The sequence below is a fragment of the Agromyces sp. NPDC029043 genome (assembly GCF_055564615.1).
On sequence record NZ_JBVHVX010000009.1, the window covers coordinates 57,419 to 112,290 of the forward strand.

The window sequence follows — 54,872 nt, forward strand, 5'->3', positions numbered from 1 at the left end:
GGCCGGGCAGCCGATCGCGCTCGGCCGGGTCGCCCTCGAACTGGAGGATGCCGCGGGCTCGCCGCTCGACGTCGCGTGGCTCGACGCCCGCACGGTCGGCACGCTGAGCGAGACGGCCGGGGGCGAGGCCAGGCTCGTCCTGCAGGAGCTCGGGGCGCCCGCCGAGCCGCGCGAGGGGCCGGCAGGCGCGGTCCAGGTCGACGGCGCCAACAGCCTGCGCGACCTCCGCGTGCTCACGGCCGACGGCGACCTCGCGACGCAGGCGGGCGTCGGATGGCAGGTGCAGGCGCGCGAGGTCCGCTTCATCGCCACGCAGCAGACCGGCTGAGCGCGCGGCGTCGACCCGTCCTCCACAGCTGGGATCGACCGATTGCGGCGCGGCGGCGTCGCGCGCGCGACGCGCCCGGGTCCGCCCGCTGGCGAGGATGGCCCCGTGACACCGTCGCCCGCCCGCCTCGCGTCCGCGCGTCGCCTCGCGCGCCTCGCCGTCGAGGCGCTCGCCGACGCGGTCGCGCTCGTCCTTCCCGTCGAGTGCGTGGGCTGCGGCGCGTCCGACCGGACCGCGTGCACCGGATGCCGCGGCGAGCTGGCGCCGCGAACGGTCCTGGCCCGCCGCCCCGGCGTCGACGCGTGGGCGGGCCTGACCTACGAGGGCGCCGCGGCACGCGCCATCCGCTCGTTCAAGGACGAGGGCCGCACGGATGCCGCGGCCGCCCTCGCCCCGGCGCTCCGGGCCGCCCTCGCCGCCGCCTGCGCCGAGATCGGCGGCGCCGGCCCGCTCGAGGTCGCGGCGGTGCCTTCGACCGCGGCGGCACGTCGCGCGCGCGGATACGACCCGGTCGTCCTGCTCGTCCGCCGCGCCGGCTTCCGTGCGTCCGACGTGCTCGTCGCACGCGACCGAGCCGACCAGGCCGGCCTCGACCGCGCCGCCCGGCGGGCCAACGCGGCGGGGTCGATCGCGCCGCGTCGACGGCTCGACGGCCGGCGCTTCGTGCTCGTCGACGACGTGGTCACGACCGGTTCCACGCTCGCCGAGGCGGCCCGCGCCATCCGGTCGGCCGGGGGATCGGTCGAGGCGATCGCGGTGCTCGCGCACACGCCGCTGCGGGTTCCCGTGGATCACCTGAACACCGGACGAACGGCTCGTGACATCCGTCATCCCGGGGGCTACGGTGTCAGGACAGGCGTGGTCGAACCACCCTCTACCCGGGTGACACGCCGGTGAGATGGAGGTCCTCATGGAACTGAACATCGTCGGACGCAACCTGGAAGTGACCGATCGATTCCGCGCCTACACCGCCGAGAAGGCGGAGAAGGTCTCCAACCTGTCCGACCGTGCCATCTCCCTCGACGTGAAGGTGAGCCGACACAACGAGAAGAACGGCAACTCCGGGCTCGACCGCGTCGAGCTCACCCTCGTCGGCAAGGGACCGGTGGTCCGCGCCGAGGCCGACGGGGCCGACAAGTACGCGGCGTTCGACGTCGCGCTCGGGCGTCTCCTCGAGCGCATCCGCCGCGCCAAGGACCGCCGCAAGATGCACCGCGGCGGCAGCCGGCGACCGACCTCGCTGCGCGAGGCGACCGATGCCGGCTTCACCGACGTGGGCGTGCAGGCGGCCGACGTCGAGATCCTCGAGAAGGTCCGCACGGGCAACATCCCCGTCGTGACCGAGACGTCCGAGCAGGAGGAGGACGAGGCCTACTCGCCGGTCGTCATCCGCCGCAAGACCTTCGCCGCGACCCCCATGACCGTCGACGACGCCCTGTACCACATGGAGCTCGTCGGCCACGACTTCTACCTCTTCATCGACGCCGAGTCCCACCGGCCCAGCGTCGTCTACCGCCGCAAGGGCTGGGACTACGGGCTGATCGGGCTCGACGAGCATGGCGCGGCCGACGCCACCTCCGAGACGGCCACCGCCTCGCTCGCCCGCACCGGCGCCTGAGGAGTCCGACCCTCCAGGAGCTGTCGGCCCCGGCCGGGCCCACCGCCCGCCCGGGGCCGACGCCCAGACCGCTGCCCACTAGCATGGCTATGATGTCCGTCTGCACAGGCGGATCCTCCGGCGTGCGCGGGTGCCCCACCCCGACGTCGCACGCCTGACGACAACGGGAGAGCAGTTCGTGGCTTCGATTCTGGAAAAGGTCCTCCGCGTCGGCGAGGGTCGCACGCTCAAGCGGCTCGAGAACTACGCCGCCGCGATCAACGCCCTCGAAGACGACTTCCGGGCGCTGTCCGACGACGAGCTCAAGCACGAGACCGTCGAGCTCCGCGAGCGCTACGGCAACGGCGAGTCGCTCGACGACCTCCTGCCCGAGGCGTTCGCCGCCGTCCGCGAGGCGAGCCGCCGCACGCTGGGCCTGCGCCACTTCGACGTCCAGCTCATGGGTGGCGCGGCGCTGCACCTCGGCAACATCGCCGAGATGAAGACCGGCGAGGGCAAGACGCTCGTCGCCACGACTGCGGCCTACCTCAACGCGCTCACGAGCCGTGGCGTGCACATCGTCACCGTCAACGACTTCCTCGCGAGCTACCAGTCCGAGCTCATGGGCCGCGTCTTCCGCGCCCTCGGCATGACCACGGGCTGCATCGTGGCGGGCCAGACCCCGGCGGTGCGGCGCGAGCAGTACGCCGCAGACATCACCTACGGCACGAACAACGAGTTCGGCTTCGACTACCTCCGCGACAACATGGCCTGGCAGTCCGCCGACATGGTCCAGCGGGGCCACTACTTCGCGATCGTCGACGAGGTCGACTCGATCCTGATCGACGAGGCCCGCACGCCGCTGATCATCTCCGGCCCCGCCTCGGGCGAGGCCAACCGGTGGTTCACCGAGTTCGCGAGCCTCTCCAAGCGCCTGGTCCCCGGCGAGGACTACGAGGTCGACGAGAAGAAGCGCACCGTCGGCGTGCTCGAGCCCGGGATCGAGAAGGTCGAGGACTACCTCGGTATCGACAACCTCTACGAGTCGGCGAACACGCCGCTCATCTCGTTCCTCAACAACTCGATCAAGGCGCGCGCGCTCTTCAAGCGCGACAAGGACTACGTCGTCATGAACGGCGAGGTGCTCATCGTCGACGAGCACACGGGCCGCATCCTCGTCGGGCGCCGGTACAACGAGGGCATCCACCAGGCCATCGAGGCGAAGGAGGGCGTGCAGGTCAAGGCCGAGAACCAGACGCTCGCGACCGTCACGCTGCAGAACTACTTCCGCCTGTACGACAAGCTCTCGGGCATGACCGGAACCGCCGAGACCGAGGCGGCCGAGTTCATGTCGACGTACAAGCTCGGCGTCGTGCCCATCCCGACGAACAAGCCCATGGTGCGCATCGACCAGCCCGACCTCGTCTACAAGAACGAGGAGGCGAAGTTCGCGCAGGTCGTCGAGGACATCGTCGACCGGCACAAGAAGGGCCAGCCGGTCCTCGTCGGCACGACGAGCGTCGAGAAGAGCGAGTACCTCTCGCGCCTGCTCGCCAAGAAGGGCGTGCGGCACGAGGTGCTGAACGCGAAGAACCACGCACGCGAGGCGGCGATCGTCGCGCAGGCCGGACGACTCGGCGCCGTCACCGTCGCCACGAACATGGCCGGGCGCGGCACCGACGTGATGCTCGGCGGCAACGCCGAGTTCATCGCCGTGCAGAAGATGCACGAGCGCGGCCTCAGCCCGGTCGACACCCCCGACGAGTACGAGGCGGCATGGGATGCCGTGTTCGAGCAGGTCAAGGCCGAGACCGCGCGGGAGGCCGAGAAGGTCCTCGCGGCGGGCGGGCTCTACGTGCTCGGCACCGAGCGGCACGAGTCGCGCCGCATCGACAACCAGCTCCGCGGCCGTTCGGGCCGCCAGGGCGACCCCGGCGAGAGCCGCTTCTACCTCTCGCTCACCGACGACCTGATGCGCCTCTTCAACGCGGGCGCGGCCGAGAGCCTGATGTCGCGCGGCGTGCCCGACGACGTCGCCATCGAGTCGAAGGTCGTCACGCGCGCCATCCGCTCGGCCCAGTCGCAGGTCGAGGCGCGCAACGCCGAGATCCGCAAGAACGTCCTCAAGTACGACGACGTCCTGAACCGCCAGCGCGAGGCGATCTACTCCGACCGCCGCCACATCCTCGAGGGCGACGACCTGCACGACCGCGTGCAGAGCTTCCTCGAGCAGGTCATCGACGAGGTGCTCGACGTGCACACGGCCGACGGCAACCCCGACGAGTGGGACTTCGACGCGCTGTGGGCCGAGCTGAAGACGCTCTACCCGATCGGCATCACGATCGACGAGGTCGTCGCCGAGGCCGGCGAGAAGGGGCGCATCAACCGCGACTTCGTGCGCCGCGAGATCATCTCCGACGCGAAGCTGGCGTACGAGCGCCGTGAGCAGCAGCTCGGCGGCCCCGCGATGCGCGAGCTCGAGCGCCGCGTCGTGCTCTCGGTGATCGACCGCCGCTGGCGCGACCACCTCTACGAGATGGACTACCTCAAGGACGGCATCGGCCTGCGTGCCATGGCGCAGCGCGACCCGCTGGTCGAGTACCAGCGCGAGGGCTACGCGATGTTCCAGCAGATGATGGGCTCGATCCGCGAGGAGACCATCGGCTTCCTCTTCAACCTCGAGGTCGAGGTGGCGCCGCAGGCCGGTGTCGGCGGGCCGCGCATCGAGGCCAAGGGACTCGCGCGCCCCAGCACGCCCGACGAGAAGCTCAGCTACACCGCACCGAGCGACTCGGGCGGGGTCGAGGTGCGCAACCAGCGTGGGCAGGTGCAGCAAGCCGCGACCGACCGCGCGCGCCGCGCCGTCGCACAGGGGCAGCAGCCGCAGCAGGCCCAGCCGGTCCAGCAGCCCGCCGCGCGCGGGGCGTTCGGGCAGCGCACGGATGGCGCCGCCGCGCCGGCGCCCGCGAACCGCGCCGAGCGCCGCGCACAGGACCGCAAGGGCCGCTGAGCCCATCGAGTCGCACGACGGCCCGGGCCATGCCCGGGCCGTCGGCGTTCATGCGCCGTCGCGTCGCGCCTCGAGGAACGACGTGGGCACTGGGCCCATGCCCTTGACCTCGATCGTGCCGCGCGGGCGCACCCGGAAGCCCGCGGCGGCGAGCCGGTCGGCGGCGTCGTCGGTGAGCTGGATGGCCCCCGGAGGGGCGGTCGACTCCATCCGGCTCGCCCGGTTCACGGTCTCGCCGTAGACGTCCCAGAGGAACCGCGACCGGCCGATCACGCCCGCCACGACCGGACCGGTCGCGATCCCGATCCGCAGGCCGACCGCCGACCGCCCGCCGATCGCGTGGCCGGCGGCGATGGAACGGATGCCGAGGGCGAAGTCGGCGAGCGTGCCGAGATCGGCCCCGGCATCGGGCCCGCCCGAGATCGCGAGGTAGGCGTCGCCGATCGTCTTGACCTTGGTCACGCCGAGCTCTCCGGCGAGCTCGTCGAACGCGGCGACCATCGCGCCCAGGTCGTGCACGAGCTCATCGGCCGACATCGTCTCGGACAGGCTCGTGAAGTCGACGATGTCGGCGATGAGCACGCCGACCGCGTCGTAGCGGTCGGCGATGGGGTGCTCGCCGGTGACGAGGCGCTCGGCGATCGGACCCGGGAGCACGTTGCGCAGGATCCGGTCGGTACGGTCGCGCTCGTCGGCGAGGGCCGCGGCGAGGCGGTTGCGGGAACGCACGTACGCCCGCATGGCGACGAACATGATCGTCGAGACCGAGACGATGTTGACGGCGAAGAACGTCGTGACGACCCACGGCTCGACGTACGGCGCCCGCTCCTGCAGCGCGGCCTCGAAGGGCGTCAGCACGATCACGATGGTCACGAACGCCCCGAACACCAGCCACGGGCGGTGGACGCTGCTGAACGAGAGGGCGCCGACGGGTGCAGCCAGGGCGAAGAGCACGACCGCGCTGCTGTTGGCGAACCCGCCGAGGGCCACGTGCACGAGCGGCGGGAGCACGAGGAACATCGTGATCTGCGACAGCCGGAACCATCGGTCGTCCCGGGTCGACCGGAGGTGGATCAGCCCGGCCACCGAGGCGAGGATGTAGATCGTCGGCACGGCCGCGGCGAGCGGGATGCCGATGGCGTAGTAGAACGCGGTCCACGGGGTCACGACCACGACGGTGAAGACCGCCGTGAACGTCAGGACGGACTTCTCCATGCGGCGGTCGTCGTCGTCGTCGGCGGAGAAGCCGATCGCCGCGACGCTCGCCAGCATCGCGGAGGCCCGTCTCGCCGGCGAGGAGGGGGCGGAGCGCTCCATCGCCTGAGCCTATTGGATGGGCGGACGGGCGGGGACGCTCAGAGCACGTTGATCACGCTCGCCCGCCACCGTTGGTCGAGCCCTTCGAGCCGGATGGCGACCGCGCGCGAGCGGGCGCGCTGGTGCACCATCACGACGCCCTCGACGACGCCGTCGGCCGGCTCGCTGATGTGCACGCGGCCGATGGAGAACGTCGGCCGCTGGGGCACGAGCCCCTTGGCGCGGCGTGCGCGCGAGGCGAGGACGACGCGCTTGCCCAGGTTGCGATACACGTCGTCGGTCACCCACCGCGCGAGCTGCTCGAGATCGCGTGCGCCGGCGAGGACCTCGATGACGCAGTGCGTCAGGTGGTGCAGCACGCGCTCGGGGTCGGGGAGCTCGGCCCGGCCCGAGGGACGGCGGGCGAACTCGTCGTCATCGACGTCGAGTCGCCGGGCGTTCGTTCCGACGATCGCGGCGCGAGGCTCGCTGGGCAGGCGTGCGGTCATGACGGCTCCAGTAGGGTGGGGCGGTCGTCGGCGCAGCGACGACGGCGTGCCCCCTGTTCGGGGGTGTGCGGGGTTCCTGAGTGAACCGTATTCAGGGCGGTCACGGGGTGTCAAGGGAAATCCGCGCCTGTGGAGAACCCCCGCGCGGGCGGACCCGCGGGGGTAACGTCGGCGCATGCGCTGGGACCGGCTGTTCGACGACCTCGAGTCGCAGCTCGACCATGAGCAGCAGGAGGAGGAGCGCGCGCTCGCCCTCGAGTCCGAACGGCTCCGCATCAGCCGGCTCGCGCTGCGCGATCGGCTCTCGGCGATCGCGGCGGCCGGCGGCGACGCCGGGTCCGTGCGGATCGAGCTCGTCGGCGGCGCGATCGTCCAGGTGCGGCCCGCTGCGTTCGGGCGCGACTGGGTGAGCGGCCACCTCGGCGAGCCGGGGGGCGACGCGTCGCGCTCGGGCCAATGCGTGGTGCCGATCGGTGCGATCGCGGCGGTGGTGCCCGGCCGATACCAGCTCGAGGGCAGCCTCGACCCGGTCCCCGAGGGTGCGACCCGCCTGGCGGAGCGGATCGGCCTCGCCTTCGTGCTGCGCGACCTCGGCCGTCGACGCCTCGGGGTCGAGATCACCACCCTCGACGGACGCCACCACGGCACGATCGACCGCGTCGCACGCGATCACCTCGACCTCGCGTTGCACGAGCCGGGCGTGCCGCGCCGCGAGCGCGATGTGCACGGCTACCGCATCGTGCCGTTCGAGCGCCTGGTGCTCGTCTCGTTCCGGTGAGCCGCTAGTCGAGCACCGGGCGGATGCCGCCGGCTCGCGCCCCCGAGAGCTCGATCACGTTCGCGAACTCGCCCTGGTGCCAGGCCGAGTACCGCCGGGTCGCCTCGTACTGCTCGTCGATCCAGACCTCGAGCTGCGTGCGCTCGATGCGCCAGGGCCCGCGCTCGCCGACGCGGATCGCCGGCAGCTCGCCCGACCGGATGAGCTCGTGCACGGCCTCGACGTCGACCGCAAGCACCTCCGCCGCATCGGCGACGGTGAGGAAGCGGCCGATCGCATCGCCCGGACCGTGTTGGATCATCACTCGATTATCGGCCCCGACGATCGGCGCGGAAGGAGATGTGGATAACTTCACGGTGTCCTCTCGGAGTCGCGCCACGATGGTTCGCGGCAGGCCACGAGAGGAGACCATGATGGCGGTTCGACGTGCGCGAGGCGATCGCGGGGGAGCACGGATCGACCCGCGACTCCTCATCGGCATCGTGCTCGTGGCCGGATCCGCGATCGGCGTCTGGGCGCTCGTCGACGCGCTCGACGACACGACGCGGGTGCTGGTCGCCGCCGACACTCTCACGCCCGGTGCGCGCATCGGCGCGACCGACCTGCGCATCGAGTCCGTGCGGCTGGGCTCGCTCGCCGACGGGTACGTCCGGCCCGACGACGTGCCCGAGGAGGGACTCGTGGTCGTGCGCACGGTCCGCGCGGGCGAACTGCTCCCGGCGGCATCCGTCGCCGATCGCGACACGACCGGCCTCGCGACCGTCGTCGTGCCGAGCCGGGGGCCGCTGGCGCGCGGCATCGAGTCGGGTGCCCTGGTCGACGTGTGGAGCGCCGATGAGCTCGAGCGGGGCGCCGTCGAGCCGCCGGTCGTGCTCGTGTCGGGCGCGCAGGTCGCCGCCGTCGTCGAGTCGGAGGGCATGATGGCCTCCGACGGGCCCAGCGTCGAGCTGCTGATCCCGCGCGACCGCACGGCTGCGGTGCTCGAGGCGCTCGCGTCGGGCGACACGATCGACCTGGTTCCCGCCCGACTCCCCGGTGACGGCTGATGGCGCGGCTCGCGTTCGCGCTCGACCCCTCGGTGGAGGATCGGATCCTCGCCCACCTCGTGGAGGCCGGCCACACGATCGTCGCGCGGCTCGTGGGCTGGCGCGACGTCCTCGACGCACTCGACGCGCTCGCCCCCGACGTGGTCGTCGTCGGCGCCGGGCGCACCACGCTCACGGCCGACCTCCTCTCGGCGTGCGACGAGCGCGGCATCCGCGTGATCGCCCTCGCCGACACCGACCACGACCGCGCCCAGGCGACTCGGTTGGGCCTGCACGAGGTGCTCGACGCCGCCGGTGACGTCGTCGAACTCGAGGCGCTCGTCTCCGGCGGCGTCCCGGTCCCATCACGCCTCGGCGACGGCGCCGACGTCCCGCGGTCGTCGGTCGGCGCGTCCGGGCTCATCGCCGTCTGGGGCCCTGCCGGGGCGCCGGGACGGACCACCGCGGCGATCAACCTCGCCGCCGAGCTCGCGGCAGCCGGCCATCTGGTCGCGCTCGTCGACGCCGACCCGTACGGCGGCGCGATCGCACCGGCACTGGGCCTGCTCGACGAGGCCCCGGGCTTCGCGTCGGCATGCCGGCTCGCGGGGTCGGGCGCGCTCGACCGCGCCGAGCTCGAACGGATCGCGCAGCGCTACTCCTCTCCTCGCGCGTCGTTCGACGTGTTCACCGGCCTCGTCGGCCCGAGCCGGTGGCCCGAGCTCGCGCACGACCGGGTCGCGGCCGCGCTGCAGGCCATGCGTGCGCGGTTCGAGTACGTCGTCGTCGACACCGGCTTCAGCCTCGAGCGCGACGAGGAGCTCACGAGCGACGCCTTCGCACCGCGACGCAACGCGGCGACGTTCGCGGCGCTCGAGTCGGCCGACCGCGTCGTCGCGATCGGCCTCGCCGACCCGGTCGGGCTGTCGCGCCTGCTCCGCGGCCACGCCGAACTGGTCGAACTCGTCGACGCCGAGCGCATCGACGTGCTCGTGAACCGGGTTCGCACGAGTGCGCTCGGCATCGACGCGCACGCGCAGGTCCGGCAGACCCTGCGCCGCTTCGCGGGCCTCGCCGACGCCATCCTCCTCCCGCACGACGGCCGCGCGTCCGATGCCGCGATCCTCACGGCCCGCACCCTGCGCGACGCCGCGGCGCGCTCACCCCTGCGGGCGGCGTTCCGCGCGTACGTCGACGAGCGTCTCCTGCCCGAACCCGAGCCGCGCGGGCGGCGCGCGCCCCTCGGCGCCTGGCGACGTCGCACGGCGGCCGCCTGAGCGCAGCGGGTCGGCACGGTCACGGCGGCGCGCACGATGATCGCTACGCTGGACGGATGTCGACCCTCAGTGACCTCGTCCTCGCCCAAGGGCGCAGCAGCCAGGCCGACGTCGACTGGCTGCACATGCTCGTCGGCGACCTGCAGCTGCTCGCCGACCTCGCCTTCGCCGACATCGTGCTGTGGGTGCCGTCCGGTGACGACGACTTCGTCGCGGTCGCGCACTCGCGCCCGTCGAGCGCGGCGACGCTGTTCTACCGCGACTTCGTGGGCCAGGCGATCCGCGCCGAGTGGCGGGGGCTCGTGTCCGAGGCGTTCGCGAGCCGCCAGATCGTCGACTCGTCGGCGCCCGACTGGTACGAGGAGATGCCGACGCGGGTGCGATCCGTCCCGGTCATGCGCCGGCTCTCCGTCACCGGCACCGAGCTCGCGCCCGAGCCCGTCGCGGTCATCACCCGGCACACCAACCTCGGGTCCACGCGCACGCCGAGCCGTCAGGAGCTGACGTTCAACGACTGCGCGGGCGAGCTGTTCCAGATGATCGCGTCGGGCGACTTCCCCGACCTCGGCGCGCCCACCGGCCCGCGTCGCGGCGCGCCCCGCGCGTCCGACGGCCTGATCCGGCTCGACGTCGACGGCATCACGACGTTCGCGAGTCCCAACGCGCTCTCGGCGTTCAATCGGATGGGCTTCGACGACGAGCTCGAGGGTCAGTCGCTCGCCGACGTCGCATCGCGCCTGCTCTCGGGCAAGCTCGTCGTCGACGAGTCGCTTCCGCTCGTGGTGACGGGGCGCGCGCCATGGCGCACCGACGTCGAGTCGCGCGGCGTGACGGTGTCGCTGCGCGCCATCCCCATCCGCCGGCGCGGCGAGCGCACCGGCGCGATCGTGCTCACGCGCGACGTGACCGAGCTGCGCCACCAGGAGCAGGAGCTCATCACGAAGGATGCGACGATCCGCGAGATCCACCACCGGGTCAAGAACAACCTCCAGACGGTCGCGTCGTTGCTGCGCATCCAGGCGCGGCGCACGCACTCCGACGAGGCGCGGGAGGCGCTGACGCAGGCGATGCGCCGCGTCGGCGCCATCGCGGTCGTGCACGACACGCTGTCCGAGGGACTCAGCCAGAACGTCGACTTCGACGAGGTGTTCGACCGGGCGCTGCTGCTCGTCGCCGAGGTCGCGGCCGCGCACAACACCACCGCGCACCCGAAGAAGTCGGGCTCGTTCGGCGTGCTGCCGAGCGAGTACGCGACGCCGCTGGCCCTCGCGCTCACCGAGCTCGTCACCAACGCCGTCGAGCACGGCCTCGCCGGCCAGGAGGGCGACGTCGAGGTGCTCGCGAGCCGGTCCGACTCGATGCTCATCGTGCAGGTGCGCGACACCGGCTCGGGCCTGCCGGAGGGCAAGGTGGGCGAGGGGCTCGGCACGCAGATCGTCCGAACGCTCATCCAGGGCGAGCTCGGCGGCACCATCGACTGGCACACGGTCGTCGGCAGCGGCACCGAGGTCACGATCGAGGTGCCGCTGCGCTGGATCACCGCGGCCTGAGGCGGGGAGAACGAGACGGCACCCGCGAGGTGACCTCGCGGGTGCCGTTCGCATTCGGGTGCTGCGGGGAGCGTGCGCGCCGTCCGGGAGACGCCTCCGGGCGGGGCGGCCGTCAGGCCGCCGGAGCCGCGGCGCGCGATGCGCGCCTGATCAGCCGGCGCGACGTGCGCGAGCGGCGCGGCGCTTCAGGGCGCGGCGCTCATCCTCGCTGAGGCCTCCCCAGACGCCCGAGTCCTGGCCGGTCTCGAGGGCGTACTGGAGGCAGATCTCCGTGACGGTGCATCGGGCGCAGACGGCCTTGGCCTTCTCGATCTGGTCGACGGCCGGACCGGTGTTGCCCACCGGGAAGAACAGCTCGGGGTCGGCAGTGAGGCAGGCGGCTTTGTCGCGCCAATCCATGTAGATGCTCCTTGTGTTGTCGGTTCGCAGCGGTCGCGCACGCGTGCGCAGCCGGGAACCGGCGGTGCTGCAGGGGGAAAGCCGAATCTCGGGAAGTAGGATCGAGAATCGATCGGCTCACGTCCCTGTGAGCATCAATTCGGCCTCATAAATGGTCGCATAGGCATGGAAGCGAATCAAGAGTGCACTTCGGGAGAACCCTGTGAATCGACGCCCTGATCGGGGCCCTGACGGGGCGTCCGGAGACCCGCTCGAAACGCCCGTGGGGGGCGGCGTCCGGGCGGCGCTGGCGACCGTCACGGTGCTGCTGTTCGTCGAGGCGGCCGCGCTCGTCGCGGTCCTCGCCTGGCTGGTCGTGGACCTGCTCGTCCTGCGGCCGTCCTCCATCGCGACCGCCATCGCGCTCATCGTGCTCGTCGCGATCGCGGCGGCCTGGGTGAGCGCGATCGCCGTGGCATCCGCCCGCCGCGCCCCGTGGTCGCGGGCCGCCGCGATCGTGTGGCAGGTGCTGCAGCTGTCGGTGGCGGTCGGCGCGTTCCAGGGACTGTTCGCCCGACCCGACGTCGGCTGGGCGCTGCTCGTGCCGGCCATGACGATCATCGGGCTGCTGCTCTGGCCGCCGGTCCGCCTCGCCTACTCGCGCGAGGAGGACCGGACGGCCTGACGTTCAGTCGTCGAGGCCGAGCTCCTTGCGGATGCGGGCGACGTGGCCGGTGGCCTTGACGTTGTACATGGGCTTGGCGATGCGACCGTCCTCGTCGATGAGGAAGGTCGAGCGGATGGATCCCGTCACCGTCTTGCCGTAGAGCGACTTCTCGCCCCAGGCGCCGTACGCCTGCTGCACGGCGAGGTCGGTGTCGGAGAGGAGCGGGAAGTTCAGCGAGTCCCGCTCGGCGAACCGCTTGAGCTTGGCGGTGTCGTCCTTGGAGACGCCCACCACCCGGACGCCGGCCGACGCGAACGAGTTGAGGCTGTCGCGGAAGTCGCACGCCTCGGTCGTGCAGCCGGGCGTCATGGCCTCGGGATAGAAGTAGAGGACCACCTTCTGCCCGCGGAACGAGGACAGCGTCACGGGCGTGCCGTCCTGGTCGGGAAGGGTGAAGTCGGGGGCGAGGTCGCCGGCGGCGAGTCGAGCGTCGGTCATGCCCCAATCGTATGGCGACGCGATCAGGCGAACGTCGCGAGCAGTCGCTGCAGGGAGTCGAGCCGCACCCGGCCGGACTCGCCGAGCTCGCCCGCCTCGACCGCCTCGATGATCGCGCAGTCGGGGGAGCCGGGCAGGTGCGTGCACCCGCGCGGACAGTCCTCGGCGATCCGTGCGAGGTCGGTGAACGCGCCGAGCAGGTTGGCGGGGTCGACGTGCCCGAGGCCGAACGAGCGGACCCCCGGCGTGTCGATCACCCAGCCGGTGCGGTCGCCGTCGCGGAGCCGGAGCGACACGGTCGACGACGAGGTGTGGCGTCCGCGGCCCGTGACGACGTTGACGTGCCCGGTCGCGCGGTTCGCGTCGGGCACGAGCGCATTCACGAGCGTCGACTTGCCGACGCCGGAGTGCCCGACGAACACGGTCCGGTGGCCGACCAGCCGGTCGGTGATCGCGTCGAGCGGCATCGCGTCGGCGCGGCTCAGGAACACCGGGAGGTCGAGCCCCGCGAAGTTCGCCAGGAACGGCGCGGGGTCGGCGAGGTCGGTCTTCGTGACGCACACGATCGGCGTGATTCCGGCGTCGTAGGCGGCGACCAGGTAGCGGTCGACGAGGCGGACGCGGGGCTCGGGGTTCGCCGCGGCGATGACGATGAGCATCTGGTCGGCATTGGCGACGATCACGCGCTCGACGGCGTCGGTGTCGTCGGCACTGCGTCGGAGCAGCGTCGTGCGCTCCTGGATGCGCACGATCCGCGCGAGCGTGCCCTCGTCGCCTGACGTGTCGCCGACGAGGTCGACGCGATCGCCCGTGACCACGGACTTGCGGCGCAGCTCGCTCGCCCGGGCGGCCGTGATCTCGCGCTCGGACGGCTCGCCCTCGTCGACGAGCACGGCGTACCGGCCCCGATCGACGCCGAGTACGATTCCGGCCTCGGCATCGGCGTGCTCGGGCCGTACCTTGGTGCGCGGTCGGCTGCCGCGGCGGTTGGGGCGGACGCGGACGTCGGACTCGTCGTACTCGGGCTCGTCCTCGTCGTCGTCCGTCTCCCACCAGCTCATCCGAGCAGCCGCCCCCAGAGCTCGGTGAACTGCGGGAGCGTCTTGGAGGTCGAGCCGACGTCGTCGATGACGACGCCGTCGACGGCGAGCCCGACGATCGCGCCGGTGGTGGCCATGCGGTGATCGGCATAGGCCTTCCAGGCGCCGCCGTGGAGGGGGGCCGGTTCCACGCGCAGCCCGTCGTCGAGCTCGGTGACGCGTCCGCCGAGGCCGTTCAGCTCGGCCGCGAGCGCCGCGAGCCGATCGGTCTCGTGATGGCGGATGTGGCCGATGCCGGTGATCGTGCTCGGCCCGTCGGCGAACGCGGCGAGTGCGACCAGGTTCGGGACCAGTTCGCCGGCCTCGGACAGGTCGAGGTCGACTCCGCGGATGCCCCGGCTCCCGTCGGCGCCGGGCTCGGGTGCGCGCACCGTGAGCCGATCGCCGTCGCGATCGACGCGCGCCCCGAACCGCGGCAGGAGGTCGGCCAGCTGCGCACCGACCTGCGCGGTCTCCGAGGGCCAGCCCGTGATCGTGACCGAGCCGCCCGCGACGAGCGCCGCGACGAGGAACGGCGCGGCGTTCGACAGGTCGGGCTCGATGTCGACGTCGCGCGCCGCGATCGGCCCGGGGGCGACGCGCCAGCGGCCGATGGCCGGTTGCTCGACCCGGACGCCCCGACGGGCGAGTGTGTCGATGGTCATCTCGATGTGCGGCAGGCTCGGCAGGCGCTCGCCGGTGTGCGCGAGGTCGAGCCCGCGTTCGAACCGCGGTGCCGACAGCAGGAGCCCGGACACGAACTGGCTCGAGGCCGACGCGTCGATCTCGAGCTCGCCGCCCTCGACGCGACCGAAGCCGTGCACGGTGAAGGGCAGCGTGCCGCGGCCGTCGTCGTCGAGGTCGACGCCCAGGCCGCGCAGTCCGTCGATGACGCCCCGCATCGGCCGGCGGTACGCCGTCTCGTCGCCGTCGAACGTCGTCGGTCCGAGCGCCAGGGCGGCCACGGCCGGCAGGAAGCGCATCACGGTGCCGGCGAGACCGCAGTCGATCGTGGTGGAGCCCACGAGCTCGTCGGCCGGGATCACCCGCAGGTCGTCGCCGAAGCCGCCGTCGCCCGGGATCCGCTCGAACCGCGTGCCCAGCTGCCGCAGGCCCTCGACCATGAGCTCGCTGTCGCGCGACCACAGCGGCGCGCGCAGCACCGACGGGCCGTCGGCGAGCGCCGCGAGCACGAGCTCGCGGTTCGTCAGCGACTTCGAACCGGGCAGCGACACCGTGGCCGCGATCGGGCCGGACGCCGTGGGCGCGCGCCATCCGTCATCGGACTCGCCGGGACGATTGTCGCCGTACGGATCGAATTCTGGCGCGGAATACCTCGATACCTGCATCGGTTACCAACAGTAGCGTCCGGCGAACGGGGAAGGAGTGGTGCGCGTGTCCGTAGCGGTGCTGGAACCCCCGGCCGTCATGCAGGCCGACGATCTAGGATGGCCCGTGATGACCGGCGACGACACTGCAGCCCCGGCCGACGAGACTCGGGCCGACGACGAGACGCGCGACCTCGGCGCACTGTTCGAGGAGCAGGCGCTGCCCTTCATCGACCAGCTCTACGCGGCCGCCCTCCGCATGACCAAGAATCCCGCCGACGCGCAGGACCTGGTGCAGGAGACGTTCGTGAAGGCGTACGCCGCGTTCGGGTCGTTCACCCAGGGCACGAACCTGAAGGCGTGGCTCTACCGCATCCTCACGAACACCTTCATCAACACGTACCGCAAGAAGCAGCGCGAGCCGTACCAGGGCACCATCGACGACCTCGAGGACTGGCAGCTCGGCGGGGCCGAGTCGACCACCGCGTCCTCGAGCCGTTCCGCCGAGGCCGAGGCGATCGACCACCTTCCCGACTCCGCCGTCAAGGATGCGCTGCAGGCCCTGCCCGAGGACTTCCGCCTCGCCGTGTACTTCGCCGACGTCGAGGGATTCTCCTACCAGGAGATCGCCGACATGATGAACACCCCGATCGGGACCGTGATGAGCCGCCTGCACCGTGGCCGGCGACTGCTGCGCGAGTCCCTCGCCGACTACGCCCGCGAGCGCGGCTTCGCCGCAGCGCAGCCGGCGGCACGAACCACCAGGAGCGCGAAATGACCGACTGCGGCTGTGAGAAGGCCAGGGCCGAACTCGAGGAGTACCTGCACAACGAGTTGTGCCGCGAGGATGCCGCCGACATCCGCGAGCACGTCGAGAACTGCGCGGACTGCCGTGCGGAACTGCGCGTCGGCGTCACCATCACCGAGGTCGTGCAGCGCGCGTGCCGCGAGAGCGCCCCCGAGGAGCTCCGCTCGATCGTGCTGACGCGCATCCGCACCATCCAGTCGGAGCACGGCGCACTCGTCGACTGAAGCACGGCGCGCGTCCGAACTTTCGATGGACGCGCGGCACGGCATCCGTTCCGTACCGTCGAGGACGATGAACGAGCATGCCCCCGCCACCCGCCGCGCCGGACGCGTCCCCGTCTGGCTCCGCGCGCTGATCCCCACCGTTCTCATCCTCATCTGGTTCGCGCTGTTCGGCGCGGGCGGCGCCGCGTTCGGCACGCTCTCCGACGTGCAGCAGAACGACCAGGCCTCCTTCCTGCCCGCCTCGGCCGAGGCGACCGAGGTGAACGAGCTGCAGGAGGGGTTCCGCGACTCCGACAACGTCCCCGCGATCGTGATCGTCGCGACCGACGACGGGAGCGATCTCAGCGAGTCGCAGCTCGCCGACGTCGAGGCGCTCCGCGACGACGCGGTCGACCTCGAGGGCGTGGTCGCCGACGAGACGTCCCCTGTGATCCCCTCCGAGGACGGCGAGGCGGCTCAGTTCGTCGCGTCCATCGCGCCCGCCGACGGCGAGGAGGGCTCGAGTGCCACCATCGACGAGCTGCGCGCGCTGCTCGAGGACGCCGCCATCGAGGGCACGACCGCCGCCGTCACCGGGCCGGCCGGGTTCACGGCCGACCTCGTCGAGGCGTTCTCCGGCATCGACGGCCTGCTGCTCGCGGTGGCCCTCGCCGCGGTGCTCGTGATCCTCATCGTGGTGTACCGCTCGCCGCTGCTGCCGATCATCGTGCTGTTCACGAGCCTCTCCGCACTGACCGCGTCGGTGTTCACGGTCGTGCAGCTCGCGAACGCCGACCTGCTGCTGCTGTCCGGGCAGACCCAGGGCATCCTCTTCATCCTCGTGATCGGGGCGGCGACCGACTACGCGCTCTTGTACATCGCGCGCTACCGCGAAGCGCTGGCGAGCCACGAGCGACGGTGGGATGCCACGTGGGCGGCGCTCAAGGGCTCGTGGGAGCCCATCGCGGCGTCCGCGGGCACCGTCATCGTGGGACTGCTCATCCTGCTGGCGAGCCAGCTGAACTCGAACAAGATCCTCGGGCCCGTCGCGGCGATCGGGATCGCCTTCGCGCTGCTCGCCGCGCTCACGCTGCTGCCGGCGCTGCTGCTGTGGGCCGGCCGAGTCGCGTTCTGGCCGCGCCGGATCGCACGGCCCGAGGTCACGCCCCTCGCGTCCGCCGACGATCCGGCGAACGCCGCGCACGGCCGTCACTCGGCGACCGTCGACGCGGCCGACGCCGGCGAGCGCGGCCTGTGGGGCGCCGTCGGACGGGTCGTCGCGCGGCGGCCCCGCGTCGTCTGGATCCTCTCGACCCTGCTCCTCGGCGTCATGGCGCTCGGGCTGGTGCGCCTCGACGCCGATGGCGTCCCGGCGAGCGAGTTCGTGCTCGGCGAGTCGCAGGCGCGCGACGGGCAGGAGCTCGTGAGCGAGCACTTCCCGGGCGGCTCGGGCACGCCCGCCGTGATCATCGGCCCGGAGGACGACCTCCAGGAGATGGCCGACGTGGCGCTCTCGACCGCGGGCGTGGCGTCCGTCGCCGTGCTCTCGGCCGACTCGCCCGCGGGCAGCGCGCCGGTCACCGAGGACGGGGTTCAGGCGTTCGGCCCGCCCGGCACTCCGGCGCCCGAGCCGACCGTCGTCGACGGCACGGTGCTCCTGCAGGCGACGCTGGACGACCCCGCAGACTCGGCGGAGGCCGAGGCCACGGTCGTCGACCTCCGCGAGCGGCTCGACGAGGTGGGCGAAGGCGTGCTCGTGGGCGGGCCCACCGCCGTCGCGCTCGACACCAACGAGGCGGCGGTCGCCGACCAGAGAGTGATCATCCCGCTGGTGCTGCTCGCGATCCTCGTGATCCTGATGCTGCTGCTGCGCGCGATCGTCGCCCCGCTCGTGCTCATCGCGAGCGTCGTGCTCTCGTTCGCCGCCGCGCTCGGGGTGTCGGCGCTGGTGTTCGAGTTCGTGTTCGGATTCCCGGGCGCCGATCCGTCGGTTCCCCTGTTCGGGTTCGTGTTCCTCGTCGCCCTCGGCGTCGACTACAACATCTTCCTCATGACGCGGGTGCGCGAGGAGTCGATCGCACACGGCACCCGCGAGGGCATCCTCCGCGGGCTGCGCCTCACCGGCGGGGTCATCACCTCTGCCGGCCTCGTGCTCGCGGCGACCTTCGCCGCCTTGGGCGTCCTGCCGATCCTGTTCCTCGCGCAGATCTCGTTCATCGTGGCGTTCGGCGTGCTGCTCGACACGTTCCTCGTCCGGACCCTGTTGGTGCCCGCCGCCGCGTACGACATCGGGCGAGCCGTCTGGTGGCCGAGCCGCCTCGTCCGCGAGCAGCGCGTGCACGGCGTCCACGCGGCGCCGCCCGAGCCCGACGCTGAGCCCGAGGCCGAGCGCGAGCGCGAGGCCGCGCCGGTCCCGTGAGAGACCGCCGGCCGCGGCATCGCCCACGACACCGCCGCGGCCGGCTCGCCCCGCCCGGGCCCACCGATGCGACGAGCGGATGCCTCCGAGGAGACATCCGCTCGTCGCGCGTCGGTGGCGGGCTTACAGGGTCAGGGCCCGCCTGACCAGGTCGGCCTGCTCGGTCGCATGCCGCTTGGCGGAGCCGGTCGCGGGTGACGCGGCCGCCGCACGGGCGACGACGCGCACCTCGCGCGGGCCGAGCTTGTTCGTCTCGATGATGAAGAACGGCCAGGCGCCCTGGTTCTCGGGTTCCTCCTGCGCCCAGACCAGCTCGGCGTTCGGGTAGCTGTCGGCGATCGCCTTGAGGTCGGCACCGGGCAGCGGATAGTACTGCTCGAGCCGGACCACCGCGACCTCGGGGTTCGGGTTCTTCTCGAGCTCGGCGACCAGGTCGTAGTAGAACTTGCCCGAGAGGAACACGACGCGCTTGACCGCCTGCTTGTCGGTGATGCGGGCATCGTCGATGACGGGCTCGAACCGCCCCTCGGTGAAGTCGGCGACCTCGCTCGTCGCGCCGCGCAGGCGCAGCATGGCCTTCGGCGTGAACACCACCAGCGGTCGACGCGGCCGCTGGTACGCCTGGCGGCGCAGCAGGTGGAAGTACGACGCGGGCGTCGACGGCCGGGCCACGGTCATGTTGTTCTCCGCGCACAGCTGCAGGTACCGCTCGATGCGGGCGCTGGAGTGGTCGGGTCCCTGCCCCTCGTAGCCGTGAGGGAGCAGCAGCACGACGCTCGAGCGCTGGCCCCACTTCTGCTCGGCCGAGGAGATGAACTCGTCGATGATCGTCTGGGCGCCGTTGGCGAAGTCGCCGAACTGCGCCTCCCACATGACCAGCGCGTCGGCGCGCTCGACCGAGTAGCCGTACTCGAAGCCCATCGCCGCGTACTCGCTCAGCAGCGAGTCGTAGATCCAGAAGCGCGCCTGCTGGTCGGAGAGGTTCTGCAGCGGCAGCCACTCCTGGCCGTTGACGCGGTCGTGGAGCACGGCGTGGCGCTGCACGAACGTGCCTCGGCGTGCATCCTGGCCGACGAGGCGCACCGGGGTGCCCTCGAGCAGCAGCGAGCCGAGGGCGAGCAGCTCGCCGAAGCCCCAGTCGATCTTGCCGTTGCGGCTCATGTCGACGCGCTTGGCCAGCAGCTGCTGGATCTTCGGGTGGGTGGTGAACCCGGCGGGCTTGTTGTTGAACGCGTCGCCGATGGCGTGGACCACCTCGGTGGACACGCCGGTCGTCTCGAGCTCGCCCGACACGGGCTCGTGCGAATGCTGCGAGTCGTTCGCGCCGACGACGGGGATCGCGCCGGTCTGCACGGCGTGCGTCTCGGCGAACGCGCGCTCCATGCGGTCCTGGAAGTCGCGGTGCGCGTTCTCGTACTCCTCCTCGGTGATGTCGCCGCGGCCGACGAGCGCCTCGGTGTAGAGCTTGCGGACCGAGCGCTTCGCCTCGATGAGGTTGTACATGAGCGGCTGCGTCATCGACGGGTCGTCGCCCTCGTTGTGGCCGCGACGGCGGTAGCAGACGAGGTCGATGACGACGTCGCGCTTGAACTCCTGGCGGTAGCGGAACGCGAGCTCCGCCACGCGGACGACGGCCTCGGGGTCGTCGCCGTTGACGTGGAAGATCGGCGCCTGGATGGCCTTGGCCACGTCGGTCGAGTAGATCGAGGAGCGCGCATCGCCGGGGACGGTGGTGAAGCCGACCTGGTTGTTCACGACGATGTGGATGGTGCCGCCCGTGCGGTACGCGCGCAACTGCGACATCTGCATGGTCTCGACGACGACGCCCTGGCCGGCCATGGCCGCGTCGCCGTGGATCAGGATCGGCAGCACCGAGAACGAGCCGATCGGCTTGCGGTCCTGCTTCGCGCGGACGATGCCCTCGAGCACGCCGTCGACGGCCTCGAGGTGCGAGGGGTTCGCGGCGAGCGAGACGGGCACCTGCTGGCCGTCGTCGGCGGTGAAGGTGCCCTCGGTGCCGAGGTGGTACTTCACGTCGCCCGAGCCGGAGAAGCCGCGGGTCTCCTGCGTGCCCTCGAACTCGCGGAACACCTGGCCGTAGGTCTTGCCGGCGATGTTGGTGAGCACGTTGAGGCGGCCGCGGTGCGCCATGCCGATGGCGACCTCGTCGAGGCCCTCCTTGGCGGCGCCCTGCAGCACCTCGTCGAGCAGCGCGATCATCGACTCGCCGCCCTCGAGGCTGAAGCGCTTCTGGCCGACGTACTTGGTCTGCAGGAACGTCTCGAACGCCTCGGCCTCGTTGAGCTTGCCGAGGATGCGCATCTGCTCGTCGTGCGTGGGCTTCTCGTACTTGCGCTCGACCTGGTGCTGGATCCAGCGGCGCTGCACCGGGTCCTGGATGTGCATGTACTCGATGCCGATCGTGCGGCAGTACGAGTCGCGGAGCACGCCGAGGATGTCGCGGAGGAGCGCTGTGCGCTTGTCGCCGAAGCCGCCCGTGACGAACTCGCGGTCGAGGTCCCAGAAGGTCAGGCCGTGGCTCTCGATGTCGAGGTCGGGGTGCGAGCGCTGCACGTACTCGAGCGGGTCGGTGTCGGCCATCATGTGGCCGCGTACGCGGAACGAGTTGATGAGCTCCTGGACGCGGGCCGTCTTGTCGATCGCGCTGGCGATGTCGACGGAGATGTCCTCGTTCCACTTGATGGGCTCGTAGGGCAGGCGGAGTGCGGCGAAGAGGTCCTGGTAGAAGTTGCGCTCGCCGATGAGCAGCTCGTGCACCTTCTTGAGGAACTCGCCCGAACCCGCGCCCTGGATGACGCGGTGGTCGTAGGTCGAGGTGAGCGTGATCGTCTTGCCGATCGCGAGGTTGGCGAGGGTCTTCTCGCTCGCGCCCTGGAACTCGGCGGGGTACTCGAGCGCGCCGGCGCCGATGATGCAGCCCTGGCCCTTCATGAGGCGCGGCACCGAGTGAACGGTGCCGATGCCGCCGGGGTTCGTCAGCGAGATCGTGGCACCGCTGAAGTCGTCGGCGGTGAGCTTGTTGCCGCGCGCGCGCGACACCAGGTCCTCGTAGGCGCCGAGGTACTCGTTGAAGGTCATCGTCTCGGCGCGCTTGATCGCGGGCACGAGCAGGGCACGGGTGCCGTCGGGCTTCGGGATGTCGATCGCGATCCCGAGCCCGATGTGCGCCGGCTTGACGACGCTCGGCTTGCCGTCGACCTCGGCGTAGTAGACGTTCTGGCTCGGGAACTCCTTGAGCGCCTGGATCAGCGCCCACCCGATGAGGTGCGTGAACGACACCTTGCCGCCGCGCGTGCGGCGGAGGTGGTTGTTGATCACGATCCGGTTGTCGATCATGAGCTTGGCCGGCACGGTGCGCACGCTCGTCGCGGTCGGGACCGTGAGCGACGCGTCCATGTTGGCCGCGAGGGTCTTGGGCATGCCCCTCAGGGGGACGATCTCCTCCTCGCGCCCGCCCGCCTCGGCCTTCGGCTGCGGGCTGGTGACGGGCACGTCGGCGGGCACGGGCGCGGTGCGCGGTGCGACCGAGGTCGTGCGCGCCTCGGGTGCCTGGCCGATGACCGGGCTGGGCGCGGTCGCCGGGTGGGATGCGGCAGGCTGCGCGGTCGTCGCCGGGGGCTGGTGGGTCGCCGGGGCGGGCTGCGCGGGTGCGGGCACCGGCTCCTCGGCGGCGGGAGCCGGGGCGGGCTGCGCTGGAGCGGGCACCGGCGCCTCGGCGGCGGGAGCCGGCGCCTGGGGTGCGGGCGCCTGCGGTGCGGCGACGGACGCGCCGTCGGCCGATTCGTTCGCGGCGCGCAGCACCTCGGCCTCGTCGGGGATCGTCGCAGGAGCGTGAGGTGCGGCGGCTTCGCCGGTGCGGATCCGGCGGTAGTGCTCGAGAACCGGACGCCAGGTCTCGTCGACCGATTGCGGGTCGGCGAGGAACCGCTCGTACATTTCGTCCACGAGCCATTCGTTGGCTCCGAACTCCGCCGACGTCGTCTCGTCGGACCCCGACCCGGTCAATTGGCTCGACACAGCCTCTCGCCCACTCTCTCCATTGATGGTTGCTCACCTTGGCGGCGTGGCGCGCAGCGCGGCGCGGGACGCCCTGACAAGCCTAAACCCCTTCCGGGGAAGCGCGGGACCGTGCAGGTATAGCGTGAACGACATGCAGTTCTACCGCACGACGCCGCGGCACGACCTCACGTACTCCGACGTCTTCCTCGTGCCGAGCCGGTCGGGCGTGACGAGCCGGCTCGACGTCTCGCTGGCCCCCGACGACGGTTCGGGCGCGTCGATCCCGATCGTCTCGGCGAACATGAACTCCGTCACCGGCCCCCGCCTGGCGGCGACGCTCGCACGTCGCGGCGGCATCGGCGTGCTGCCGCAGGACCTGCCGTTGCAGGAGCTCGACGACGCGATCCGCTGGGTGAAGTCGCGGCCCGCCCGCTTCGACGTGCCGCACGCCTTCTCGGCCGACCAGTCCGCGGCCGACGCGCTCGAGGTCCTCCCGCCGGTCGAGGGCCACGGCATCGTGCTGCACGACGACGAGGGGCGGTACGCGGGCACCATCCCCGCTTCGCGCCTCGCGACGGCGCTGCCCGACGCGCGGCTCGGCGACCTCGTGCACGGCGCCATCCCGTCGCTCGACGCCGACGACGTCGGCACGCCGCGGCGGGCCTTCGACCTCATGGTCGACGCGGGTCTCGACTTCGCGCCGGTCCTCGAGCACGGGCGCGTGGTCGGCACGTTGAGCCGGCGCAGCGCATTGCGCGGCACGGTGTCCGAGCCCAACACGGATGCGTCCGGCCGCCTCCGCGTCGCCGCGGCGATCGGCATCAACGGTGACGTCGAGGCCAAGGCGCGCGCGCTCGTGGCGGCGGGCGTCGACATGCTCGTGGTCGACACGGCGCACGGCCACCAGGAGGGGATGATCGCCGCGGTGCGCGCGGTCAAGGGCGCCGGCCTCGGCATCCCGGTCGTCGCGGGCAACATCGTCACCGCCGACGCGGTCGCCGACCTGGTCGAGGCGGGCGCCGACGTGCTGAAGGTGGGCGTCGGACCCGGCGCGATGTGCACGACGCGCATGATGACCGCGGTCGGGCGCCCCCAGTTCTCGGCGGTGCTCGAGACCTCCGAGGCCGCGCGCGAGGCCGGCGCGGCCGTGTGGGCCGACGGGGGAGTGCGGTACCCGAGGGATGTCGCCCTCGCGCTCGCCGCGGGCGCGGCATCCGTCATGATCGGCTCGTGGTTCGCCGGCACGATCGAGGCGCCGGGCACGCTGCGCCGCGACGCCGACGGACGGGTCTACAAGGAGAGCTGGGGCATGGCCTCGACGAAGGCCGTCAAGGAGCGCTTCGGCCGCCTGTCGGCGTACGAGCTCGCCCGCAAGGAGCTGTTCGCCGAGGGCATCTCGTCGTCGGCGATCTACCTCGACCCGCTGCGTCCGTCGCTCGAGGACCTGCTCGACATGATCACCTCGGGCGTGCGCAGCTCGTTCACCTACGCCGGCGCGCGCACCGTGCCGGAGTTCCGCGATCGCGCGCTCGTCGGCATCCAGTCCGCGGCCGGCTACGAGGAGGGCAAGGCGCTGCCCGTCAGCTGGTAGCGCGCGGGGCGGCTCCGCGGCCGGGCGGCGGCGGGGCGGGCTGTGGACGGGTGGCGCGCGCGCACCGCGCGACTGGCTACGCTCACCGCATGTCGCTGCCGGCCCACCCGTTCGCCGTCCTCGCCGACCCCGTGCGGCGCCGCCTCGTCGAGATCCTCGCGGTGGGCGAGCACTCGGCCGGCACCCTGGGCGATGTGGTCTCGCTCGAGCACGGCGTCTCGCGCAGCGCGGTCTCCCATCACCTGAGGACGCTTCGGGACCACGGCGCCGTCACGTCCGCGGTGGACCCGGTCGAGCCCAGGTCGCGCAGCTATCGGTTGAGCCACGAGTTCCTCATGGCGCTCGACGACGAGGTCGAGCGGTTGTTCCGGCTCTGGGACCACCGGTACGGCACGGTCGAACGGCGCGCTCCGCTGGTGGATCCGCCCCGGTCGCGCGAATCGCCGCCCCATCGGTTCGCTCGGGCGGCCGAGCGGCGCGCTCCGCTCGTGGATCGGCCGCGGTCGAGCGAATCCCCGCCCCATCGCTTCGGTGCGGCAGCCGAGCGGCGCGCCGAACAGCGCAGCGCCGAGTGGGGACGCCGGCCGCGCGCCGCGATCGACGCCGTCGAATGATCGCGCCCTGACGCGCCCTCGGAGCCGATGGCCGCCCGAGCTGTCGAGGACGTTTCTAGATCGCTCGTATGAGGCCGCCCTCACATGAGGGTGGGTTCAGGTGTGTGGTTCGGCTGGCGAGTGCGCGTCCGGGCTCGGGCGTCCGCCCCTCATGTGAGGGTGGGTTCAGGTGTGTGGTTCGGCTGGCGAGTGCGCGTCCGGGCTCGGGCGTCCGCCCTCATGTGAGGGTGGGTTCAGGTGTGTGGTTCGGCTGGCGAGTGCGCGTCCGGGCTCGGGCGTCCGCCCCTCATTTGAGGGCGCGTTGAGGTGTGTGCTTCGGCTGGCGAGTGCGCGTCCGGGCTCGGGCGTCCGCCCCTCATTTGAGGGCGCGTTGAGGTGTGTGGTTCGGCTGGCGAGTGCGCGTCCGGGCTCGGGCGTCCGCCCTCATGTGAGGGGACGTCCACGTGTGTGGTTCGGGGTGGCGAAGGGACGGCCGTGGTTCGAGCGTCCGGCCTCATGTGAGGGCGCGTTCACACGAGCGAACCGGAAACGGTCTCCCGAGGCGTGTCGGGCCGAGTGAGGCGTCGGGCGGCGTGCGGGGGCGGCCTGTGACGGGGGCGTTACAGCTCGACGGGCTCGCGGCATCCGTCGATATACTGACTCGACCATGGATGATCCTCCCTCTGCGAAGTCCCCTGGCCATAGACCCTCGCCCGTGACCGAACGGGGTGGTGCGGATGTCTGAGTGGATCCTCCTCGGCATCGGACTCCTCCTCACGATCGGCACGGGCTTGTTCGTCGCGAGCGAGTTCGCGCTCGTCAACCTCGACCGCTCCGACCTCGAGGCCCGCCGCGCCAAGGGCGAGTCCCGGCTCGGCATGACCATCGAGGCGCTGAAGATCACGTCGACGCACCTGTCGAGCGCCCAGCTCGGCATCACGCTCACCACGCTGCTCACCGGGTACACGATGGAGCCCGCGATCTCGTCGCTGCTCGCCGAGCCGCTCCGGGCGCTCGGCCTGCCCGAGGGAGCCATCAGGCCCGTGGGCGCGACGACCGCGATGATCGTGGCGACCCTGCTGTCTATGATCATCGGCGAGCTCGTGCCGAAGAACTTCGCGCTCGCGCTGCCGCTTGCGACCGCCAAGCTCGTGATCCCCTTCCAGACCGCCTTCACCTGGGTGTTCCGCCCGGCCATCGCGGTGCTGAACGGCAGCGCCAACGGCCTGCTGCGCGCCATGGGCATCGAACCCAAGGAGGAGCTCTCGGGCGCCCGCTCCGCCGAGGAGCTCTCCTCGCTCGTGCGACGCTCCGCGAGCGCCGGCCTGCTCGAGCAGGACACCGCGACCCTGCTCGGGCGCACGCTCCGGTTCTCCGAGCACGACGCGTCCGACGTCATGACGCCGCGCCCTCGCGTCGCGGCCGTCCAACGGCTCGAGCCGGCCGAGGCCGTGATCGAGCTCGCCCGGCAGACCGGCTTCTCGCGATTCCCCGTCTACGACGAGGACCTCGACGACGTCGTCGGCCTCGTTCACGTCAAGCAGGCCGTCGCGGTCCCGCGCGAGAAACGCGGCGACGTGCCCGCGTCCGCGCTGCAGTCCGACGCGCTGCGCGTGCCCGAGACGATGAAGCTCGACATGCTGCTCGGCGAGCTCCGCGGCCGCGGCTACCAGATGGCGGTCGTCGTCGACGAGTACGGCGGCACGGCGGGCGTCGCCACGCTCGAGGACCTCGTCGAGGAACTCGTGGGCGAGGTGTCCGACGAGCACGATCGCACGCGCGCCGGCGTCGTCCGTCGAGGCGAGTTCGTGAGCTTCCCCGGCATGCTGCGACCCGACGAGCTGCTCGACCGCACCGGCATCCGGGTGCCCGAGGACGGCGCCTACGAGACCGTCGCCGGATACGTCATGGCGACCCTCGGCCGCATGCCCGTGATCGGCGACGAGGTCGAGGTCGAGGGCGGCCGCTTCCGGGTGCAGCGCATGGAGGGCCGCCGCATCGACCGCATCCAGTTCACCCCGGCGACCGCGCGAACCCACGCCGACACCATGGCGGAGGTGGAGCGATGAGCGACTGGGCCGGACTCGCCTGGCTGTTCGTGCTGCTGGCCGGCAACGCCTTCTTCGTCGGCGCCGAGTTCGCGGTGATCTCGGCCCGCCGATCGCAGATCGAGCCGCTCGCCGAGAGCGGCAGGCGCAGCGCCAAGACCGCGCTGTGGGCCATGGAGCACGCCACGCTCATGCTCGCCATGAGCCAGCTCGGCATCACGATCTGCTCGCTGCTCATCCTCACGGTCTCCGAACCCGCGATCCACCACCTCCTCGAGATCCCGCTCGAAGTGACCGGATGGTCGGAAGAGGTCGTCTCGACGGTCGCGTTCATCATCGCGCTGCTGCTGGTCTCGTACCTCCACGTGGTGCTCGGCGAGATGGTGCCGAAGAACCTCTCGTTCTCGCTGCCCGACCGAGCCGTGCTCGTGCTCGCCCCGCCGCTCGTGTTCGTCGCGCGGATCTTCCGGCCCGTGATCGTGGCGCTCAACGCGACGGCGAACGGCGTCCTGCGCCTGTTCGGCGTGGAGCCGAAGAACGAGGCCACCTCGACCTACACGCTCGAGGAGGTGCAGACCATCGTCGACCAGTCGCGGCGCGAGGGCGTCCTCGAGGATGCGAGCGGCACCCTCTTCGCCGCGTTCGAGTTCACGACCAAGCGCGTGAGCGACGTCGCGGTCCCGATGTCCGAGCTGGTGTGCCTGCCGGCCGATGCCACGCCGGCCGACGTCGAGCGCTCGGTCGCGCGCCGCGGGTTCTCCCGCTACGTGCTCGCCGGTGACGACGGCGAACCCGACGGCTACGTGCACCTGAAGGACGTGATCGACCTCGACGACGACGAGTTCGACGATCCGATCCCCGCCAAACGCGTGCGCCGCCTGGTGTCGATCTTCGCGGGCACCGACCTCGAGGATGCGCTCGCGTCGATGCGCCGTCAGGGCGCGCACGTCGCCCGCGCGTTCGACGACCAGGGCCGGACGACCGGCGTGATCTTCCTCGAGGACATCATCGAGGAGCTCGTCGGCGAGGTCGAGGACGCCACCCGGAGGGGGTGAGGCGGCCGCGGCGGGCGCGGCGTAGACTGCGCCCGTCTACAGAAGGCTGAGGTGATCTCATGTTCGAGAACTCATTCGCGATGGCCACCCTGCCGGCATCCGACATCGGTCGGGCCAAGCGGTTCTGGCACGACGCGTTCGGGCTCGATCCCGTCCGGAGCGACATGGGCGGCGAGACGTTCGTGATCGGCGGCGTGGGCGTCCTGGTCTACGAGTCCCAGTTCGCGGGCACCAACAAGGCGACCGCGTTCTCGATCCTGACCGACGACCTCGACCGCGACATGACCGCCCTCCGTGCCAAGGGCATCGTCTTCCACGAGTACGACCTGCCCGGCATCAAGACCGAGAACGGCGTCGTCGACATGGAGGGCGAACGGGGCGCGTGGTTCGACGACAGCGAGGGCAACATCATCGCGCTCGCCCAGCCGACCAGCGTCACGATCGACGAGGCGAGGTCCTTGCTCGCCGGCCTGCGCGCCTGAGCGCAGGCACGGTCAGGACGTCACCATTCGCCGTCGTTGAGCTCGGGCCGGGCCCGCAGGTACTGCGGCGGCCACATCGACGACCCCGCGCCGAGCTCGGATGCGGCCCGCATCGCGAAGTGCGGGTCGCGCATCATGGCCTTGCCGAACATCACCGCGTCGGCGGCGCCGGATGCCACGAGCGCCTCGGCCTGCACCGCGGTCGTGATCCGGCCGACCGCCGAGACCGACACGCCCGCGCGTCCGCCGACGAACTCGGCGTGCGCGGCCTGGTACGCCGGGCCGACGGGGATGCGCACGTCGCGCACGAGCCCGCCCGTCGAGATGTCGAAGAAGTCCGCGCCGGCCTCGGCGGCCCAGCGGGCGACCGTCGAGGTCTGCTCCTCGTCCCAGCCGCCGGGCGCCCAGTCCGTCGCCGAGAAACGGACGAAGAGCGGCATCCGCTCGCCGATCTCGGCGCGTACCACCCGGACGAGCTCGAGCAGCAGCCGCGCGCGGTTCTCCAGCGACCCGCCCCAGCGGTCGTCGCGGAGGTTCGACAGCGGCGACAGGAACTGGTGCACGAGGTACCCGTGCGCCGCGTGGATCTCGACGACGTCGAAGCCCGCCGCGACCGCGCGCCGTGCTGCGGAGCGGAAGTCCTCGATCACGGCGAGGATGCCCGCGTCGTCGAGTGCGGCCGGCACGCGCAGCCCGTCGAACGCGACCGCCGACGGCGCGACCGTCTCCCAGCCGCCCTGGTCGAGCGGCTGCGAGCCGGGCCGGCGCAGGTGCTCCTGCCACACCGACGCCTTCCGCCCCGCATGCGCGAGCTGGATCCCGGATGCCGCCCCCTGCGACCGGATGAAGCTCGTGACGCGCGACCACGCCTCGGCCTGCTCGTCGTTCCACAGGCCGGTGTCGTGGTCGGAGATGCGGCCCTCCGGGTTGACCGCGGTCGCCTCCGCGATCACGAGCCCGGCCCCGCCGGCCGCCATCGAGCCCAGGTGCACGAGATGCCAGTCGTGGGGCACGCCGTCGAGCTCGGTCACCGAGTACTGGCAGAGCGGCGGCACCCACACCCGGTTGCGGATCTCGAGGCCCCGGATGGTGATCGGACGGAACAGCGCGGGCGCCGCCGCGTCGGCGGCCGAGGCGGGCGCGGCGGCCGCGGCGGCGGTCTCCCGGGCGCTCATGCGGCGAGCCCCCGCAGCCACGCCTCGAGGCCGGCGGCATCCGTGAACACATGCCCCTCACCGCCGACGGAGCGCGCCCCGTCGACATTCACGGCCTTGTTGTCGACGAAGAGGAATTCGGATGCCTCGATGGCGAGCTCGGACATCACGTGCGCGTAGACCTCGGCGCCCGGCTTGACCATGCCGAGCTCGCCGCTGATGAAGACCCGCTCGAACAGCGGAGCGAAGGAGCCGTGCCGCAGCCAGCCGCCGAAGTCGGCGCCGGCGTTCGAGAGCAGCGCCATCCGCGTGCCGCCGTCGCGGAGGGCGTGCAGCACCGCGAGCGTCGCGGGGTCGACGCTCAGCCAGCTGCGGTGGTCGATGGCCCACAGCTCGTGGACGTCGATCGGCGACCACGCGACGCCGAGCTCGTCGGCCACGCGCGCCCAGTAGGCGGTGATCGACAGCGTGCCGCGGTCGAGTTCGTCACGGTGCGCCCAGTACACCGGCCAGAACGCCTCGGGGTCGGCGCCCGCCCTGGCGGTCAGTGCGTCGCGGTCGGCCTGGGACGGCGATCGGGAGATGACCTCGCCGTAGTCGAAGACGACGACCCGCGGAGACAGGCCGATCGGCGCATGGATGGTCGTGGGCATGCTCATCAACCTATCGTTGTGGGCATGGCAACCCGCACGTGGCGCGAATGGACCGCCGACGACGCATCCGACTGGCTCAGCGCACCGAGCGCGACCGACGACAAGTACCGCCGCGGGGTGCTGGGCGTGATCACGGGATCGCCCGATTTCCCGGGGGCCGCCGTGCTGGGCGTCGAGGCCGCGCACCGCACGGGGGTCGGCATGGTGCGCTTCACGGGTCCGCGCGCGGTCCGGCAGGCCGTGCTCGCGGCCCGCCCGGAGACCGTCGCGGTGCCCGGTCGCGTGCAGGCGTGGCTGCTCGGCTCGGGCATGGACACCGACCACCGCTCGTTCGTGCTGGCCGGCGACCTGCAGCACGCGCTGGCCTCGGGCGAGCCCGTCGTGCTCGACGCCGGCGGACTCGACCTCGTCGGCAGCCACCGGGCGCCCACGGTGATCACCCCGCATTCGCGCGAGCTCGCGCGGCTCCTGAACGACCGCGACGTCGAGTGCACCGTCGACGAGGTCGACGCCGACCCTGCCGGGTGGGCCGAACGCACGGCCCACGAGCTGCAGGTCGCCGTGCTGCTGAAGGGCGCCGTGACCCACGTGTGCGATCCCGACGGGACGCGACTGACCGTGACCGCGTCGACGCACTGGCTCGCGAGCGCCGGCACGGGCGACGTGCTCGGCGGCGTCATCGGCGCGCTCGCGGCGACGCACCACGAGCGGCTCACGGCCGACGCCACCGCGATCACCCGACTCGCGGCCACGGCGGCGTTCATCCACTCCGAGGCGGCCCGGCGCGCGACCGACGCCGTCGAGGGCGGGCCCGTGACGGCGCTCGACGTCGCGCAGGCGATCCCCGCCGTCGTCGGCCGGCTCCTGCCCGACTAGTGCTCGGCGGGCCCCGTCCCGTCGGCCGTGACGCGCCGCAGGAACTCGCGGGTGCGTGCCTCCCGCGGCGATCCGAAGAACCGGGCCGCCGGTGCATCCTCGACGACGCGACCGGCATCGAGCAGCACGACCCGGTCGGCCACGTCGCGCGCGAAGGCCATCTCGTGCGTGGCCATCACGATCGTGGTGCCGGCCGCCGCGAGCGAGCGCACGAGCGCGAGCACCTCGCCGACGAGCTCGGGATCGAGCGCGCTCGTGACCTCGTCGAGCAGCAGCAGCTCGGGCTCGGTGGCGATCGCCCGCACGATCGCGACTCGCTGCTGCTGCCCGCCCGACAGGCGGTCGGGGAACGCGCGCGCGAAGTCGAGCAGCCCGATCGACTCGAGCAGGTCGCGGCCCCGCGCCTCGGCTTCCGCGCGGGGTCGCCGGTGCACGATGCGCGAGGCGAGCGTGACGTTGTCGAGCACGCTGAGGTGCGGGAACAGGTTGTACGACTGGAAGACGATCCCGATGCGGGCGCGCACGGCGTCGACGTCCACGCGGGGGTCGCTGATATCGCGCCCCGCCAGCCGGATGACGCCGTCGTCGATCGGTTCCGTGAGGTTGACGGTGCGCAGCAGCGTCGACTTGCCCGATCCGGACGGCCCGACGAGCGCGACGACCTCGTGCGGCGCGACATCGAGGTCCACGCCGGCGAGCGCGACGCGGTCGCCGTAGGCGCGACGGATGCCGGTCAGCTGGAGCAGCGGCGCGCGCTCGCCCTGCTCGGGCTCGTCGCTCGCGGTCACAGCACGCTCCCCGCCTGCTCGCGGCGGCGCTGCCGCGCGCTCAGCCAGTCGGTGAGCCGGATGAACGGCCACGACAACAGCACGAACAGCAGGCCGGCGACCACGTACGGCGTGAAGTTGAACGACTGCGCGGTCTCGATCTGGGCGGCCCGCACGGCATCGACGGCGCCGAGCACCGAGATGAGCCCGACATCCTTCTGCATGGCCACGAAGTCGTTCATGAGCGCCGGCGTCACCTTGCGGAACGCCTGGGGCAGCACGACGCGCACCATCGCCTGGCGGTGGTTGAGGCCGAGCGAGCGCGCGGCGAGGCGCTGCGACGGATGCACCGCCTCGATGCCCGCGCGGAAGACCTCGGAGACGTACGCCGAGTAGGTCAGGATGAGCGCGATCGTGCCCCAGAACGCCGCCGGCATCCGCTCGGTCAACTGCAGGCCGGGGATGCCGAAGCCGACGAGGTACAGCACGATGATGAGCGGCAGGCCGCGGAACAGGTCGGTGTAGGCCGCAGCCAGGAAGCGCAGCGGGAAGAACACCGGCCCGCGGAGCGTGCGGATCGTGGCCAGCAGGACCCCGAGGACGGCCACGCCGAGGCTCGCCACGACGAGCACCTGGATGTTCAGGAGGAGGCCCTCCAGGATGCGCGGGAGCGAGTCGAGCGCGACCTGCGGATCGAAGAAGGACTGCTGCACGCGCGCCCAGCCGGGCGAGCCCAGGACGGCCGCGCCGAGGACCACGGCGAGCACGAGCGTCGAGAGCAGGCCGATGAGCACCGAGCGGCCCGACTGCCGCTTGCGGTAGGCGCGTCGCTCGAGCTCGGTCGCGCTCGGGGGCGGGACGGTTGCGCCGTGCGGCGCCTCCGTCGCCCGATCGGCCGACGGCGAAGTCACTCCAGCACGGGCGCCGTGTCATCGCCGCCCAGCCACTGCTCGGCGAGCTCGGCGAGCGTGCCGTCGTCGCGCAGGGCGTCGACCGCGGCGGTCACGTCGGCGGTGAGGGGGGAGTCCTTCTCGAGCACGAGGCCGAACTGGTCGGCGCCCTCGGTGCCGGGAAGCTGGCCGACGATCAGGCCGCCGTCGAGTTCGACGCCGGTGAGGTAGAACGCCGTGGGCAGGTCGACCACGATCGCGTCGACCTGGCCGGCCTGGAGCGCGAGCTTGGCATCGTCGTTGGTGTTGAACACCTGGGCTCCCGCGTCGGGAACGATGACCTCCTCGATCGCGTCGAGGCTCGTGGTGCCGGTCTGCGCCCCGACGAGGAGGGGCTTGAGGTCGGCGATCGACGCGGCGTCGGCTGCCGGGGAGCCCTCGACCGTGATGACGACCTGCGTGGTCTCGTAGTACGGCGACGAGAAGTCGACGGCCTCGGCGCGCTCCTCGGTGATCGAGAACTGCTGGAGGTTGAAGTCGAAGTCCTTCGGGCCGGGTGCGATGGCCTGGTCGAAGGTGGTGCGCACCCAGACCACGTCCTCGGGCGCGAAGCCGAGTTCCTCGGCGACGGCGTAGGCGACGGCCGACTCGAAGCCCTCGCCCGACTCGGGATCGTCGTCGATGACCCACGGGTAGTACGCCGGCTCGCCCGTGCCGACCGTGAGCTTGCCCTCGGTCACGTAGTCGGAGCCGGCCTGCGTCTCGTCGGCGTCGGTGCCGGCGCCGGAGGCGCACCCGGCGAGGGCGACGATGGCCGCAGCCGAGACCGCGGCGGCGAAGATCTTGGACTGAGCGATCATGGGGTCCTCCGGAGCGGGCGGCGTCGATGGTCTCCAGCATCCCGGATGGCCGCGCAGGCCGCGCGGAAGATGGCGATCTGTGACGCGTTCGTTAGGCTCGGGTGCCATGGCGGAGGGTGTCGTCGAGCTCGGCGAGGCGCGCGATCGGCCGCGACGCGGCATCCGTCGACACCTGGCGGGGCGGCCGGCGGCGTGGATCGCGTTCGCGCTGGTGCACCTGGTCCTCGCCGCCGTGAACCTGCTCAGCCCCTCCACCCCGATGTGGGACGTGACGGCGGTCTACCGCGAGTGGGCCGAGAACGCGCAGGCCGGGTGGGTGCGCATGGGGATCGACGTGCCGTGGGTGTACCCGATCCTGGCGTTCGCGCCCATGACGGCCGCCCTAGCGTTCGGGTCGGACTGGTACGGCGTGACGTGGCTCGTGCTCGTGACGGTGCTCGATGCGATCGCGTTCGCCGTGCTGCTCGGAACCGGCGTGGTGTCGCGCCGGCGTCGGGCGGCGGCATGGTGGTGGATGGCATTCCTCGCCCTGCTCGGCCCGATCGCGCTCGGCCGGATCGACACCGTCACCGTGCCGTTCGCCATCGTCGGACTGCTCTGGGCCGCGGGACGCCCGCGCGTCGCGGCGGCGCTCGTGACGATCGCCTCGTGGATCAAGGTGTGGCCGGCGGCGCTCGTGGTGGCGCTGGTCGTCGCGCTCCGGCGTCGCGCCGAGGTCGTGATCGTCGCCGCGGGGCTCAGCGCCGGCATCCTCGGCGTGAGCCTGATCGCCGGGTCGGGCTCCAACGCGTTCGGCTTCATCGCCGAGCAGGCCGGGCGCGGGTTGCAGGTCGAGTCGCCGTTCGCGGTGCCGTGGCTGTGGTGGATCGTCGCGGGCGCCTCCGAGGCCACGATCGTGTTCGACCGCGACATCATCACCTTCCAGGTGCAGGGGCCGGGGGTCGAGGTCGCCGCCGGACTCGCGACGCCCGTCATGGCCGTCGGAGTGGCCGTGGTGCTCGCGTTCGGCATCCGCGCGGTGCGACGCCGGGCGCATCTCGCGGCGCTGCTGCCGCCCCTCGCGACCGCGCTCACGACGGTGCTGATCGCGGCCAACAAGGTGGGTTCGCCGCAGTTCGTGACCTGGCTGGCCGCTCCCGTCGTGCTGGGGCTGGTGCTCGGCGGCGGCCGCTTCGTCGTGCCGGCCGCGCTCGCGTCGGCCGTCGCGCTGCTCACGCACGCCATCTATCCGTACTGGTACGGCTGGCTGCTCATCGCCCATCCGGCGTTCGTGCTGCTGCTGACGGTGAAGGTCGTGCTCCTGCTCGCGCTGCTCGGTTGGGCGCTGCGCGCCGTGTGGCAGGCTGGTTCCGCGCGCACGACGCCGAGGGCCGACGCGGCCTAGGCCGGCGCGGCGCCCGTCGCGTTGATGAGGAGGAACCATGCTGGTCGCGTTCTCGGTCGCCCCGAGCGGCACGGGCCGCACCGACGGATCGGTGCACGACGCGGTGGCCGAGGCGGTGCGGATCGTCCGCGAGTCCGGGCTGCCGAACCGCACCACCTCGATGTTCACCGAGATCGAGGGGGAGTGGGACGAGGTCTTCCGGGTGATCCGCGACGCCTGCGAGGCCGTGGGCGACTACGGCTCGCGCGTCTCGCTCGTGCTGAAGGCCGACATCCGGCCCGGCTACAGCGGCGAGATCGAGGCGAAGCTGGATCGGCTGGAGGCCGCGCTCGAGAACGACGGCTGACCGCGAGCCGCCGAGGTGACCCGCTCACCGGGGCCGGGCGGTCGGGCGTGGTTTGTCGAATCGATTCGATCCGTGGCATCATCGTGGGGTGACCCACGCTTCCGACGGGCCGACGACGTTGTCGCCGGCCCGCATCCGTCTCGCGCTCCTCGCCCTCGCGATGGGCGGCTTCGGCATCGGCGCAACCGAGTTCGTGGCCATGGGCCTGCTGCCCGAGATGGCCGCCGACCTGCTGCCCGGCCTGGCCGCCACGTCGACCGAGGCCGCGAACGCCGCCGCCGGCTGGGTCATCTCCGCCTACGCGCTCGGCGTGGTCGTGGGCGCCCCCACGATCGCCGCCGCCGCGGCCCGCTGGCCGCGCAAGCGGCTCCTGCTCGCGCTGCTGGCCGCGTTCAGCCTCGGCACGCTCGCGTCGGCCCTCCTGCCGACGTTCGAACTCGTCGTCGCGGCACGCTTCGTCGCCGCGCTCCCGCACGGGGCGTACTTCGGCATCGCCTCCCTGGTCGCCGCGAGCCTCATGGGCCCCGGCAAGCGCGCCCGGGGCGTGGCCCTCGTGCTGTCGGGCCTGACGATCGCGAACGTCGTCGGCGTCCCGGCGATCACCTGGCTGGGCCAGCAGGCCGGATGGCGCGTGGCCTACCTCGCGGTGGCCGCCATCTTCGTCGCCACGTTCCTCGCCGTCCTCGCGGCGGTGCCGTGGCAGGCCGGCGACCCCGCAGCGACGTTCGCGCGCGAGCTGCGCGTGTTCACGCGCGTGCAGGCGTGGTTCGCCCTGGCGATCGGGGCGATCGGGTTCGGCGGCCTGTTCGCGGTGTACAGCTACGTCGCGCCGCTGGCCACCGAGGTCACCGGCCTCCCGTCGGCGCTCGTGCCGGTGGTGCTCGTCGTCTTCGGTCTCGGCATGACCATCGGCAACCTCGTGGGCGGACGTCTCGCCGACTGGAGCGTGCGCCGCTCCATGTACCTCTTCTCCGGCACGCTCGCGGCGGCGCTCGTCCTGCTCGCCTTCACGGTGCAGCATCCGCTCGGGCTGGGCGTCGGGGTCTTCCTCGTCGGCGCGTCGTCGGCGGCGCTGTCGCCGACCATCCAGGCTCGGCTCATGGATGTCGCCCGCGACAGCCAGTCCATCGCGGCCGCGCTCAACCACTCCGCGCTGAACATCGGCAACAGCCTCGGCGCGATGGTCGGCGGTGCAGTGATCGCGGCGGGCCTCGGCTACGTCGCGCCGGTGTGGGTCGGCCTGCTGTTCACCATCGCCGGGAGCGCGCTCGCCGTCGCGACGTTCGCGCTCGACCGGGCCCGCCGGCGACGCGGCATCCCGCTGCCCTCGGTCACCGGGGCCGTGGGCGCGATCGGCGACTGAGCGACGACCCCGCGGCGATCGCGTCGCGCGTCACTCCGACTGCAGCAGGATCCCGTCGGCGATCGCCCGCTTGCGCAGGGCCACCTTCGTGCCCACGTCGTAGCCGGCCAGGCGGTACTTCTCGCGGATGCGCTTGAGGTAGCTCTTCGCGGTCTCCTCGGAGATGCCGAGCTGGAACGCGACGGCCTTCACCGGCTGGCCGGCGCCGTACAGCGCCATCACCCGGCGCTCCTGCGCGCTGAGGCGCGGGGCGGCACCGTCGTCGTCGAGCGCCTCCTCGAGCTCGCGGCTGAGGTACGACTCGCCGCGCTGTGCGGCGCGGATCGCCTCGACGATGGTCTCGACGGGCTCGGACTTGACGAGGTAGCCGAGGGCGCCGGCGCCCAGGGCCTCGCGCACGACCGCGGGCTCGGAGTACGTGCTCATGAGCATGGTGCGCACGCCCGCCGACTTGAGGGTCGACAGCTTGATCGAGATGGGGATGTTGTCGCGCAGGTCGAGGTCGAGCAGCACCACGTCGACCGGGAACGCGGGGTGCGCGAGCAGCTCGGACCAGGACGGCACCGCGGCGACGAGGTCGATGTCGGATGCCGCGCCGCGCAGCCACTCGGACAGGGCGCCGAGCAGCATGCGGTGGTCGTCGACGATCGCGAGTCGGATACGCGGGGGTTCGGGTTCGGGCACGTCATGCTCCCCTCGGGTGGACAGCGCTGGGCGGTGCCGGAACTCCACCACGGGTCGTGGGCTCGATCCGGCAGTCGACGTCGACCTGGAAGCCGTCCGGTTCCGGGACGACGACGTTGCCTCCGACATTATCGAGTGCCTCCCACGTCGAGGCGTCGACTTTCCGTGCGGTGACGCCTGAGACCTCGAATCGGATGGCGACGCGCGCCGCGTCTCCGATCGGACGCGCGTCGTCGTCGTCGAAGTCGCCGTCGCGGCAGAGCACCCGCACCTCCAGCGGCGGCTCCGTGGACTTCCGGCGTCGCTGGCCGGCGATCAGCCAGAGGGCGAGCAGCAGGCCGTCGCGCTGCGTGGGCGACAGGAGCCCGGCGAGCCCGGCGGGATCGTCGACGGTCACTCGCCGGCTCAGGTAGGCCGACTCGGTGACCGCGTGCCGCAGCCACGTGTCGGTGCGGCCCTCGATGAGGCGCACGCGGAGGCGCGCCGCGAGCTGGCCGGCGCGTTCGGCGGCGCCGGGCGGCAGCGGGATGGCGATGCGCCCCGAACCGACGTCGTCGAGGAGCGACTCGGCGTCGTAGTCGAGTTCGGCGAGCTCCTCGGAGGCGCGCATGCCGACGGCGGACCGAGGCGTCGAGACCGTCGACTGCACGAGCGAGAGGTCGAGCTCGCGTCCGACCAGCCGTCGGAAGCCGCGCACCGCGATCGCCACGAGGACGACCGGGACCACGGCGCTCGCGGCGACGGCCAGGCCGACCACGGTCATCGTGCTCGCCTGCGGCGCCTGCGCGAGCGCCATGACCGCGAGGATGCCCGCGACAGCCGAGGCGGCGGCCACGGCCGAGCGCGTCTCGCGGAGCGCGGCGACGGGCATGAGCACCGCGGCGGCGGCCGGGGCGGCGGTCGGGGTGATGCCGAGGTACAGCTGGTCCATCGTCGCCGCCACGTCGAGCCAGACCACGACCGCGAGACCGGCGAGCAGGGCGACGAGCACCCAGTCGGTGACGCGGCTGAGTCCGCGCGTCGCGATGACCCCGCCCAGCGTGACGACGGCGAGCGCGATCCACGCCGCGACGGGCTCGGTGCCGGGCGGGTAGGTGCCGGTGAAGGCGATCGCGTGCACGAGGTGCGCCAGCAGGATCGCGGCGGAGGCGACCGCGACGCCCGCGGCGAGCCGCCGGCCTCCGTGCGCGCTGCGGATGTCCTCCGCGGCGCGCGCCGATCGGGTGGGTCGGCGGAACTGGCTCTCGTGCGTGGTGTCACGAGGCGCCTCGTCGATGCCGGTCGAGCGGCGGAGGAGGTTCACGACTTCGGCACCTCCAGCATGACGGTCGTGCCCGACCCGGGGGAGCTGAACACCCGGGCCCGTCCGCCGACCGCGTGCAGGCGGCCGACGACGGACTCGGCGAACCCGAGCCTGGCCGGGTCGACGGCCGCCGGCTCGAAGCCGGCACCCTGGTCGGTGACCATGGCGCGGACGGTGCGCTCGTCATCGGTGATCGTGACGTCGGCCTCGCCGACGCCCGAGTGCCGCCGCACGTTCTCGAGGCATTCGCCGAGGGCGCCGAGGAGCGCGTCGAGCGTGTCGCGGGGCAGGATCAGCTGCCCGGCGCCGTGCCAGTGCACGTCGAGTCCCATGCGGGCGAACCGCTTGCGGACGGACTCGAACGTGGTGCCGAGTCCCTCGCCGCCCGAGGACTCGGGCGAGAAGATCGCGCTCGAGCCGTTGTCGAGCGGGGCGCCGAGTCGCAGCTGCCGCAGCAGCCGGGCGTCGTCGCCGGCTTGCTGACGGAGTGCGCTGGCGCCGACGCCCACCCCGGAATGCGCGAGCAGGCTGAGCGTGGCGAGCACCGTGTCGTGGAGGACGCGGGCATCCTGGCGCTGCTGCGCCTCGGACTCGCTCGCCAGCCGCTCGGCCTCGTGGGCCCGGCCGACCTCGTCGACGCGTTCCGCCGCGCGCTCGATCGCGCGCGCGAGCCAGAGGCCGGTCGCGATGCAGGCGATCCACCCCGCGAGGCCGGCGACCAGCACGAGCCACATGTTCGCTCCGGCACCCGTCGCCACCCCGAGGGCGGCGAGGACCGCGAACGCGGCAGCCGCCACGATGCCCGCGCCGTTGGGCCGCACGAGCGTCGGGATGACGATGGCCGGCGTAGTGAGGGCGGCCGTGCAGGCCATGGCGGTGGTGGCGGCGGGGTCGATCGCGGGATTCACCCCGATCACGAGCATGAAGGCGACCGCGACGACGACCGTGCCGATGGTGGGCAGCAGCGCGGTGCGCGCCGTCGCGTAGGCGGCGAGCAGGATGACGAGCAGGTCGAGGGCCACCGCGAGGGCGAACCGGCCCGGATCGAGCGCCCCGGGGACGACGATGCAGCCGAGTGCGAGGATCGCGCCGGTCAGGCTGCCGGCGCGCGCGAGGCGGCGCAGCAGCCGGTCCCGCTCCTTGTCGATGCGACGCATGCCACCCCCTCCTGTGACGCCCGCCGGCACGGCGCACACAGCACCGTCACCCTCGAAGATAACGCAGAGCGACCCCCGTATGCGGGTCATCGGTCCCGAACCGGACCGTTCGACCCGGAACGTTCAGGCCGCGAGCAGCTCCGCGAGCGCCGCGCCGACCGCCTCGTCCTCGATGAGGAAGGCGTCGTGGCCGTACTCGGAGTGCAGCACGACCGGCTCGGGGCCGTGCACGCTGCGCCGCAGCCGACGGGCGATCTCGCGCTGCCCGTCGAGCGAGAAGTACCGGTCGCTGTCGATGCCCAGCACGAGGCTCGTCGCCTCGATCCGATCGAGCGCGGCCTCCACTCCGCCGCGCCCGCGGCCGATGTCGTGCGAGTTCATCGCCTCGGTGAGCACGAGGTAGCTGTTCGCGTCGAACCGCCGGGTGAACTTGTTCCCGTGGAAGTCGAGGTAGGACTCCACCGCGAATCGCCCGCCCCCGCCCAGCGGGTCGAGGCTGGACTGCCAGCCGCGCTCGAAGCGGTGATTGAGCTCGGCCGGGGTGCGATAGTTCAGCATGGCCATGCGACGCGCGAGCGAGAGCCCGCGCGTCGGGCCGTCGCCGTCGGGCGCGTCGTAATAGGCGCCGCCCCGGAACGCCGGATCGCTGCGCACCGCCTCGAGCTGCACCGAGTTCAGCGCGATCTGGTCGGCCGTCGTGGCGGCCGGCGCCGCGAGCACCGCGATGCGCTCGACGGCCTCCGGCGCCATCAGGGCCCACTCGAGCACGTGCATCGCCCCCATCGACCCGCCGACCACGGCCGCGAAGCGCTCGATCCCGAGCCGCTTCGCGAACGCGACCTGCGCCCGGACCTGGTCGCGGATCGTCAGGAAGGGGAACCGAGCACCCCACTCGACGCCGTCGGCGGCGAGCGAGGACGGCCCCGTCGAGCCCTGGCACCCGCCGAGCACGTTCGGCGCCACGACGAACCAGCGGTCGGTGTCGATCGCCCGGCCCGGCCCGACGACGCCCGGCCACCATCCGGCGCTGGGATGCGCGGGCCCGGCCGCGCCGAGCACGTGGCTGTCGCCGGTGAGCGCGTGCAGCACGAGGATCGCGTTGTCGCGTCCGGGGGCGAGCCGGCCCCAGGTCTCGTACGCGATGCGCACGTCGGGGAGGACCTGGCCGGACTCCAGCGCGAGGTCGCCGATGCGCGCGAAGCGACGCTCGCCGACCGGATCGCCCTCGCGCCATGCCCCGGTCGCCGGTGCGCGGCCGGCGAGCTGCCGTGCGGCGCGCGCCTCGGGGACGATGCTCGCGGGCACCGTCTCCGAGATGGTCTGCCAGTCCATGTCCTCGATTCTCCCGGACCCGACGGCCCGCTCGGCGACTGTTACGCAGGTCGCTGCCGCGCCGGCGCGGGAACGGCGGATGCCGCGCCCCGGACGGGACGCGGCATCCGCTTCGGTCGGCCGGTCGTCAGACCCGCGCGGCCTCCGTGGCGCGACGCGCGGCGGCGAGGCCCGCCTCGAGATCGGCCTTGAGGTCCTCGACGTTCTCGATGCCGACCGAGAGCCGCACGAGACCGGGCGTGACGCCGGTGGTCAGTTGCTGCTCGGGGGTGAGCTGCGAGTGCGTGGTCGACGCCGGGTGGATGACCAGCGAGCGAACGTCGCCGATGTTGGCGAGGTGGCTGAACAGCGACAGGTTGTCGACGAGCGCCCGGCCGGCGTCGACGCCGCCCTTGAGCTCGAACGACAGCACCGCGCCGACGCCCTTCGGGGCGTACGTGTTCGCGGCCGCGTACCACGGGCTCGAGGGCAGCCCGGAGTAGTTCACGTGCGCGACGTCGGGGTGGTTGTCGAGCCACTCCGCGATCTCCTGCGCGTTCTGCACGTGACGCTCGACGCGCAGCGAGAGCGTCTCGATGCCCTGGATGAGCTGCCACGCGCTCGCGGGCGCGATCGAGGATCCGAGGTCGCGCAGCAGCTGCACGCGCGCCTTGATGATGTAGGCGAGCGCGTCGCCGACCGCCGCGGTGTAGCTCGCGCCGTGATACGACGGGTCGGGTTCGGTGAGGCCGGGGAACTTCTCGACGTTCTTCGACCACTCGAAGCGGCCGCCGTCGACGATGACGCCGCCGATGACCGTGCCGTGGCCGCCGAGGAACTTCGTGGCCGAGTGGATCACGATGTCGGCGCCGTGCTCGAAGGGCCGGATCAGGTACGGCGTCGCGATCGTGTTGTCGACGATGAGCGGGATGCCGGCCTCGTGCGCGATGCCCGACACGAGCCCGATGTCGAGGATGTTGATCTTCGGGTTGCCGATGGTCTCGGCGAAGAACAGCTTCGTGTTCGGGCGGATGGCGCGGCGCCACTCGTCGGCGTCGTCCTGGTTCTCGACGAACGTGGTCTCGATGCCGAGCTTGGCGAGCGTGTACTTGAAGAGGTTGTACGTGCCGCCGTAGATCGAGCTCGACGAGACGATGTGGTCGCCGGCCTGCGCGATGTTCAGCACCGCGAACGTCTCGGCCGCCTGGCCCGAGGCGACGAGGAGGGCGCCGCTGCCCCCTTCGAGCGCCGCGAGGCGCTCCTCGACCACGGCCTGGGTCGGGTTCATGATCCGCGTGTAGATGTTGCCGAACTCGGCGAGCGCGAAGAGGTTCTGCGCGTGCTCGGCCGAGTCGAACACGTACGAGGTGGTCTGGTAGATCGGGGTGGCGCGAGCCTTCGTGACCGGGTCGGGCGCGGCGCCCGAGTGCACCTGCTTGGTCTCGAAGCGCCAGTCGGCGGCGGCGTTGTCAGCCATGTGGGACTCCTTCGGAGGTCGGGGTGCGGCCCCGCCGCATCCGTCGCCCACGCTACGTCCGGTCGATCAGGCGATCAACGGATGGCGCAACACGGCGTCACGCGCTCGGCTCGCGCGGCGGCGGCGCCGGCGGCAGCGCGTCGGGCGGCAGCACGATCGTGCCGGTCGCCGTCATCGGCTCGGGGCGGAAGAGCCAGCGGACCCGCGGCTCGACGAGCGGGCGGAACACGCGCCGCACGGGCTTCAGCGAGAGCACCACGGAGACCAGCACGCAGAAGGCGATCATCGCGGGGAGCACCCACCACGGTTGCGGGCCCTCGAGGATCGGCGTCTCGCGCAGCGGGAAGAGCACGAAGGAGTGCAGCAGGTAGATGTACATCGTCGCGCTGCCGAACGCGGTGAACCAGGTGGTGCGGCGCGGCATGAGCATGAGGAACGCCACCGAGAGCAGCATCGCCAGCAGCAGCAGGAACAGCCGGATGGCGCCCGACCACGGCTCGTCGTACCCGATCGCCTCGTACGACTCGTCGTAGAGCATGAAGCGACGCAGCCGCAGGTCGCGCCAGGTCTCGATCGCGAGCGGCATGACCGCGAGCAGCGCCGCGAACAGCGCGATCGCGCCCGCGCGCCACCGCCAGGTCGCCGCCGTGGTGAGGTCGAGCCAGCGGTCGGTGATGCGCCACTGGCGCAGCTTCCATCCGAAGACGAAGAACGGCAGCATGCCGAACGTGCGCGAGAGCGCGAGCGTCGAGTCGATCTCGGCCGTGTAGCCGGCGCCGATGGAGATCGCGATCGCGATCACCAACGGGAACCGGAGCAGCACCAGGTACGGCAGCACGATGCGCCAGATCGCCAGCGCGATGAGGAACCACAGCGTCCACGACGCGGTCGTGTAGTCGAGCACGAACCCGCCGCCGAGCACGAACCGGATGATCGTCCAGATCGTCTCGAAGATGAGGTACGGGAAGACGATGTCGGTCAGGACCAGCCGCATGGCGCGCGCATTCGGCGGACCCGACTTGGCGAAGTAGCCCGAGACGGTCACGAACACGGCCACGTGGAAGGAGTAGATGAACAGGTAGACGCTGTACGCCGCGTCATCCTCGCCGATGAGCGGCAGGATGCCGTGTCCGATGACGACGAGCGTGATGGCGATCCACCGCGCGTTGTCCCACAGCGGCACTCGGCGCTTGCGGTGCGGCGGCCGGGTGGTGCCGGGCACGGGCGTCGGCTGCATCCGCCCATTGTCCCGCACCGCCGGGACCGAGGTCACGTCGCGAAACGCCGTGCGGTGCAGAATGGCCGCATGGACGGCAAGCGCGCGGTGGTCACGGGAGCGAGTTCGGGGATCGGGGCGGCGACCGTGCGCGGGCTCGGGGCCGCCGGATGGGACGTGGTGGCCGTGGCCCGGCGCGAGGAGCGCCTCGCCGCCCTCGCCGAGGAGACCGGCGCGACGCCGTTCGTCGCCGATGTCACGAGCGATGCGGATGTCGCGGCGCTGCGGGATCACCTCGAGGCCACGGGCGGCGTGCACGCGCTGGTGAACAACGCGGGCGGTGCGAAGGGGCTCGCCTCGGTCGAGGAGTCCGACCTCGACGACTGGGCGTGGATGTTCGAGGTGAATGTGCTCGGCGTGAAGCGCGTCACGAGCGCGCTGCTGCCATTGCTGCGGCGGGGCGCCGAGGAGCGCGGCGTCGCCGACCTCGTGAACGTGACCTCGGTCGCGGGACACGAGGTGTACGCGGGCGGCGGCGGGTACAACGCGGCCAAGTTCGCCGCGCACGCCATGACGCAGGTCCTCCGGCTCGAGCTGAACGGCGAGCCCATCCGCGTGATCGAGGTCGCGCCCGGGATGGTGCGGACGGAGGAGTTCTCGCTCGTTCGCTTCGGCGGCGACCGCGCGCGCGCCGACGCCGTCTACGACGACGTCCCCGAGCCGCTCGTCGCGGAGGACGTCGCCGATGTCATCGTCGATGCGATCTCGAGGCCACGCCATGTCGACCTCGACCTGATCGTGGTGAGGCCCGTCGCGCAGGCCGCGGCGTACCGGCTCGCGAGAGGAACGCTGCGGGTGCAGGGGAGCGCGGCCTCGTGAGCCGCCGGGCGGCGAACGTCGACGACTCCCGGCGCACGCGATGGGCTGAGGCCACGCAGCGACCGCTCGCGCTGGCCGGGGTGGCCTTCATCATCGGGTACATCGCCTACGTGCTCTGGCTCGATCCGCCCGACGCGATCCTCGGCATCCTGGTCATCCTCGTCCTGGGAGGGTGGATCGCGTTCGTGATCGACGTCGTCGTGCAGCTCGCGCTCACCCCGCGCGGGCGCCGATGGGGCTGGGCGTGGCGGCATCCGATCGAGGTGCTCTCGGCGGTCGTCCCGCTGTTCCGCGCAATGCGCGTCGTGTCGCTCGTGCGGCACCTCCCGGCGCTCGAACGCCGGACCACGAGGGCCGTCCGTGCCCGGTTCGTCTCCGAGGCGCTGACCTACGCACTCGTCTTCGTGTTCTTCATCGCGCTCGTGACCTACCAGGTGGAACGCGACGCGCCCGGGGCCAACATCGTGACCTTCGGGGACGCGCTGTGGTGGGCGTGCGTCACGCTCGCCACGGTCGGATACGGCGACACCTACCCCGTGACCCTTCCCGGTCGGCTGTACGCGGTGCTCCTGATGGCAGGGGGCGTCGCGATCCTCGGCACGGCGTCGGCGGCGCTGGTCTCCGTGCTGAACGAGCGCCTCGCCAAGCTGCGGCGGGGGGGTGCGACCGAGTCGCCCCTCGCTGAGCGCACGGGCCTCCTCGACGACACCACCGGCGAGACCACCGCCGGCCTCCGGGAGGGTGCGCCGCCGACGGACGGCGACCGCGCCGCCGACTAGCCTTGGGGGCATGACCTTCGATGCCGACGACGCGGCCTCCGGCGGCGGGATCCGCCGCGAGATCCTCACCTGGGACGACTTCTCCGGCGCGTCGCGCAGACTCGCCGAGGACGTGCTGCGCTCGGGGTTCCGTCCCGACGTGGTGATCGCCATCGCTCGGGGCGGGCTCCTGCTGGCGGGCGCCATCTCGTATGCGCTCGGCACGAAGCAGTGCGGCTCGATCAACGTCGAGTTCTACACGGGCGTCGACGAGCGGCTGCCGGAGCCCGTGCTGCATCCGCCCATGCTCGACGTCCCCGCCGTGGCCGGACGATCGGTGCTGTTGATCGACGACGTCTCGGACTCCGGACGCACGCTCGCCAAGGTCGTGGACCTGCTCACCGAGGCAGGGGCCGACGTGCGCACCGCGACGCTCTACGTGAAGCCCCGCACGGTGCTCGTCCCCGACTTCGCGTTCCGCGAGACCGCCGACTGGATCGTGTTCCCCTGGTCGGCGCAGCCGCCCATCGAGGTCGAGGAGCCGACCCGATGAGCGTGCACCTCGTGGGCGGCGGGTGGAGCGCCGAGCACGCGGCATCCGTGTACGCGCCCTTCCTCGTCGAGGCCGCCGAGGCGGCCGGGCGCGACGGTGCCGACCGCCCGCGCGTCGCGGTGCTGCTGGTCGCGGCCGATGCCGACGGCGCCGAGCTCGCCGACCGGTGGCGGGCCCTGCTCGGGTCGGTCGCCGACGTCGATGCGGCCGTCACCGTCGTCCCCGAGACGGGCGCGTTCGAGCCGGCCGCGCTCGCCGAGGCGCACGGCGTCCTGGTCGGCGGCGGCCTCACGCCGGCCTACCGTCGCGCGGTGGAGCCGATCGCGGGCGAGCTCCGCCGCCTCGTGGCATCCGGCCTGCCCTACCTCGGGTTCTCGGCGGGGGCCGCGATCGCGTCCGACACGGCACTGCTCGGCGGATGGCGCATCGGCGGCGTGCCCGTCGCCCCCGAGGACGCCGCGGAGGAGCTCGACGAGGTGTTCGTCGAGGCCGGCATCGGGCTGGTCGACCTCACGGTCGACTGCCACGCGGCGCAGTGGGGCACGCTCACCCGCATGATCGCGGCGACCGAGGCCCGGCTCGTCGACGGCGGCATCGCGATCGACGAGGACACGCTGTTCGCGATCGGCACCGCAGGGCTCCGGGTCGCGGGAGCGGGGAACGTCTGGAGCGTGACCGCCGAGGAGGACGGCGTGTCGGTCCGCAGCATCGCCGGCTGATGGGGCGCACGCTGCCCGAGCTCGCCGAGGCGGGCCTCATCGACGCGTCGTGGGCCGAGGCGCTCGCGCCGGTCGCACCCGACATCGCGCGCATGGGCGAGTTCCTGCGCGCCGAGGCCGCCGACGGCCGCCCGTACCTGCCGTCCGGAGACCGCGTGCTGCGCGCGTTCCAGCAGCCGGTGGGCGAGGTCCGCGTGCTCATCGTGGGCCAGGACCCGTACCCCACGCCGGGCCACCCGATCGGCCTGTCGTTCGCGGTGGAGCGCCACGTGCGCCCGCTGCCGCGGAGCCTCGCGAACATCTACCGGGAGCTCGCCGACGACCTCGGGGTGCCGACGCCCGCGCACGGCGACCTCGGCGCGTGGAACCGCGGCGGCGTCATGCTCCTGAACCGCGTGCTGACCGTGCGGCCGGGCGACCCGGGCTCGCACCGCGGCACCGGCTGGGAACGCGTCACCGATCACGCGATCCGCACGCTCGTCGGTCGCGGGGGTCCGCTCGTCGCCATCCTGTGGGGGCGCGACGCGCAGTCGCTGCGTCCGCTGCTCGGCGACGTGCCGCGTGTCGAGTCGGTGCATCCCAGCCCGCTCTCCGCGAGCCGCGGGTTCTTCGGGTCGAAGCCGTTCAGCCGGGCGAACGCGCTGCTCGTGGAGCAGGGCGGTGCGCCCGTCGACTGGACGATCCCCGACTGACGCGCGGCCTTCCGACGCCCTGACATCCGCCCGTCATCTCACGCGCGTACCATGGCGGGATGCTCGAGGAGGAATACCAGACGCGGCGCGAGCTGCCGCGCCACCTGCGCAAGCCCGAGCCGGCGGAGGCGCCCTTCTCGTACGAGATCCGCCCCGCCCGGGCGAGCGACCTGCCGGCGGTGCGCGAGATCTACAACTACTACGTCGCGAACTCCACGGTCACCTTCGACGAGGATGCGATGACGCTGCGCGAGTGGAAGCAGAAGTTCGCCCAGCTGCAGAAGCTCGGCCTGCCGTTCCTGGTGGCCGAGTCGCCGTCGGGCCAGCTGCTCGGCTACGCGCTCGTGGCCCCGTGGCGGCCCAAGCGCGCCTACCGCTACACCGTCGAGGACTCGATCTACCTCGGACCCGCGGCATCCGGCAAGGGCCTCGGGCGTGCGCTGCTCGGCGCGCTCATCGACGCGTCGAAGGCGGCGGGCCTCAAGGAGATGCTCGCGGTGATCGCCGACCAGGGTGCAGACGCGTCGATCCGGCTGCACGAGAAGTTCGGGTTCACCGAGATCGGCCGCATGGGCCGCGTGGGCTTCAAGTTCGACCGCTGGCTCGGCACGGTGCTGCTGCAGAAGACGCTGAAGTAGCAGGGCCCACGGATGCCGCGGGCCTAGGCTCGTGACGTGGACGACGCCCTGCACGAGCACACCGCCCTCGAGCTCCACCAGCTGCTCCAGCGCGGCGACGTCTCGCCGGTGGAGGCGACCGCGCACTTCCTCGAGCGGATCGCGCGGCTCGACCCCGTCGTCGGAGCCTTCGCGCACGTCACCGGCGACGCCGCCCTCGACCGGGCACGCGCGGTCGAGCGTGACGTGCCCAGGGCGGCGCCGCTCTGGGGCATGCCGCTCGCCGACAAGGACCTGCACCCGCGTGCCGGGGTGCCGACCGCGTTCGGCTCGCGCGCGCACTCCGGGAACGTGTCCGAGGAGTCCGACGACCTCGTGGCCGCGATCGACGCGGCGGGCGCCGTAAGCCTCGGCAAGACGGCGACCCCCGAGTTCGGGCTGCCCTCGTACACCGAGCCCCTCGCGGGCCGGCCGGCGCGGAGCCCGTGGGACCTCTCGCTCGGCGCCGGCGGGTCGAGCGGGGGCGCCGCCGCGGCCGTGGCCGCGGGCATGCTGCCGTTCGCGCCGGGCAACGACGGGGGCGGGTCGATCCGGATCCCCGCGGCCTCGTGCGGACTCGTCGGGGTCAAGCCCTCGCGCGGACGCGTGCCGTCGGGCTCGGGGCTCGACCGCCTCGCCGGGCTGGGCGTGGTCGGCCCGCTCGCTCGGACCGTCGCCGACGCCGCGCTGCTGCTCGACGGCATGATCGCGCCGCACGGCTATCCGGCGCGGCATCCGTTCTCGGTGCGCGCGCCGGGGGAGGACGGCCCGTACCTCGGCGCCGCGATCCGCGGCGAGGGTCGCTTCCAGGTCGGCGTGCTGCGCGACACGCCGTGGGACGGCTTCACCGACATCCGCCTCGATCCGGCCGCGAGCGACGCGCTCGACGCGGGCATCGCCCTGCTCGACCGGCTCGGCCACGGCGTCGACGAGGTCGCGCCGTCCGCCGAGCCCGGCTACCCGGCGGCGTTCCGCACGATCTGGCAGGCGGGTGCGGCGAGCATCGACGTCCCGGAGGAGCGTCACCACCTGCTCGAGCCGCTCACGCGCTGGCTGATGGGGCGCGGCCGCGAGCGCTCGGCCGCCGACCTCGCGGAGGCGCTGTCGTGGCTGGCCGGGTTCGAGCGCCGCACGATCGCGCGGTTCGCGCCGTTCGACGCGGTGCTCACCCCCGCGCTCGCGCTCACCCCGCGACCGGTCGGCTGGTACGACGCCGAGGACGGCGAGGAGAACTTCGCGCAGCAGGTGCGGTTCACGCCGTACACGTCGTTCGTCAACGTCGCGGGCCTCCCGGCGCTCGTGCTTCCGGTGCACGAGACCGTCGACGGGCTGCCGATGGGCGTGCAGCTGATCGGACGGCCCGGCGGCGAGGCGACGCTGTTCGCCCTCGCCGCCCAGCTCGAGCGGGTCGCGCGTCGGGGGCGTCGGCGGCCGCCGGTGTGGTGAGCGGAGGACGCGGCGCCATGTGACGAAGCGTTCGCCGCGTGCGAGGCCGTGTGCAAGACTTAGGTAATGCTTACCTCACTCGCCGAGGCCGCCGCGCCCGCCCGCCCGCGTCCCGCCTACCGCGGCTTCCACGCGACCGTCGCGCGCGTGCAGCGACTCACGCCGCACTTCACGCGCGTGACCTTCGCCGGCGATGAGCTCGCCGACTTCGGCACCGCCGGCCTCGACCAGCGCGTCAAGGTCGTCCTCCCGCTGGCCGACTCGGGCTTCGCGCACTTCCCCCACGGCGAGGACTGGTACTCGGCCTGGCGCGAGCTGCCCGCCGACCGGCGCAACCCGTTCCGCACCTACACGGTCCGTGCGGTCCGCCCGGAACGGCGCGAGGTCGACATCGACTTCGTCGCCCACGGCGACTCCGGGCCCGGCTCGGCGTGGGCGACACGCACCCGGCCGGGCGACGCGATCGTGCTCGTCGGACCCGACGAGCGGAGCGAGGGTCGCGCGATCGGCATCGACTGGCGTCCGGGCGACGTCGACACCGTGCTGCTCGCCGGCGACGAGACCGCCGCGCCCGCGATCTGCGCGATCCTCGAGTCGCTCCCGGCCGACGCCTCCGGCGCGGCCATCATCGAGGTGCCGTCGGCCGACGACGCGCTCGAGGTGCGCGCCCCCCACGGCGTCGAGGTGCGCTGGCTGCCACGCGGCGAGAGCCGGTCCCATGGCGAACGGCTCGTGCCCGCGGTGCGCGACTGGGTCGCCCGCACCTGCTGGCTCCGCGATTGCGCCGACCCCGCCGGGGCCGCCGCCGAGATCGCGCGCCGCACGGTCGCCGAGCTCGAGGCCGCGGCCGACGCCGACGGCATCCTGTGGGACGTGCCCGAGGGCACGAGCCTCGACGGCGACTGCTACGCGTGGCTCGCCGGCGAGGCATCCGTCATCAAGGTCCTCCGTCGCTTCCTCGTACAGGAGGCCGGCCTCGACCGCCGCCAGGTCGCGTTCATGGGCTACTGGCGGCAGGGCCGCGCCGAACTGGCGTGAGCGCCACCCTCGCCGCGGCGCCCGCCGCCCCGCCGAGCACGCGTGCCGCGCGTGAGCGGATCGGGCGCCCGCGCGCCCGGCGCGTCGTGGTCGTGCTCGCGGGCAGCGCCATCGCGCTCGCCGTCGTCGTCGCCGCGAGCCTCGCGCTCGGCGTGCGCACCATCGACCCCGCCGAGGTGTGGCAGGCGCTCCTCGCACCCGACCTCGCCGATCCCGACCAGGCCGTCGTCCTCCAGCTGCGCGTGCCGCGGACCGTCATCGGCCTGGCGGCCGGGGTCGCCCTGGGCCTCGCCGGCACGCTCATCCAGGGTGTCACGCGCAACCCGATCGCCGATCCCGGCCTGCTCGGCGTGAACTCGGGCGCGTCACTCGCCGTGGTGCTCTGCATCTCGCTGCTCGGGATCACCTCGCCGCTCGGGTTCATCTGGTTCGCGTTCGCGGGCGCGGCCGCGGCGGCCCTCGTGGTCTTCGCGATCGGCGGTGCGCGGCCCGTGCGGCTCGCGCTCGTGGGCGCGGCGCTCACGGCGCTGCTGACGCCGCTCATCGCCCTCGTGCTGCTGCGCGACACCGAGGCGTTCAACCAGTACCGGTTCTGGGCGGTCGGCTCGCTCACCGGGCGCGACCTGTCGACCGTCGAGGCGCTCTGGCCGTTCCTCGCCGTCGGGGTCGTGCTCGCCGCGGCCCTGGCGCACCGCCTCAACCTGCTCGCACTCGGCGACGACGTCGCCACGGCGCTCGGACAACGCGTCGGCATGACGCGTGCCATTGCGGGCGTCGCGCTCGTGCTCCTCAGCGGCACCGCGGTGGCGCTCGCGGGGCCGATCGCGCTCGTCGGACTCGTCGTGCCGCACGCGGCGCGGCGACTCGTCGGCAGCGACTACCGGTGGATCACGGCCCTCGCGGTGGCGCTCGGGCCGATCCTGCTGCTCACGGCCGACGTCATCGGGCGGCTCGTCGTGCCGAACTCCGAACTCGAGGCCGGCGTCGTCGCGGCATTCATCGGCGCGCCCGTGCTCATCGCGATCGCCCGGAGCCGACGGGTGGCGGGGCTGTGACGCCCCTCGCCGTCGCCGCCGTCGCAGTGGCCGGGGTCCGTCGGGCCGATCGCCGGAGACGCGCGACGATCGTCGGCGCGGGTGCCGCGGTCGCGATCGCGCTCGCGCTCGCGGCGCTGTCCTTCGGTGCGGCCGGCGTGAGCCCCGACCGCGTGCTCGCCGTCCTCCTCGGCGGTGGCGAGCGCCTCGACCGGTTCGTGGTGCTCGACCTCAGGCTTCCGCGGATCCTCGCGGCACTCCTCGTCGGCATGGCCTTCGCGCTCGCGGGGGCGGTGTTCCAGTCGACGCTGCGCAACCCGCTCGCGAGCCCCGACATCCTCGGCATCTCGGCGGGCGCCAGCCTGGGCGCGGTCTGGGCCACCCTCGGGCTCGGCGCCGGCGGCGCGCTCGTCGCCGGGTTCGCCTTCGGCGGCGGGCTCGTCGTGGCGGTCGTCATCTGGGTGGCCGCGTGGCGGCAAGGCCTGCACGGCGTGCGGTTCGTGCTCGTGGGGGTGGGCATGGCCTACCTCTGCGGCTCCACCGTCTCCTGGCTGCTCGCGCGATCCGAGGTGCGCGAGGCCCAGACCGCGTTGCACTGGACGGTCGGCAGCGTCGCCGACGTCCGCGGCGACGGCCTCGCGGCGCTCGCGATCGGGATCGGGGCGTGTGCGCTCGCGCTGACGTTCGCCACGCGGGCGCTGCGACCGCTGGCGCTCGGCGACGACCACGCGGCGGCGCTCGGCGTCCGGGTCGACGGGGCGCGCGTCCTGCTGCTCGTGATCGCGGTCGCGCTCGTGGCGCTGGCGACCTCCGTGGCGGGACCCGTCGCGTTCGTGGCGCTCATCGCGCCCGCCGTCGCCCGCCGCCTCGCGGGCGGCGGGGGAGCGGCGGTCGCCGCCGCGGGCGTCGTGGGCGCGGTGCTGACGCTCGGCGCCGACGTCGTCGGCCAGTTCGCCGTGCCCGGGTTCACCGCGCCGCTCGGCATCGTGACCGGCGTGATCGGCGCCCCGTACCTGCTGTGGCTGCTCGCCCGCACCGAGAGGACCCGCGCATGAGCGTCCCATCCGTTTCCCCGACCCGCGTGGCACTCGGGCTCGCCGCCGAGGGCGTGAGCCTCGGGTACGACGGCCGTCGCGTCATCGAGGGCCTCGACCTCGCCGTTCCCGCGGGCCGGATCACCGCGATCGTCGGGCCGAACGCGTGCGGCAAGTCGACCCTGCTGCGCGGGCTCGCCCGCCTGCACCCGCTCGAGGCCGGGCGCGTCACGCTCGACGGCGTCGATATGTCCCGGATGCCGCGACGCGACGTCGCACGCCGAGTCGGCGTGCTGCCCCAGTCCTCCATCGCGCCCGACGGGGTGCGGGTCGCCGATCTCGTCGGGCGCGGCCGGTACCCGCATCAGGGCTGGTTCGGCCGCCATTCGAGCGACGACGACGACGTGGTCGCCGAGGCGCTCGCGGCGACGGGTGTCGCCGACCTCGCCGATCGTCCGATCGAGGAGCTCTCCGGAGGGCAGCGCCAGCGGGTGTGGATCGCGATGGTGCTCGCCCAGCAGACCGACGTCGTGCTGCTCGACGAGCCCACCACCTTCCTCGACGTGACCCACCAGCTCGAGCTGCTCGACCTGCTCACGGGGTTGAACCGCGAGCGGGGCACGACCGTGGTGATGGTGCTGCACGAGCTCAACCTCGCCGCGCGGTACGCCGACCACCTCGTGGTGATGTCGGCGGGGCGCATCGTCGCCGAGGGAGAACCGGGGGAGGTGCTCACCGAGCGCACGGTGCGCGACGCGTTCGGCCTGGACGCGCGAGTGGTCGCCGACCCCGTCTCCGGCACGCCGCTCGTGGTGCCGATCGGCCGGTTCCACGCGGTCGGCGCATCGCATGACCGGGGATGACGCTCGAGAGATGCGTCGCCGGTGGAGTTAGGTTAGGCTTGCCTTATTCACTCCTCCCCTGAATCAAGGAGCATCCGTGCGTCTTCGACGTTCCCTGATCGCCGTGGCCGGCGCCGCCGCCACCGCGCTCGCCCTCACCGCCTGCGCAGGCGGCACCGCCGACTCCGCCGAGTCCGACTCGGCGGCCGCCGCCACCGAGGGCTTCCCCGTCACGATCGAGCACGCCCTCGGCGAGACCGTCGTGGAGGGCGCGCCCGAGCGCGTCGCGACATGGGGCTGGGGGGCCACCGAAGCGGCAGTCGCTCTGGGCGTCTACCCCGTGGCGATCGCCGAGCAGACGTGGACCGTCGGCGAGGGCAACTACCTGCCGTGGGTCGAGGCCGCGTACGACGATGCGGGCGAGCAGCTGCCGACCCTCCTCAGCGACCCCGAGGGCGGTGCGACCGTGCCCTACGAGGAGTTCATCGAGGCCGAGCCCGACCTGATCCTCGCTCCGTATTCGGGCCTGACCGAGGAGCAGTACGACACGCTCTCGGAGATCGCGCCGGTCGTGGCCTACCCCGAGGCGCCGTGGACCACGCCCTGGGACCAGACCATCGAAATCACGGCCGAGGCGCTCGGCCGGACCGACGAGGGCCAGGCCGTACTCCAGGAGATCTCCGACGGGCTGGCCGAGCAGGCCGCGGCCCACCCGGACTTCGCGGGCACGACCTTCGCCGGCGTCTGGGACGGCGACGGCTTCGTCTACGTCTACACCGCCGCCGATTCGCGCATCGAGGTGCTCACCGAGCTCGGACTCGAGGTCGCCCCGAGCGTCTCGGAGCTCGACACGAGCGATGGCGGCTTCTACTACGAGCTCAGCTACGAGCAGCTCGACCAGCTCGACGCCGACGTCATCGTGAGCTACCACAGCACCGAGGAGGAGGCCGACGCCTTCCTCGCGAAGCCCGAGCTGCAGGCCATCCCCGCGGTCGCCGCGGGCCGGGTCGCCCAGGTGTACGACCCCGTGACGGTCTCGTCGGTCTCGCCGCCCACCGCGCTGAGCTTCGACTGGGATGGCGGCCTGCCCGCCCTCGTCGACGCGATCGCCGGTGTCGTCGAGCAGTGACGACGCGCTGATCCCTCGGTCCGTCCTCAGGCGGATGCCGCGTCGCGGCCCGGGCGTGCCCTGCGCCCGGGCCGTCGGCGCAGGTAGCCACCCGCCTCGAGGCCGGCCTCGA

53 protein-coding genes (2 of these 53 running past the window's edge) are annotated in these 54,872 nt (G+C 72.6%); 33 read left to right on the plus strand and 20 right to left on the minus strand.

The window, feature by feature from the left end; all coding sequences use genetic code 11:
* The 4 genes from ACZ4TW_RS12790 to secA all read left to right on the plus strand — a co-directional run.
* Positions 1-328, plus strand: the 3' portion of a protein-coding gene (locus ACZ4TW_RS12790; RefSeq protein ID WP_465543108.1) for an LpqB family beta-propeller domain-containing protein. The gene continues 1,391 nt to the left of window position 1, outside the view; 328 of the gene's 1,719 nt are visible here — the last part of the coding sequence; the start codon falls outside the window, past its left edge; its stop codon occupies positions 326-328.
* Positions 329-433: 105 nt separating this feature from the next.
* A complete protein-coding gene (locus ACZ4TW_RS12795) occupies positions 434-1,225 on the plus strand; it encodes a ComF family protein (RefSeq protein WP_465543109.1) in 792 nt (263 codons plus the stop codon).
* 13 nt (positions 1,226-1,238) lie between these two features.
* A complete protein-coding gene (gene hpf / locus ACZ4TW_RS12800) occupies positions 1,239-1,946 on the plus strand; it encodes a ribosome hibernation-promoting factor, HPF/YfiA family (protein WP_465543110.1) in 708 nt (235 codons plus the stop codon).
* 178 nt (positions 1,947-2,124) lie between these two features.
* Positions 2,125-4,935 (plus strand): preprotein translocase subunit SecA, encoded by a 2,811-nt coding sequence (secA, locus tag ACZ4TW_RS12805; RefSeq protein WP_465543111.1) that lies wholly within the window; start codon positions 2,125-2,127, stop codon positions 4,933-4,935.
* 48 nt (positions 4,936-4,983) lie between these two features.
* Here the strand turns inward: secA and ACZ4TW_RS12810 are convergent, their stop codons facing one another.
* Both ACZ4TW_RS12810 and ACZ4TW_RS12815 read right to left on the minus strand, forming a co-directional pair.
* A complete protein-coding gene (locus tag ACZ4TW_RS12810) occupies positions 4,984-6,252 on the minus strand; it encodes an adenylate/guanylate cyclase domain-containing protein (RefSeq protein WP_465543112.1) in 1,269 nt (422 codons plus the stop codon).
* A 38-nt stretch (positions 6,253-6,290) separates the two neighbouring features.
* Complete coding sequence (locus ACZ4TW_RS12815) at positions 6,291-6,740, minus strand: Rv3235 family protein (RefSeq protein WP_465543113.1); 450 nt, start codon at positions 6,738-6,740, stop codon at positions 6,291-6,293.
* A 175-nt stretch (positions 6,741-6,915) separates the two neighbouring features.
* Here ACZ4TW_RS12815 and ACZ4TW_RS12820 point away from each other — a divergent pair, with 175 nt between their 5' ends.
* Complete coding sequence (locus ACZ4TW_RS12820; protein ID WP_465543114.1) at positions 6,916-7,518, plus strand: hypothetical protein; 603 nt, start codon at positions 6,916-6,918, stop codon at positions 7,516-7,518.
* Between the two features lie 4 nt (positions 7,519-7,522).
* Here the strand turns inward: ACZ4TW_RS12820 and ACZ4TW_RS12825 are convergent, their stop codons facing one another.
* Positions 7,523-7,819: a helix-turn-helix domain-containing protein gene (locus ACZ4TW_RS12825; protein ID WP_465543115.1), complete on the minus strand. Its 297-nt coding sequence runs from the start codon at positions 7,817-7,819 to the stop codon at positions 7,523-7,525.
* A 112-nt stretch (positions 7,820-7,931) separates the two neighbouring features.
* Between ACZ4TW_RS12825 and ACZ4TW_RS12830 the strand changes: the two genes are divergently transcribed.
* The 3 genes from ACZ4TW_RS12830 to ACZ4TW_RS12840 are packed head-to-tail and all read left to right on the plus strand — an operon-like array spanning position 7,932 to position 11,370.
* Entirely contained in the window at positions 7,932-8,564 is a 633-nt protein-coding gene (locus ACZ4TW_RS12830) for an SAF domain-containing protein (RefSeq protein ID WP_465543116.1), read from the plus strand.
* Positions 8,564-9,820, plus strand: coding sequence for an AAA family ATPase (locus ACZ4TW_RS12835; protein ID WP_465543117.1), 1,257 nt, complete (start codon positions 8,564-8,566; stop codon positions 9,818-9,820). Before ACZ4TW_RS12830 ends, ACZ4TW_RS12835 begins: the two co-directional genes overlap by 1 nt.
* Positions 9,821-9,876: 56 nt before the next feature.
* A complete protein-coding gene (locus ACZ4TW_RS12840) occupies positions 9,877-11,370 on the plus strand; it encodes a sensor histidine kinase (RefSeq protein ID WP_465543118.1) in 1,494 nt (497 codons plus the stop codon).
* A gap of 150 nt (positions 11,371-11,520) precedes the next feature.
* Here ACZ4TW_RS12840 and ACZ4TW_RS12845 read toward each other — a convergent pair whose 3' ends face one another.
* Complete coding sequence (locus tag ACZ4TW_RS12845) at positions 11,521-11,769, minus strand: WhiB family transcriptional regulator (protein WP_055859573.1); 249 nt, start codon at positions 11,767-11,769, stop codon at positions 11,521-11,523.
* Positions 11,770-12,031: 262 nt separating this feature from the next.
* Between ACZ4TW_RS12845 and ACZ4TW_RS12850 the strand changes: the two genes are divergently transcribed.
* A complete protein-coding gene (locus tag ACZ4TW_RS12850; protein ID WP_465543119.1) occupies positions 12,032-12,433 on the plus strand; it encodes a hypothetical protein in 402 nt (133 codons plus the stop codon).
* A 3-nt stretch (positions 12,434-12,436) separates the two neighbouring features.
* Here the strand turns inward: ACZ4TW_RS12850 and bcp are convergent, their stop codons facing one another.
* Genes bcp through aroA form a run of 3 tightly spaced genes read right to left on the minus strand, consistent with a single transcriptional unit; the run spans position 12,437 to position 15,341 of the window.
* Positions 12,437-12,913 carry a thioredoxin-dependent thiol peroxidase gene (gene bcp / locus ACZ4TW_RS12855; protein ID WP_465543120.1) on the minus strand — a complete coding sequence of 159 codons (477 nt, stop codon included), beginning with the start codon at positions 12,911-12,913 and terminating at the stop codon, positions 12,437-12,439.
* Positions 12,914-12,936: 23 nt separating this feature from the next.
* On the minus strand, positions 12,937-13,974 hold the full coding sequence (gene rsgA / locus ACZ4TW_RS12860; protein WP_465543121.1) for a ribosome small subunit-dependent GTPase A: 1,038 nt from the start codon (positions 13,972-13,974) through the stop codon (positions 12,937-12,939).
* Entirely contained in the window at positions 13,971-15,341 is a 1,371-nt protein-coding gene (aroA, locus tag ACZ4TW_RS12865) for a 3-phosphoshikimate 1-carboxyvinyltransferase (protein WP_465543122.1), read from the minus strand. Before aroA ends, rsgA begins: the two co-directional genes overlap by 4 nt.
* A 109-nt stretch (positions 15,342-15,450) precedes the next feature.
* Here aroA and ACZ4TW_RS12870 point away from each other — a divergent pair, with 109 nt between their 5' ends.
* The 3 genes from ACZ4TW_RS12870 (at position 15,451) to ACZ4TW_RS12880 (ending at position 18,750) form a co-directional block, all read left to right on the plus strand.
* Positions 15,451-16,098, plus strand: coding sequence for a sigma-70 family RNA polymerase sigma factor (locus tag ACZ4TW_RS12870; RefSeq protein WP_465543123.1), 648 nt, complete (start codon positions 15,451-15,453; stop codon positions 16,096-16,098).
* On the plus strand, positions 16,095-16,352 hold the full coding sequence (locus tag ACZ4TW_RS12875) for a zf-HC2 domain-containing protein (RefSeq protein ID WP_465543124.1): 258 nt from the start codon (positions 16,095-16,097) through the stop codon (positions 16,350-16,352). The genes ACZ4TW_RS12870 and ACZ4TW_RS12875 overlap by 4 nt, the downstream gene beginning before the upstream one ends.
* A gap of 67 nt (positions 16,353-16,419) precedes the next feature.
* Positions 16,420-18,750 (plus strand): MMPL family transporter, encoded by a 2,331-nt coding sequence (locus ACZ4TW_RS12880; RefSeq protein ID WP_465543125.1) that lies wholly within the window; start codon positions 16,420-16,422, stop codon positions 18,748-18,750.
* 123 nt (positions 18,751-18,873) lie between these two features.
* On the opposite strand, the gene ACZ4TW_RS12885 is transcribed toward ACZ4TW_RS12880, so the two are convergent.
* The gene (locus ACZ4TW_RS12885; protein ID WP_465543126.1) at positions 18,874-22,788 is read right to left on the minus strand and encodes a multifunctional oxoglutarate decarboxylase/oxoglutarate dehydrogenase thiamine pyrophosphate-binding subunit/dihydrolipoyllysine-residue succinyltransferase subunit; all 3,915 of its coding nucleotides are present in this window, start codon (positions 22,786-22,788) and stop codon (positions 18,874-18,876) included.
* Positions 22,789-22,921: 133 nt separating this feature from the next.
* Between ACZ4TW_RS12885 and guaB1 the strand changes: the two genes are divergently transcribed.
* The 5 genes from guaB1 (at position 22,922) to ACZ4TW_RS12910 (ending at position 28,539) form a co-directional block, all read left to right on the plus strand.
* The gene (guaB1, locus tag ACZ4TW_RS12890; protein ID WP_465543127.1) at positions 22,922-24,361 is read left to right on the plus strand and encodes a GMP reductase; all 1,440 of its coding nucleotides are present in this window, start codon (positions 22,922-22,924) and stop codon (positions 24,359-24,361) included.
* 89 nt (positions 24,362-24,450) lie between these two features.
* Positions 24,451-24,975, plus strand: a complete 525-nt coding sequence (locus ACZ4TW_RS12895) for an ArsR/SmtB family transcription factor (RefSeq protein WP_465543128.1) — start codon at positions 24,451-24,453, stop codon at positions 24,973-24,975.
* Positions 24,976-25,691: 716 nt separating this feature from the next.
* The gene (locus tag ACZ4TW_RS12900) at positions 25,692-27,023 is read left to right on the plus strand and encodes a hemolysin family protein (RefSeq protein ID WP_465543129.1); all 1,332 of its coding nucleotides are present in this window, start codon (positions 25,692-25,694) and stop codon (positions 27,021-27,023) included.
* Entirely contained in the window at positions 27,020-28,057 is a 1,038-nt protein-coding gene (locus ACZ4TW_RS12905) for a hemolysin family protein (RefSeq protein WP_465543130.1), read from the plus strand. The genes ACZ4TW_RS12900 and ACZ4TW_RS12905 overlap by 4 nt, the downstream gene beginning before the upstream one ends.
* Before the next feature lie 59 nt (positions 28,058-28,116).
* Positions 28,117-28,539 carry a VOC family protein gene (locus ACZ4TW_RS12910; RefSeq protein WP_465543131.1) on the plus strand — a complete coding sequence of 141 codons (423 nt, stop codon included), beginning with the start codon at positions 28,117-28,119 and terminating at the stop codon, positions 28,537-28,539.
* Positions 28,540-28,559: 20 nt separating this feature from the next.
* Here the strand turns inward: ACZ4TW_RS12910 and ACZ4TW_RS12915 are convergent, their stop codons facing one another.
* Positions 28,560-29,714, minus strand: a complete 1,155-nt coding sequence (locus ACZ4TW_RS12915; RefSeq protein WP_465543132.1) for an NADH:flavin oxidoreductase/NADH oxidase — start codon at positions 29,712-29,714, stop codon at positions 28,560-28,562.
* Positions 29,711-30,352 (minus strand): HAD family hydrolase, encoded by a 642-nt coding sequence (locus tag ACZ4TW_RS12920; RefSeq protein WP_465543133.1) that lies wholly within the window; start codon positions 30,350-30,352, stop codon positions 29,711-29,713. Before ACZ4TW_RS12920 ends, ACZ4TW_RS12915 begins: the two co-directional genes overlap by 4 nt.
* A gap of 18 nt (positions 30,353-30,370) precedes the next feature.
* On the opposite strand from ACZ4TW_RS12920, the gene ACZ4TW_RS12925 reads away from it, so the two are divergent.
* Complete coding sequence (locus tag ACZ4TW_RS12925; RefSeq protein ID WP_465543134.1) at positions 30,371-31,222, plus strand: ADP-dependent NAD(P)H-hydrate dehydratase; 852 nt, start codon at positions 30,371-30,373, stop codon at positions 31,220-31,222.
* Here ACZ4TW_RS12925 and ACZ4TW_RS12930 read toward each other — a convergent pair.
* Genes ACZ4TW_RS12930 through ACZ4TW_RS12940 form a run of 3 tightly spaced genes read right to left on the minus strand, consistent with a single transcriptional unit; the run spans position 31,219 to position 33,739 of the window.
* Positions 31,219-32,010: an amino acid ABC transporter ATP-binding protein gene (locus ACZ4TW_RS12930; RefSeq protein ID WP_465543135.1), complete on the minus strand. Its 792-nt coding sequence runs from the start codon at positions 32,008-32,010 to the stop codon at positions 31,219-31,221. The two genes, ACZ4TW_RS12925 and ACZ4TW_RS12930, sit on opposite strands and share 4 nt — an antisense overlap.
* Positions 32,007-32,900 (minus strand): amino acid ABC transporter permease, encoded by an 894-nt coding sequence (locus ACZ4TW_RS12935; protein ID WP_465543136.1) that lies wholly within the window; start codon positions 32,898-32,900, stop codon positions 32,007-32,009. The genes ACZ4TW_RS12930 and ACZ4TW_RS12935 overlap by 4 nt, the downstream gene beginning before the upstream one ends.
* Complete coding sequence (locus ACZ4TW_RS12940) at positions 32,897-33,739, minus strand: ABC transporter substrate-binding protein (RefSeq protein WP_465543137.1); 843 nt, start codon at positions 33,737-33,739, stop codon at positions 32,897-32,899. Before ACZ4TW_RS12940 ends, ACZ4TW_RS12935 begins: the two co-directional genes overlap by 4 nt.
* A gap of 106 nt (positions 33,740-33,845) precedes the next feature.
* Between ACZ4TW_RS12940 and ACZ4TW_RS12945 the strand changes: the two genes are divergently transcribed.
* From ACZ4TW_RS12945 to ACZ4TW_RS12955, 3 genes are all read left to right on the plus strand, one after another.
* Positions 33,846-35,123 carry a glycosyltransferase 87 family protein gene (locus ACZ4TW_RS12945; protein WP_465543138.1) on the plus strand — a complete coding sequence of 426 codons (1,278 nt, stop codon included), beginning with the start codon at positions 33,846-33,848 and terminating at the stop codon, positions 35,121-35,123.
* 37 nt (positions 35,124-35,160) lie between these two features.
* Complete coding sequence (locus ACZ4TW_RS12950; protein WP_465543139.1) at positions 35,161-35,469, plus strand: thiamine-binding protein; 309 nt, start codon at positions 35,161-35,163, stop codon at positions 35,467-35,469.
* A gap of 88 nt (positions 35,470-35,557) precedes the next feature.
* Positions 35,558-36,832, plus strand: coding sequence for an MFS transporter (locus ACZ4TW_RS12955; RefSeq protein WP_465543140.1), 1,275 nt, complete (start codon positions 35,558-35,560; stop codon positions 36,830-36,832).
* A 30-nt stretch (positions 36,833-36,862) separates the two neighbouring features.
* On the opposite strand, the gene ACZ4TW_RS12960 is transcribed toward ACZ4TW_RS12955, so the two are convergent.
* From ACZ4TW_RS12960 to ACZ4TW_RS12985, 6 genes are all read right to left on the minus strand, one after another.
* Positions 36,863-37,516 (minus strand): response regulator, encoded by a 654-nt coding sequence (locus ACZ4TW_RS12960; RefSeq protein WP_465543141.1) that lies wholly within the window; start codon positions 37,514-37,516, stop codon positions 36,863-36,865.
* A 1-nt stretch (position 37,517) separates the two neighbouring features.
* Positions 37,518-38,819 (minus strand): hypothetical protein, encoded by a 1,302-nt coding sequence (locus tag ACZ4TW_RS12965; protein WP_465543142.1) that lies wholly within the window; start codon positions 38,817-38,819, stop codon positions 37,518-37,520.
* Entirely contained in the window at positions 38,816-39,976 is a 1,161-nt protein-coding gene (locus ACZ4TW_RS12970; RefSeq protein WP_465543143.1) for a sensor histidine kinase, read from the minus strand. Before ACZ4TW_RS12970 ends, ACZ4TW_RS12965 begins: the two co-directional genes overlap by 4 nt.
* 123 nt (positions 39,977-40,099) lie before the next feature.
* On the minus strand, positions 40,100-41,308 hold the full coding sequence (gene metX, locus ACZ4TW_RS12975; protein WP_465543144.1) for a homoserine O-acetyltransferase MetX: 1,209 nt from the start codon (positions 41,306-41,308) through the stop codon (positions 40,100-40,102).
* A 127-nt stretch (positions 41,309-41,435) separates the two neighbouring features.
* A complete protein-coding gene (locus ACZ4TW_RS12980) occupies positions 41,436-42,764 on the minus strand; it encodes a bifunctional o-acetylhomoserine/o-acetylserine sulfhydrylase (RefSeq protein WP_465543145.1) in 1,329 nt (442 codons plus the stop codon).
* Between the two features lie 97 nt (positions 42,765-42,861).
* Complete coding sequence (locus ACZ4TW_RS12985) at positions 42,862-44,001, minus strand: acyltransferase family protein (protein ID WP_465543146.1); 1,140 nt, start codon at positions 43,999-44,001, stop codon at positions 42,862-42,864.
* A 69-nt stretch (positions 44,002-44,070) separates the two neighbouring features.
* Between ACZ4TW_RS12985 and ACZ4TW_RS12990 the strand changes: the two genes are divergently transcribed.
* The 12 genes from ACZ4TW_RS12990 to ACZ4TW_RS13045 all read left to right on the plus strand — a co-directional run bounded on the left by ACZ4TW_RS12990 (position 44,071) and on the right by ACZ4TW_RS13045 (position 54,760).
* The gene (locus tag ACZ4TW_RS12990; protein WP_465543147.1) at positions 44,071-44,859 is read left to right on the plus strand and encodes an SDR family oxidoreductase; all 789 of its coding nucleotides are present in this window, start codon (positions 44,071-44,073) and stop codon (positions 44,857-44,859) included.
* A complete protein-coding gene (locus ACZ4TW_RS12995; RefSeq protein ID WP_465543148.1) occupies positions 44,856-45,638 on the plus strand; it encodes a potassium channel family protein in 783 nt (260 codons plus the stop codon). The genes ACZ4TW_RS12990 and ACZ4TW_RS12995 overlap by 4 nt, the downstream gene beginning before the upstream one ends.
* A 10-nt stretch (positions 45,639-45,648) precedes the next feature.
* Positions 45,649-46,170: a phosphoribosyltransferase gene (locus tag ACZ4TW_RS13000; RefSeq protein WP_465543149.1), complete on the plus strand. Its 522-nt coding sequence runs from the start codon at positions 45,649-45,651 to the stop codon at positions 46,168-46,170.
* Positions 46,167-46,889, plus strand: coding sequence for a type 1 glutamine amidotransferase family protein (locus ACZ4TW_RS13005; RefSeq protein ID WP_465543150.1), 723 nt, complete (start codon positions 46,167-46,169; stop codon positions 46,887-46,889). Before ACZ4TW_RS13000 ends, ACZ4TW_RS13005 begins: the two co-directional genes overlap by 4 nt.
* Entirely contained in the window at positions 46,889-47,581 is a 693-nt protein-coding gene (locus ACZ4TW_RS13010; RefSeq protein WP_465543151.1) for a uracil-DNA glycosylase, read from the plus strand. Before ACZ4TW_RS13005 ends, ACZ4TW_RS13010 begins: the two co-directional genes overlap by 1 nt.
* Positions 47,582-47,640: 59 nt before the next feature.
* On the plus strand, positions 47,641-48,219 hold the full coding sequence (locus tag ACZ4TW_RS13015) for a GNAT family N-acetyltransferase (RefSeq protein ID WP_465543152.1): 579 nt from the start codon (positions 47,641-47,643) through the stop codon (positions 48,217-48,219).
* A gap of 36 nt (positions 48,220-48,255) precedes the next feature.
* Complete coding sequence (locus ACZ4TW_RS13020) at positions 48,256-49,683, plus strand: amidase (RefSeq protein WP_465543153.1); 1,428 nt, start codon at positions 48,256-48,258, stop codon at positions 49,681-49,683.
* A gap of 66 nt (positions 49,684-49,749) precedes the next feature.
* On the plus strand, positions 49,750-50,721 hold the full coding sequence (locus ACZ4TW_RS13025) for a siderophore-interacting protein (protein WP_465543154.1): 972 nt from the start codon (positions 49,750-49,752) through the stop codon (positions 50,719-50,721).
* Positions 50,718-51,776, plus strand: a complete 1,059-nt coding sequence (locus tag ACZ4TW_RS13030; RefSeq protein WP_465543155.1) for a FecCD family ABC transporter permease — start codon at positions 50,718-50,720, stop codon at positions 51,774-51,776. Before ACZ4TW_RS13025 ends, ACZ4TW_RS13030 begins: the two co-directional genes overlap by 4 nt.
* On the plus strand, positions 51,773-52,810 hold the full coding sequence (locus tag ACZ4TW_RS13035; protein ID WP_465543156.1) for a FecCD family ABC transporter permease: 1,038 nt from the start codon (positions 51,773-51,775) through the stop codon (positions 52,808-52,810). The genes ACZ4TW_RS13030 and ACZ4TW_RS13035 overlap by 4 nt, the downstream gene beginning before the upstream one ends.
* Complete coding sequence (locus ACZ4TW_RS13040; RefSeq protein WP_465543157.1) at positions 52,807-53,652, plus strand: ABC transporter ATP-binding protein; 846 nt, start codon at positions 52,807-52,809, stop codon at positions 53,650-53,652. Before ACZ4TW_RS13035 ends, ACZ4TW_RS13040 begins: the two co-directional genes overlap by 4 nt.
* A gap of 76 nt (positions 53,653-53,728) precedes the next feature.
* Positions 53,729-54,760 carry an iron-siderophore ABC transporter substrate-binding protein gene (locus ACZ4TW_RS13045; RefSeq protein ID WP_465543158.1) on the plus strand — a complete coding sequence of 344 codons (1,032 nt, stop codon included), beginning with the start codon at positions 53,729-53,731 and terminating at the stop codon, positions 54,758-54,760.
* 26 nt (positions 54,761-54,786) lie between these two features.
* Here ACZ4TW_RS13045 and ACZ4TW_RS13050 read toward each other — a convergent pair whose 3' ends face one another.
* A protein-coding gene (locus ACZ4TW_RS13050) for a Fe-S oxidoreductase (protein WP_465543159.1) crosses the window boundary here: on the minus strand, positions 54,787-54,872 show its 3' end. 334 nt of this gene lie beyond the right edge of the window; the window shows 86 of its 420 coding nt (coding positions 335-420); its start codon lies beyond the right edge, outside the window; it ends in the stop codon at positions 54,787-54,789.

Excerpts from the sequence above, each read along its gene's own strand:
- hpf (WP_465543110.1), top strand. The coding sequence starts at position 1,239 with ATGGAACTGAACATCGTCGGACGCAACCTGGAAGTGACCGATCGATTC.
- ACZ4TW_RS12810 (WP_465543112.1), bottom strand. The coding sequence starts at position 6,252 with ATGGAGCGCTCCGCCCCCTCCTCGCCGGCGAGACGGGCCTCCGCGATG.
- ACZ4TW_RS12815 (WP_465543113.1), bottom strand. The coding sequence starts at position 6,740 with ATGACCGCACGCCTGCCCAGCGAGCCTCGCGCCGCGATCGTCGGAACG.
- ACZ4TW_RS12820 (WP_465543114.1), top strand. The coding sequence starts at position 6,916 with ATGCGCTGGGACCGGCTGTTCGACGACCTCGAGTCGCAGCTCGACCAT.
- ACZ4TW_RS12825 (WP_465543115.1), bottom strand. The coding sequence starts at position 7,819 with ATGATCCAACACGGTCCGGGCGATGCGATCGGCCGCTTCCTCACCGTC.
- ACZ4TW_RS12830 (WP_465543116.1), top strand. The coding sequence starts at position 7,932 with ATGGCGGTTCGACGTGCGCGAGGCGATCGCGGGGGAGCACGGATCGAC.
- ACZ4TW_RS12835 (WP_465543117.1), top strand. The coding sequence starts at position 8,564 with ATGGCGCGGCTCGCGTTCGCGCTCGACCCCTCGGTGGAGGATCGGATC.
- ACZ4TW_RS12840 (WP_465543118.1), top strand. The coding sequence starts at position 9,877 with ATGTCGACCCTCAGTGACCTCGTCCTCGCCCAAGGGCGCAGCAGCCAG.
- ACZ4TW_RS12845 (WP_055859573.1), bottom strand. The coding sequence starts at position 11,769 with ATGGATTGGCGCGACAAAGCCGCCTGCCTCACTGCCGACCCCGAGCTG.
- bcp (WP_465543120.1), bottom strand. The coding sequence starts at position 12,913 with ATGACCGACGCTCGACTCGCCGCCGGCGACCTCGCCCCCGACTTCACC.
- rsgA (WP_465543121.1), bottom strand. The coding sequence starts at position 13,974 with ATGAGCTGGTGGGAGACGGACGACGACGAGGACGAGCCCGAGTACGAC.
- aroA (WP_465543122.1), bottom strand. The coding sequence starts at position 15,341 with ATGCAGGTATCGAGGTATTCCGCGCCAGAATTCGATCCGTACGGCGAC.
- ACZ4TW_RS12870 (WP_465543123.1), top strand. The coding sequence starts at position 15,451 with ATGACCGGCGACGACACTGCAGCCCCGGCCGACGAGACTCGGGCCGAC.
- ACZ4TW_RS12875 (WP_465543124.1), top strand. The coding sequence starts at position 16,095 with ATGACCGACTGCGGCTGTGAGAAGGCCAGGGCCGAACTCGAGGAGTAC.
- ACZ4TW_RS12880 (WP_465543125.1), top strand. The coding sequence starts at position 16,420 with ATGAACGAGCATGCCCCCGCCACCCGCCGCGCCGGACGCGTCCCCGTC.
- guaB1 (WP_465543127.1), top strand. The coding sequence starts at position 22,922 with ATGCAGTTCTACCGCACGACGCCGCGGCACGACCTCACGTACTCCGAC.
- ACZ4TW_RS12895 (WP_465543128.1), top strand. The coding sequence starts at position 24,451 with ATGTCGCTGCCGGCCCACCCGTTCGCCGTCCTCGCCGACCCCGTGCGG.
- ACZ4TW_RS12900 (WP_465543129.1), top strand. The coding sequence starts at position 25,692 with ATGTCTGAGTGGATCCTCCTCGGCATCGGACTCCTCCTCACGATCGGC.
- ACZ4TW_RS12905 (WP_465543130.1), top strand. The coding sequence starts at position 27,020 with ATGAGCGACTGGGCCGGACTCGCCTGGCTGTTCGTGCTGCTGGCCGGC.
- ACZ4TW_RS12910 (WP_465543131.1), top strand. The coding sequence starts at position 28,117 with ATGTTCGAGAACTCATTCGCGATGGCCACCCTGCCGGCATCCGACATC.
- ACZ4TW_RS12915 (WP_465543132.1), bottom strand. The coding sequence starts at position 29,714 with ATGAGCGCCCGGGAGACCGCCGCCGCGGCCGCCGCGCCCGCCTCGGCC.
- ACZ4TW_RS12920 (WP_465543133.1), bottom strand. The coding sequence starts at position 30,352 with ATGAGCATGCCCACGACCATCCATGCGCCGATCGGCCTGTCTCCGCGG.
- ACZ4TW_RS12925 (WP_465543134.1), top strand. The coding sequence starts at position 30,371 with ATGGCAACCCGCACGTGGCGCGAATGGACCGCCGACGACGCATCCGAC.
- ACZ4TW_RS12940 (WP_465543137.1), bottom strand. The coding sequence starts at position 33,739 with ATGATCGCTCAGTCCAAGATCTTCGCCGCCGCGGTCTCGGCTGCGGCC.
- ACZ4TW_RS12945 (WP_465543138.1), top strand. The coding sequence starts at position 33,846 with ATGGCGGAGGGTGTCGTCGAGCTCGGCGAGGCGCGCGATCGGCCGCGA.
- ACZ4TW_RS12950 (WP_465543139.1), top strand. The coding sequence starts at position 35,161 with ATGCTGGTCGCGTTCTCGGTCGCCCCGAGCGGCACGGGCCGCACCGAC.
- ACZ4TW_RS12970 (WP_465543143.1), bottom strand. The coding sequence starts at position 39,976 with ATGCGTCGCATCGACAAGGAGCGGGACCGGCTGCTGCGCCGCCTCGCG.
- metX (WP_465543144.1), bottom strand. The coding sequence starts at position 41,308 with ATGGACTGGCAGACCATCTCGGAGACGGTGCCCGCGAGCATCGTCCCC.
- ACZ4TW_RS12980 (WP_465543145.1), bottom strand. The coding sequence starts at position 42,764 with ATGGCTGACAACGCCGCCGCCGACTGGCGCTTCGAGACCAAGCAGGTG.
- ACZ4TW_RS12985 (WP_465543146.1), bottom strand. The coding sequence starts at position 44,001 with ATGCAGCCGACGCCCGTGCCCGGCACCACCCGGCCGCCGCACCGCAAG.
- ACZ4TW_RS12990 (WP_465543147.1), top strand. The coding sequence starts at position 44,071 with ATGGACGGCAAGCGCGCGGTGGTCACGGGAGCGAGTTCGGGGATCGGG.
- ACZ4TW_RS13000 (WP_465543149.1), top strand. The coding sequence starts at position 45,649 with ATGACCTTCGATGCCGACGACGCGGCCTCCGGCGGCGGGATCCGCCGC.
- ACZ4TW_RS13005 (WP_465543150.1), top strand. The coding sequence starts at position 46,167 with ATGAGCGTGCACCTCGTGGGCGGCGGGTGGAGCGCCGAGCACGCGGCA.
- ACZ4TW_RS13010 (WP_465543151.1), top strand. The coding sequence starts at position 46,889 with ATGGGGCGCACGCTGCCCGAGCTCGCCGAGGCGGGCCTCATCGACGCG.
- ACZ4TW_RS13015 (WP_465543152.1), top strand. The coding sequence starts at position 47,641 with ATGCTCGAGGAGGAATACCAGACGCGGCGCGAGCTGCCGCGCCACCTG.
- ACZ4TW_RS13025 (WP_465543154.1), top strand. The coding sequence starts at position 49,750 with ATGCTTACCTCACTCGCCGAGGCCGCCGCGCCCGCCCGCCCGCGTCCC.
- ACZ4TW_RS13040 (WP_465543157.1), top strand. The coding sequence starts at position 52,807 with ATGAGCGTCCCATCCGTTTCCCCGACCCGCGTGGCACTCGGGCTCGCC.